Source organism: Pseudomonas sp. NPDC077649, from assembly GCF_044542855.1.
Classification (GTDB): Bacteria; Pseudomonadota; Gammaproteobacteria; order Pseudomonadales; family Pseudomonadaceae; genus Aquipseudomonas.
In genome coordinates this window covers 414,847-469,185 of the sequence record NZ_JBITVF010000002.1, presented here as the reverse complement: position 1 = coordinate 469,185, position 54,339 = coordinate 414,847, and the positions used below count along the sequence as shown (strand labels likewise).

Annotated in this window: 58 protein-coding genes, 1 tRNA gene, 1 pseudogene and 1 riboswitch (2 of these 61 cut by a window edge); of the genes and pseudogenes, 40 read left to right on the top strand and 20 right to left on the bottom strand. The window is 68.5% G+C overall.

What is annotated here, in order from left to right; translation table 11 throughout:
* Positions 1-2,509 carry the 3' portion of an LPD38 domain-containing protein gene (locus ACIGFL_RS09205; RefSeq protein ID WP_397496953.1) on the top strand. It extends 6,413 nt beyond the left edge of the window, so only the last 2,509 of its 8,922 coding nucleotides appear in the window; its start codon lies beyond the left edge, outside the window; its stop codon occupies positions 2,507-2,509.
* Here ACIGFL_RS09205 and ACIGFL_RS09200 read toward each other — a convergent pair.
* The 7 genes from ACIGFL_RS09200 to mobA form a co-directional block, all read right to left on the bottom strand.
* Positions 2,506-2,721: a hypothetical protein gene (locus ACIGFL_RS09200; protein ID WP_397496952.1), complete on the bottom strand. Its 216-nt coding sequence runs from the start codon at positions 2,719-2,721 to the stop codon at positions 2,506-2,508. The genes ACIGFL_RS09205 and ACIGFL_RS09200 overlap by 4 nt on opposite strands.
* Positions 2,722-2,792: 71 nt before the next feature.
* Positions 2,793-3,143, bottom strand: a complete 351-nt coding sequence (locus ACIGFL_RS09195; RefSeq protein ID WP_397496951.1) for a hypothetical protein — start codon at positions 3,141-3,143, stop codon at positions 2,793-2,795.
* Between the two features lie 69 nt (positions 3,144-3,212).
* The gene (locus ACIGFL_RS09190) at positions 3,213-3,746 is read right to left on the bottom strand and encodes a DUF4124 domain-containing protein (protein WP_397496950.1); all 534 of its coding nucleotides are present in this window, start codon (positions 3,744-3,746) and stop codon (positions 3,213-3,215) included.
* Positions 3,747-3,826: 80 nt separating this feature from the next.
* The gene (locus ACIGFL_RS09185) at positions 3,827-5,062 is read right to left on the bottom strand and encodes a tyrosine-type recombinase/integrase (RefSeq protein WP_397497106.1); all 1,236 of its coding nucleotides are present in this window, start codon (positions 5,060-5,062) and stop codon (positions 3,827-3,829) included.
* 169 nt (positions 5,063-5,231) lie between these two features.
* Positions 5,232-5,308 (bottom strand) — tRNA-Pro (locus tag ACIGFL_RS09180).
* A 131-nt stretch (positions 5,309-5,439) separates the two neighbouring features.
* Positions 5,440-5,661 carry a YgdI/YgdR family lipoprotein gene (locus ACIGFL_RS09175; protein ID WP_021445716.1) on the bottom strand — a complete coding sequence of 74 codons (222 nt, stop codon included), beginning with the start codon at positions 5,659-5,661 and terminating at the stop codon, positions 5,440-5,442.
* Positions 5,662-5,747: 86 nt separating this feature from the next.
* A complete protein-coding gene (mobA, locus tag ACIGFL_RS09170; protein ID WP_397496949.1) occupies positions 5,748-6,335 on the bottom strand; it encodes a molybdenum cofactor guanylyltransferase MobA in 588 nt (195 codons plus the stop codon).
* A 67-nt stretch (positions 6,336-6,402) separates the two neighbouring features.
* On the opposite strand from mobA, the gene moaB reads away from it, so the two are divergent.
* The 25 genes from moaB to ACIGFL_RS09045 all read left to right on the top strand — a co-directional run bounded on the left by moaB (position 6,403) and on the right by ACIGFL_RS09045 (position 28,134).
* A complete protein-coding gene (gene moaB / locus ACIGFL_RS09165) occupies positions 6,403-6,942 on the top strand; it encodes a molybdenum cofactor biosynthesis protein B (RefSeq protein ID WP_397496948.1) in 540 nt (179 codons plus the stop codon).
* On the top strand, positions 6,939-8,153 hold the full coding sequence (gene glp / locus ACIGFL_RS09160; protein WP_397496947.1) for a gephyrin-like molybdotransferase Glp: 1,215 nt from the start codon (positions 6,939-6,941) through the stop codon (positions 8,151-8,153). Before moaB ends, glp begins: the two co-directional genes overlap by 4 nt.
* 3 nt (positions 8,154-8,156) lie before the next feature.
* A complete protein-coding gene (locus ACIGFL_RS09155; RefSeq protein ID WP_397496946.1) occupies positions 8,157-8,936 on the top strand; it encodes an NAD-dependent deacylase in 780 nt (259 codons plus the stop codon).
* Between the two features lie 55 nt (positions 8,937-8,991).
* Positions 8,992-9,600, top strand: coding sequence for a C40 family peptidase (locus ACIGFL_RS09150; RefSeq protein WP_397496945.1), 609 nt, complete (start codon positions 8,992-8,994; stop codon positions 9,598-9,600).
* Between the two features lie 86 nt (positions 9,601-9,686).
* Positions 9,687-10,205 carry a C40 family peptidase gene (locus ACIGFL_RS09145; protein WP_397496944.1) on the top strand — a complete coding sequence of 173 codons (519 nt, stop codon included), beginning with the start codon at positions 9,687-9,689 and terminating at the stop codon, positions 10,203-10,205.
* Entirely contained in the window at positions 10,202-10,861 is a 660-nt protein-coding gene (locus ACIGFL_RS09140) for an O-methyltransferase (protein WP_397496943.1), read from the top strand. The genes ACIGFL_RS09145 and ACIGFL_RS09140 overlap by 4 nt, the downstream gene beginning before the upstream one ends.
* Before the next feature lie 6 nt (positions 10,862-10,867).
* Complete coding sequence (locus ACIGFL_RS09135; RefSeq protein ID WP_021445724.1) at positions 10,868-11,188, top strand: hypothetical protein; 321 nt, start codon at positions 10,868-10,870, stop codon at positions 11,186-11,188.
* A gap of 39 nt (positions 11,189-11,227) precedes the next feature.
* Positions 11,228-11,433, top strand: a riboswitch (cobalamin riboswitch).
* A gap of 172 nt (positions 11,434-11,605) precedes the next feature.
* On the top strand, positions 11,606-12,217 hold the full coding sequence (cobO, locus tag ACIGFL_RS09130; RefSeq protein ID WP_397496942.1) for a cob(I)yrinic acid a,c-diamide adenosyltransferase: 612 nt from the start codon (positions 11,606-11,608) through the stop codon (positions 12,215-12,217).
* Complete coding sequence (locus ACIGFL_RS09125) at positions 12,214-13,506, top strand: cobyrinate a,c-diamide synthase (RefSeq protein WP_397496941.1); 1,293 nt, start codon at positions 12,214-12,216, stop codon at positions 13,504-13,506. The genes cobO and ACIGFL_RS09125 overlap by 4 nt, the downstream gene beginning before the upstream one ends.
* Positions 13,503-14,156, top strand: a complete 654-nt coding sequence (gene bluB / locus ACIGFL_RS09120) for a 5,6-dimethylbenzimidazole synthase (RefSeq protein WP_397496940.1) — start codon at positions 13,503-13,505, stop codon at positions 14,154-14,156. Before ACIGFL_RS09125 ends, bluB begins: the two co-directional genes overlap by 4 nt.
* A gap of 27 nt (positions 14,157-14,183) precedes the next feature.
* A complete protein-coding gene (cbiB, locus tag ACIGFL_RS09115; RefSeq protein WP_397496939.1) occupies positions 14,184-15,092 on the top strand; it encodes an adenosylcobinamide-phosphate synthase CbiB in 909 nt (302 codons plus the stop codon).
* Entirely contained in the window at positions 15,085-16,080 is a 996-nt protein-coding gene (gene cobD / locus ACIGFL_RS09110; protein WP_397496938.1) for a threonine-phosphate decarboxylase CobD, read from the top strand. The genes cbiB and cobD overlap by 8 nt, the downstream gene beginning before the upstream one ends.
* Positions 16,077-17,534, top strand: coding sequence for a cobyric acid synthase (locus tag ACIGFL_RS09105; protein WP_397496937.1), 1,458 nt, complete (start codon positions 16,077-16,079; stop codon positions 17,532-17,534). The genes cobD and ACIGFL_RS09105 overlap by 4 nt, the downstream gene beginning before the upstream one ends.
* A 129-nt stretch (positions 17,535-17,663) precedes the next feature.
* Complete coding sequence (gene cobU, locus ACIGFL_RS09100; RefSeq protein ID WP_397496936.1) at positions 17,664-18,185, top strand: bifunctional adenosylcobinamide kinase/adenosylcobinamide-phosphate guanylyltransferase; 522 nt, start codon at positions 17,664-17,666, stop codon at positions 18,183-18,185.
* Positions 18,182-19,237 (top strand): nicotinate-nucleotide--dimethylbenzimidazole phosphoribosyltransferase, encoded by a 1,056-nt coding sequence (gene cobT / locus ACIGFL_RS09095; protein WP_397496935.1) that lies wholly within the window; start codon positions 18,182-18,184, stop codon positions 19,235-19,237. The genes cobU and cobT overlap by 4 nt, the downstream gene beginning before the upstream one ends.
* Positions 19,234-19,809 carry an alpha-ribazole phosphatase family protein gene (gene cobC, locus ACIGFL_RS09090; RefSeq protein ID WP_397496934.1) on the top strand — a complete coding sequence of 192 codons (576 nt, stop codon included), beginning with the start codon at positions 19,234-19,236 and terminating at the stop codon, positions 19,807-19,809. The genes cobT and cobC overlap by 4 nt, the downstream gene beginning before the upstream one ends.
* Positions 19,806-20,540 (top strand): adenosylcobinamide-GDP ribazoletransferase, encoded by a 735-nt coding sequence (locus ACIGFL_RS09085; RefSeq protein WP_397496933.1) that lies wholly within the window; start codon positions 19,806-19,808, stop codon positions 20,538-20,540. The genes cobC and ACIGFL_RS09085 overlap by 4 nt, the downstream gene beginning before the upstream one ends.
* Positions 20,541-20,599: 59 nt before the next feature.
* The gene (locus ACIGFL_RS09080; RefSeq protein WP_397496932.1) at positions 20,600-21,457 is read left to right on the top strand and encodes a hypothetical protein; all 858 of its coding nucleotides are present in this window, start codon (positions 20,600-20,602) and stop codon (positions 21,455-21,457) included.
* 85 nt (positions 21,458-21,542) lie between these two features.
* Positions 21,543-21,947 (top strand): MarR family winged helix-turn-helix transcriptional regulator, encoded by a 405-nt coding sequence (locus tag ACIGFL_RS09075; RefSeq protein ID WP_021445174.1) that lies wholly within the window; start codon positions 21,543-21,545, stop codon positions 21,945-21,947.
* Between the two features lie 64 nt (positions 21,948-22,011).
* A complete protein-coding gene (locus ACIGFL_RS09070) occupies positions 22,012-23,217 on the top strand; it encodes an MFS transporter (RefSeq protein WP_021445175.1) in 1,206 nt (401 codons plus the stop codon).
* Positions 23,214-23,339, top strand: coding sequence for a hypothetical protein (locus ACIGFL_RS09065; RefSeq protein WP_256679207.1), 126 nt, complete (start codon positions 23,214-23,216; stop codon positions 23,337-23,339). Before ACIGFL_RS09070 ends, ACIGFL_RS09065 begins: the two co-directional genes overlap by 4 nt.
* A gap of 266 nt (positions 23,340-23,605) precedes the next feature.
* Entirely contained in the window at positions 23,606-24,154 is a 549-nt protein-coding gene (locus tag ACIGFL_RS09060) for a glutathione peroxidase (protein ID WP_397496931.1), read from the top strand.
* 160 nt (positions 24,155-24,314) lie between these two features.
* Complete coding sequence (locus ACIGFL_RS09055; protein ID WP_397496930.1) at positions 24,315-25,241, top strand: esterase/lipase family protein; 927 nt, start codon at positions 24,315-24,317, stop codon at positions 25,239-25,241.
* 46 nt (positions 25,242-25,287) lie between these two features.
* Positions 25,288-26,352: a lipase secretion chaperone gene (locus ACIGFL_RS09050; RefSeq protein ID WP_397496929.1), complete on the top strand. Its 1,065-nt coding sequence runs from the start codon at positions 25,288-25,290 to the stop codon at positions 26,350-26,352.
* 12 nt (positions 26,353-26,364) lie between these two features.
* A complete protein-coding gene (locus tag ACIGFL_RS09045) occupies positions 26,365-28,134 on the top strand; it encodes a hybrid sensor histidine kinase/response regulator (protein WP_397496928.1) in 1,770 nt (589 codons plus the stop codon).
* A gap of 6 nt (positions 28,135-28,140) precedes the next feature.
* Here ACIGFL_RS09045 and ACIGFL_RS09040 read toward each other — a convergent pair whose 3' ends face one another.
* From ACIGFL_RS09040 to ACIGFL_RS09025, 4 genes are all read right to left on the bottom strand, one after another.
* The gene (locus tag ACIGFL_RS09040; protein WP_021442619.1) at positions 28,141-28,752 is read right to left on the bottom strand and encodes a response regulator; all 612 of its coding nucleotides are present in this window, start codon (positions 28,750-28,752) and stop codon (positions 28,141-28,143) included.
* 63 nt (positions 28,753-28,815) lie between these two features.
* A complete protein-coding gene (locus ACIGFL_RS09035; protein WP_397496927.1) occupies positions 28,816-30,081 on the bottom strand; it encodes an OmpP1/FadL family transporter in 1,266 nt (421 codons plus the stop codon).
* Between the two features lie 218 nt (positions 30,082-30,299).
* On the bottom strand, positions 30,300-30,779 hold the full coding sequence (locus ACIGFL_RS09030) for a hypothetical protein (protein WP_021442621.1): 480 nt from the start codon (positions 30,777-30,779) through the stop codon (positions 30,300-30,302).
* 194 nt (positions 30,780-30,973) lie between these two features.
* Entirely contained in the window at positions 30,974-31,828 is an 855-nt protein-coding gene (locus tag ACIGFL_RS09025; RefSeq protein WP_021442622.1) for a sulfurtransferase, read from the bottom strand.
* An 88-nt stretch (positions 31,829-31,916) separates the two neighbouring features.
* On the opposite strand from ACIGFL_RS09025, the gene ACIGFL_RS09020 reads away from it, so the two are divergent.
* From ACIGFL_RS09020 to ACIGFL_RS09010, 3 genes are all read left to right on the top strand, one after another.
* Positions 31,917-32,723, top strand: a complete 807-nt coding sequence (locus ACIGFL_RS09020) for a lysophospholipid acyltransferase family protein (protein ID WP_397496926.1) — start codon at positions 31,917-31,919, stop codon at positions 32,721-32,723.
* Positions 32,724-32,906: 183 nt separating this feature from the next.
* Positions 32,907-34,244 (top strand): NADP-specific glutamate dehydrogenase, encoded by a 1,338-nt coding sequence (gene gdhA, locus ACIGFL_RS09015; RefSeq protein WP_397496925.1) that lies wholly within the window; start codon positions 32,907-32,909, stop codon positions 34,242-34,244.
* Between the two features lie 168 nt (positions 34,245-34,412).
* Entirely contained in the window at positions 34,413-35,093 is a 681-nt protein-coding gene (locus ACIGFL_RS09010) for a spermidine synthase (protein ID WP_397496924.1), read from the top strand.
* Between the two features lie 42 nt (positions 35,094-35,135).
* Here the strand turns inward: ACIGFL_RS09010 and ACIGFL_RS09005 are convergent, their stop codons facing one another.
* Complete coding sequence (locus tag ACIGFL_RS09005; protein ID WP_397496923.1) at positions 35,136-36,197, bottom strand: SMP-30/gluconolactonase/LRE family protein; 1,062 nt, start codon at positions 36,195-36,197, stop codon at positions 35,136-35,138.
* A gap of 132 nt (positions 36,198-36,329) precedes the next feature.
* Here ACIGFL_RS09005 and rnd point away from each other — a divergent pair, with 132 nt between their 5' ends.
* The 5 genes from rnd (at position 36,330) to ACIGFL_RS08980 (ending at position 40,574) form a co-directional block, all read left to right on the top strand.
* A complete protein-coding gene (rnd, locus tag ACIGFL_RS09000; RefSeq protein ID WP_397496922.1) occupies positions 36,330-37,463 on the top strand; it encodes a ribonuclease D in 1,134 nt (377 codons plus the stop codon).
* The gene (locus ACIGFL_RS08995) at positions 37,460-37,753 is read left to right on the top strand and encodes a YcgL domain-containing protein (protein WP_021446077.1); all 294 of its coding nucleotides are present in this window, start codon (positions 37,460-37,462) and stop codon (positions 37,751-37,753) included. The genes rnd and ACIGFL_RS08995 overlap by 4 nt, the downstream gene beginning before the upstream one ends.
* A 3-nt stretch (positions 37,754-37,756) precedes the next feature.
* A complete protein-coding gene (locus ACIGFL_RS08990) occupies positions 37,757-38,689 on the top strand; it encodes a D-2-hydroxyacid dehydrogenase (RefSeq protein WP_397496921.1) in 933 nt (310 codons plus the stop codon).
* Positions 38,690-38,784: 95 nt separating this feature from the next.
* Entirely contained in the window at positions 38,785-39,234 is a 450-nt protein-coding gene (locus ACIGFL_RS08985; RefSeq protein WP_122108577.1) for a YcgN family cysteine cluster protein, read from the top strand.
* Between the two features lie 107 nt (positions 39,235-39,341).
* The gene (locus tag ACIGFL_RS08980; protein ID WP_122108576.1) at positions 39,342-40,574 is read left to right on the top strand and encodes a hypothetical protein; all 1,233 of its coding nucleotides are present in this window, start codon (positions 39,342-39,344) and stop codon (positions 40,572-40,574) included.
* 57 nt (positions 40,575-40,631) lie between these two features.
* Here ACIGFL_RS08980 and ACIGFL_RS08975 read toward each other — a convergent pair whose 3' ends face one another.
* Positions 40,632-40,982: a YajD family HNH nuclease gene (locus ACIGFL_RS08975; protein ID WP_122108575.1), complete on the bottom strand. Its 351-nt coding sequence runs from the start codon at positions 40,980-40,982 to the stop codon at positions 40,632-40,634.
* Between the two features lie 84 nt (positions 40,983-41,066).
* Here ACIGFL_RS08975 and ACIGFL_RS08970 point away from each other — a divergent pair, with 84 nt between their 5' ends.
* A complete protein-coding gene (locus tag ACIGFL_RS08970; protein WP_397496920.1) occupies positions 41,067-41,384 on the top strand; it encodes a hypothetical protein in 318 nt (105 codons plus the stop codon).
* On the opposite strand, the gene ACIGFL_RS08965 is transcribed toward ACIGFL_RS08970, so the two are convergent.
* The 4 genes and pseudogenes from ACIGFL_RS08965 to ACIGFL_RS08950 form a co-directional block, all read right to left on the bottom strand.
* Entirely contained in the window at positions 41,381-41,851 is a 471-nt protein-coding gene (locus ACIGFL_RS08965) for a cyclic nucleotide-binding domain-containing protein (RefSeq protein ID WP_122108561.1), read from the bottom strand. The two genes, ACIGFL_RS08970 and ACIGFL_RS08965, sit on opposite strands and share 4 nt — an antisense overlap.
* Before the next feature lie 123 nt (positions 41,852-41,974).
* Positions 41,975-42,688: a methyl-accepting chemotaxis protein gene (locus tag ACIGFL_RS08960; RefSeq protein ID WP_397497105.1), complete on the bottom strand. Its 714-nt coding sequence runs from the start codon at positions 42,686-42,688 to the stop codon at positions 41,975-41,977.
* A 402-nt stretch (positions 42,689-43,090) separates the two neighbouring features.
* Positions 43,091-43,597, bottom strand: a pseudogene (locus tag ACIGFL_RS08955) (Tar ligand binding domain-containing protein); the annotation flags it as partial.
* Between the two features lie 257 nt (positions 43,598-43,854).
* Positions 43,855-45,897 (bottom strand): S9 family peptidase, encoded by a 2,043-nt coding sequence (locus tag ACIGFL_RS08950; RefSeq protein ID WP_397496919.1) that lies wholly within the window; start codon positions 45,895-45,897, stop codon positions 43,855-43,857.
* Positions 45,898-46,011: 114 nt separating this feature from the next.
* Here ACIGFL_RS08950 and ACIGFL_RS08945 point away from each other — a divergent pair, with 114 nt between their 5' ends.
* From ACIGFL_RS08945 to ACIGFL_RS08930, 4 genes are all read left to right on the top strand, one after another.
* Positions 46,012-46,476: an MFS transporter gene (locus ACIGFL_RS08945; RefSeq protein WP_397496918.1), complete on the top strand. Its 465-nt coding sequence runs from the start codon at positions 46,012-46,014 to the stop codon at positions 46,474-46,476.
* A gap of 58 nt (positions 46,477-46,534) precedes the next feature.
* Entirely contained in the window at positions 46,535-46,981 is a 447-nt protein-coding gene (locus tag ACIGFL_RS08940; protein ID WP_397496917.1) for an HIT family protein, read from the top strand.
* Between the two features lie 4 nt (positions 46,982-46,985).
* Entirely contained in the window at positions 46,986-47,759 is a 774-nt protein-coding gene (locus ACIGFL_RS08935) for a class II glutamine amidotransferase (RefSeq protein ID WP_021444880.1), read from the top strand.
* A gap of 155 nt (positions 47,760-47,914) precedes the next feature.
* On the top strand, positions 47,915-48,439 hold the full coding sequence (locus ACIGFL_RS08930; protein WP_397496916.1) for a DUF2937 family protein: 525 nt from the start codon (positions 47,915-47,917) through the stop codon (positions 48,437-48,439).
* A 6-nt stretch (positions 48,440-48,445) separates the two neighbouring features.
* On the opposite strand, the gene ACIGFL_RS08925 is transcribed toward ACIGFL_RS08930, so the two are convergent.
* From ACIGFL_RS08925 to ACIGFL_RS08915, 3 genes are read right to left on the bottom strand one after another with little or no spacing between them, the layout of a single operon-like run.
* Positions 48,446-49,789 (bottom strand): TolC family outer membrane protein, encoded by a 1,344-nt coding sequence (locus ACIGFL_RS08925; protein ID WP_397496915.1) that lies wholly within the window; start codon positions 49,787-49,789, stop codon positions 48,446-48,448.
* A gap of 1 nt (position 49,790) precedes the next feature.
* Positions 49,791-51,137 (bottom strand): HlyD family type I secretion periplasmic adaptor subunit, encoded by a 1,347-nt coding sequence (locus tag ACIGFL_RS08920; RefSeq protein WP_397496914.1) that lies wholly within the window; start codon positions 51,135-51,137, stop codon positions 49,791-49,793.
* Positions 51,138-51,143: 6 nt separating this feature from the next.
* A complete protein-coding gene (locus ACIGFL_RS08915) occupies positions 51,144-52,883 on the bottom strand; it encodes a type I secretion system permease/ATPase (RefSeq protein WP_397496913.1) in 1,740 nt (579 codons plus the stop codon).
* Positions 52,884-53,568: 685 nt separating this feature from the next.
* Between ACIGFL_RS08915 and ACIGFL_RS08910 the strand changes: the two genes are divergently transcribed.
* Positions 53,569-54,339 carry the 5' portion of a peroxidase family protein gene (locus tag ACIGFL_RS08910; protein WP_397496912.1) on the top strand. The gene runs 9,870 nt beyond the window's last position, so only the first 771 of its 10,641 coding nucleotides appear in the window; the start codon lies at positions 53,569-53,571; its stop codon lies off the right edge, out of view.

Sequence of the window (54,339 nt, the reverse complement as noted above, 5' to 3'; positions counted from 1 at the left end):
CTCTGCGCGGATGGCCAGCGGCATCGCCGACGTGATGCACGGCGTGCTGCACTACGCGGCACCCGAGTGGCGCGATGGCGTGGTGTCCGGCAAGGCCGGTACCCGCGGCGTGCTGGAGATCCTGGGCGACCTCGGCCAGGACAACCTGACGCCCTGGCTCGCCTGGCTGGGCGGCAAGCGCGGGCAGTTGCTCAAGGCGCAGGGCCGCGAGAACAACCTGAGTGACACCGATATCGCCGAGCTGCTGGCCATGGGCAACGGCAAGGAAGACCTGTTCGAGCGGGTATACCGCGAGTACGCGCAGACCAACGAGGCGGTGCTGGACCTGGCGCAAGAGGCGGGGCTGATCGATCAGGATGCCCGGGCCAAGTGGCTGACTGACTACTACGTGCCGTTCTACCGCCAGGACGAGGCCGAAGGCATCTTCACCGCGCCGCGGTCGAAGCGCGGCCTGTCGCACCAGACTGCTGCGATCAAGGCGCTCAAGGGCGGCGGGGTGCCGACCAACGACCTGCTGGCCAACATGCTGGCCGGCTGGACCAAGCGCATCGACGCAGCGATGAAGAACAAGGCCTTGCTCGAGGTGGTGGACAACCTGCAGGGCAGCGACTTCCTCACCGACGAGAGCCCGCGCTGGCAGCAGGTGCTGATCTCGCGCGACCAGATCGCCCAGCAGATCCGCAAGGATCGTAAGGCCCTGGTGCTGGCCGCCGACTTGCTCGACTTGCCGGCCGGCTCCAACGCCATCAAGGTGGTCAACCAGCTGATGAAGCCGGAAAACGAGGGCTTCGAGAAGCTCTGGACCCGCGTCGCGCCGACCGACCCCGATATCATCCGGGTGCAGCGCGGCGGCAAGAGCGAGTACTACCGGGTCAACGACGAGAGCCTGCTGCGCGGCCTGAAGTTCATCGAAGGCAGCGTGTTCAATGACCCGATCACCAAGATCGGCCGGGCCTTCAAGCGCCTGCTCACCACCGGCGTGACAGCCTCGCCGGACTTCATCCTGCGCAACTTCATCCGCGACGCCGCGCATGCGTGGTTGATCAACAAGGACGGCTTCACCCTCGGCAAGGACTCGATCAAGGGCATGCGCGACGCGCTGCGCGAGGATCAGGACTACCGCGACCTGATGTTCGCCGGCGGCAGCTTCCAGGGCGGCTACGTGCACGGCACCGACCCTGAAGCCTCGGCGCAAATCATCCGCCGCGCGCTGGAGAAGAAGGGCTTCACCCGCACCCAGCAGGACGCCTACCTTGGCAGCCTGGTGAACACCCCGGCCAAGGCCGCGGCGATGCTCGGCATGGGCTGGCAGAAGTACCGGGCCCTGGGCGACAAGGTGGAGAACGCCAACCGCCTGAGCACCTACAAAGCAGCGCTGGAGGCTGGCAAGGGCCGGCGCCAGGCCGCCTACGAGGCCAAGGACCTGATGGACTACAGCCTGCGCGGCAACTTCGCCGCGGCGCAGTGGTTCACCGACGTGGTGCCGTTCCTCAATGCCCGCCTGCAGGGCCTGTACAAGCTCGGCCGGGCGGCCAAGGGCGACAAGACCCTGCTCGCCAAGGAAGTGGCCATGAAGGGCGGCTACATCGCGCTGTTCTCCCTGCTGCTGGCCGGGCTGAACGATGACGACGAGCGCTACCAGGCCCTGATGGACTGGGACAAGGACATGCACTGGCACATCTTCCTGGGCGACCAGCATTTCCGCATTCCCAAGCCGTTCGAGCTGGGGCTGATCTTCGGAACCGTGCCCGAGCGCATTCTGCACGCCATGACCGGCAGCCAGGACGGCGGCGACCTCGCCAGCGCGGTGAGCCGCGGGGTGTTCCAGACCCTGGCGTTCAACCCGGTACCGCAGTTCTACCAGCCTATCCGCGAGCTGCAGGCCAACCGCAACTTCTTCCGCGACGCGCCGATCGAGGACATGAGCGACGAGGGGAAACTGCCAGAGGCACGGTACGACGAGCGCACCAGCGGCATCGGGCGCCTGCTCGGCCAGGTCACCGGGCCAATCGCCGGGCTTTCGCCGAAGCAGATTGACCACCTGGTGGCCGGCTACACCGGCACCATCGGCCAGTACGTGCTGGATATGTCCAGCCTGCTGGTCAGCGCCTTCGATGATGCCGACCGGCCGGCTAGCCGCGCCGGCGACGTGCCGATCCTGAAAGTGCTGTACCAGGGCGATGCGCCGCGCTCCACCAAGTACCAGAGCGAGTTCTACGACATGATGCGCGAGGCCGACCAGCTGAACCGCACCATCAAGGCCTACCGGGAGGAGGGGCGCGTCGAGGCGGCCGACCAGCTGCTGGCGAAGAACCGCGAGAAGCTGCGCCATCGTCCGGCGCTGGGCCTAGCCCGCAAGCAGCTGGGGAACATCCGCAACCAGATGGATGCGGTGTATCGCGACACCCGGATGACGCCAGAGGCGAAGCGGCAGCGCCTGGACGCGCTGCAGCTGCAGGCGAATCAGGTCGCCCAGCGGATCGTGAATCTGGCGGAAGGGGACTTCTAGGCCAGGCCGAGGAGGGCCACGACACCAACCACGGCGCCGCAGAGCAGGGCGAACCCCCAGAAGGTGGACTCAGCCGCGGCGCGCGTGGCCTTGCTGGTGTTGGCGTAGAGGGCGTAGCCGATGGCGATGATGATGCCGCCGACTACCGGGTTGGCCAGCAGCATGAACATGCCGAGGACGAGAAGGATGCCGCCGATCCAGACTTGAAGCATGGGCTGTCTCCCAGAAATTCAAGTCCAGTTTCGGCGCGCTGGCGGGGTAGGGCAAGGGGCTGAAGAGGCCCTTAGTTGCAGCCGAACTGGTTGCAGGTCGCCGAGTAGGGGTTGCCCTTTGAATCGGTCCCGTTGTGGAAGGTGGTATTGCCGATGCGATTACTGGTGCCGTTCCAGCTGTTGCCGTTCGCAGAAGTTCCATTATGGAAGGTGGTGTTTCCGATAGTCGTGCTGGTTTGATTCCAGTTCGAACCGGTTCCCGCGTTGTAGCCCTGCACACTCGTGGTGTTGCCGAAGCGCTGGACGTTATAGGTGTTCCCGCTATTGTCGGTGCAGGTCTGGAGCGAGCCGCTACCGAAGCAGCCAGCGATGGCTTGCGACGACAGAAAAAACGCGGCGATGGCAGAGATTAAGTGCTTCACGGTAGATCGCTCATTCAGTGGATTGGAGAAGGTAGCGGCCGAACAGTACTGCCTGGTTCCGCTTGGTAGTCAATTGCCCGGGATGATGCGAGTCGTTGAGTTGCCATTGGGGTCGGTGTTTACTCGGACCTTATTGCCAGCGCCATCCGTTCCGTAGGTGTGGGAGTAGCCGCCATTGTTGATGGTCCGGTACTTGCCACCCTGCGAGTCATAGCAGTCCTTGACCTGGCCGTAGTTGAAGCAGTTTGTACGGATGCGCACTTCGCCAGAAGCCTCTCTAGCTTTACGGCGCGCTTCACGTTCACGATCGGCGACTCGGCCTTTCGTGTTGTCGGGGATAATGGTCAGGCCGCCTCCAGTTGCGGTGGAAGCTCTGCCTTCTCTCATAATCTCAGCCGCACGAAGATTCCTGGCTGTTACTTCCGAACTGCTCTCTGCTTGGCCTTTCTGTGTCTCGCCGAGATACTGTGATGTGCCTTGATCAGTTGGGCAGGGCACCGACGAGAAGCTTGTTGTTCCGTCGTTACCGACACATTTGAATATCTGCGCATGTACCGCGGCAGGGCTAAGCAGGGCCACAAACATGATGGCGGTGAATTTCATTCCATTGACCCCGTGGCCTGGCGATATATGGCTGAAGGCTAGCATTGCTCGATAATGGTGGGAAATTGGGTGACAGGCGGCTAGCCGACTTTGCCGAATGCTGCTTGCACGACGTTGCCTTTCTCCAGCGCTTCAAGGTGATCGGCATACCACTGCATCATGGTGCGCCGCTGCTCAAGGTACTTGGCCTTGTTGTACACCCCGGCCACGCCTGCTTTGGCGTGCGACAGCTGGGCCTCGATGTGGTTTTCGTCGAAGCCGTTCTCGTTGAGGATGGTGCTGGCGATGTGGCGGAAGCCGTGACCGGTCTGCTGGCCCTGGTAGCCCATTCGGCGTAGGGCCATGTTGAACACCATATTGCTCAGCGGCTTGGTGCGGTCGTTTCGCCCGGGGAACAGCAGGTCGTAGGAGCCAGAGTAGATCTTGAGCTCCTGCAGCAGATTGAGCGACTGGGTGGAGAGCGGCACGATGTGCTCGCGGCGCTTCTTCATCCGCTCGGCGGGGATTTCCCAGATGGCGGCTTCCAGATCGAACTCGGACCAGCGCGCCTTGCGCACCTCGCTCGGGCGCAGGCCGTTGAGGATCAGCAGGCGCAGGCCAATCTTCACCACCCGGTTGGTGTAGGCGCTGATCGACTGCAGCAGCATGGGCAGGTCGGCCTGGTCGACGTGGGCGTAGTTCTCGCTCTGCTTTTTTTGCAGGAACTTGTCGAGCCCGTCCACCGGGTTGGTGGTGGCGCGGCCGGTGACCCTGGCCAGGTCGTAGATCTCTTTGCAGAAGCGGCGCACATTGGCCATCTGATCCAAGATGCCTTTCTTCTCCATGCCCCGGAAGAACTCCATCCACTCCATGGGGGTGATGTCGACATAGGAGCGCTTGCCCATCTTGGGGAAGACGTGAAGTTCCAGGGCGCCCATCACGCGCTTGGCATACCCGTCGCCCCAGCTCTTTACCCGGGCGGCATACCACTCGCGGGCCAGTGGCTCGAAAGTGCTTTCGGCCTTGGCCTTCTCCTGGGCGACTTCGGCCTTGCGCTGGGTCGATGGGTCGATCCCTTGGGCGATCAGTTCGCGCGCTTCCTGTGCCTTTGCCCGGGCCCTGGCGCCGTTCACGCTAGGGTAGGGACCGAGGCCGAGCCAGGAGCGGGCGCCGGAGCCAGGTTTCGAGTACCGTAGCTCCCACAGTTTTTGGCCGGACGGCTTGACCCGGAAGTACAGGCCCTGGCCGTCATGCTCGCGGTAGGTTTTGTCTTCTGGCTCGAGGTTGGCGAGGGTGGTATCGGCCATCGGCCGGCGCTTGATATCCGCTCTTTTCATGGCTTTTTGGTATGCCGAGTTCGAATGAGCCGGCAGCATACCAATGGGCATACCAAACTGGTAGGTATAGGCAGGGATAGAGTGGTACAACCAGAAACAGAAAACCCGGCGCTAGAGGCCGGGTTTTCTGGGGTTCCGATACATGTGGGTACATGCTGGAACAAGGGATTGGTCGGAGAGACAGGATTCGAACCTGCGACCTTCTCGTCCCGAACGAGACGCGCTACCAAGCTGCGCTACACTCCGAATGAGCCGTATTCTACCGAAAAACTTTTACCGCACAAGGGGTTAGCCCGAAAAAAATTTAGCGCAGCGGCCGTTTTCGTGCCAACCCCACAGCCTGCCTGGGCCTCGCTGGGGAGGCCCGGGGCGTCGATTCAGAGTTCCTTGACGGTCTGCACCTGGTCCTTGTTGACGGTGGCGCGCTTGCCGTCGAGTTGCTCGAACTCGTAGAAGCCGGAGTCCTCGTCGAACTTGGGCTTGTCCACGGTCTGGATCTCGCGGCCGTCGTTCAGGGTGATCACCGACGGCGAGGCGCAGCCGGCCAGTGCGGCGAAACCGAGGGCGATAAGCAGGGCGGGGATGATCCGTTGAGTCATGGTCTGTCTCCTTGGGTGATACAACCTATGTACCCAGGCTCAGACGCAGTAGCGGCGTGCGAGTTCCACCGAGTTTTCCCGGCGCCTCAGTCGGGTCGGGCGGCGGCGAGGAGTTCCGGCGTATTCAGGTTGGCCAGGCGCGCATCGTCGAGCGGGCAGTCCAGCGGCGTCGGTGCGAGGCTGTCGAGCCAGCGCTGCGGGCTGCGCTGGCCGGCCTGCCAGGCGCGTTCCAGATCGTCCCTCAACGCGGTCGGCAGCAGGCAGAACAACGGCTGCCAGTACTGCCCCTGGCGCACCACCGCCGGTTTGCTACCGGCGCGTTCGAGCAAGGCGTCGAGCAGCGGGCGATCCACCAGCGGCGCGTCGCAGGGCAGTACCAGCAGCTGGCTGTGGCGCGCCGCCGCCAGGCCCGCGCGAATGCCGGCCAGCGGTCCCTGGAAGTCGCTGTCCTGGTCGCTCACCAGGCGGTCGGCATAGGGCGCGTAGCGCTCGGCGTTGCGGTTGCAGGAAATGATCAGGTCGTCGCTCAAGGGGCGTACCAGCTCGTGCAGCCAGGCGATCAGCGGCTGCCCGCGCCACTCCAGCAGGCCCTTGTCGTGCCCGCCCATGCGTTGGCCGCGGCCGCCGGCAAGCAGCAGTACGGAGCAGGGTGGTGGGGCGTTCGAGGCGGGCATGCTGGCGTCTCCGGTGGCGGGTGGTGTGATATAACTCCGGCCATTCTCTCGCAATTGGAAGCCTGCCATGAACCATAAGGCCGAGGCGCTGTTCGTGCCGCTGCAGATCGCCGTGCTCACCGTCAGCGACACCCGCACCCTGGAAACCGATACCTCGGGACAACTGTTCGTCGATCGCCTGCAGGCGGCCGGTCACCAGTTGGCCGCGCGCGTCCTGCTCAAGGACGATCTCTACAAGATCCGCGCCCAGGTTGCCGGCTGGATTGCCGACGACGGCTTGCAGGTGGTGCTGATCACCGGCGGCACCGGCTTCACCGGGCGCGACAGCACGCCGGAGGCGGTCGCCTGCCTGCTGGACAAGCAGGTGGACGGCTTCGGCGAGCTGTTCCGGCAGATCTCGGTGGCCGATATCGGCACCTCCACCATCCAGTCGCGCGCCCTGGCCGGCCTGGCCAACGGTACCCTGGTGTGCTGCCTGCCGGGTTCGACCAACGCCTGCCGCACCGCCTGGGACGGCATCCTCGGCGAGCAGCTGGATGCCCGGCATCGTCCCTGCAATTTCGTCCCCCACCTGAAACAGGTGGCCGCCTGCGAGAGCCGCGGATGAGCGGTTGCGAGCAGCCCGGCCTGTTGCCCATGGAGGCGGCGCTGGCACGCCTGCTGGCGCTGGCCGAGGCCGCACCCATCGCGCAGCAGGAAACCGTCACGCTGGCCGATGCCGATGGCCGGGTGCTGGCCGAGCCGCTGCTCGCCGCACTCGACCTGCCGCCCTGGGACAACAGCGCCATGGACGGTTACGCCCTGCGCCTGGCCGACTGGCACGGTGAGGCGCTGCCGGTCAGCCAGCGCATCCAGGCCGGTACGGCGCCCTTGCCGCTGCAGCCGGGTAGCTGTGCGCGCATCTTCACCGGTGCGCCGCTGCCGGCTGGCGCCGACAGCGTGGAAATGCAGGAGAACGTGGAGCTGGATGATGCCGGGCGGGTGCGCTTTCGCCAGCCGCTCAGGCTTGGCCAGAACGTCCGCGCCCGCGGCCAGGAAACCCGTGTCGGCGACTGCGTGCTGCCGGCCGGCACGCGCCTGGGGCCGATCGAGCTGGGTCTGGCCGCCTCCCTCGGCGCGGCCGAACTGCGCGTGCGGCGGCGGCCGCGGGTCGCCGTGCTGTCGACCGGCGACGAGCTGGTCGAGCCCGGCCAGGCGCTCGGCCCGGGGCAGATCTACAACAGCAACCGGCGCCTGCTCAGCGCCTGGCTGCAGCGCCTGGGCTGCGCCGTGGTCGACGCCGGCATCCTGCCGGACGACCTGGAGCTGACGCGCGAGGCCCTCGGCAGGCTCGGCGACGTCGACCTGATCCTGTCCACCGGCGGGGTCTCGGTGGGCGAGGCGGATTATCTCGGCCTGGCCCTGCGCGAGGCTGGCGAGCTGGCGCTGTGGAAGCTGGCGATCAAGCCGGGCAAGCCTTTGACCTTCGGTCATTACCAGGGCGTGCCGGTGATCGGTCTGCCGGGCAATCCGGCCTCGACCCTGGTCACCTTCGGTCTGCTGGCGCGCCCCTACCTGCTGCGGCGTCTCGGCGTGCAGCGCATCGAGCCGCTGGGCTTCGTCGTGCCGGCCGGATTCGCCTGGCACAAGCCGGGCATACGCCGCGAATACCTGCGCGCGCGCCTGGAACAAGGCCGCGCGGTGCCTTACGCCAACCAGAGTTCCGGCGTGCTGCGCAGCGCCGCCTGGGCCGAAGGGCTGGCCGAGGTTCTGGAGGGGACGACGCTGGAGGAGGGCGACAGCCTGCGGTTCATTCCCCTCAGCGAGATCCTGGGCTAAGGCATGGACGAGGCGCTGCGGCGAGTCGCGCGGGCCATCGAGCAGGCCGAGCGCATTCTGGTCATTACCGGGGCGGGGTTGTCGGCCGACTCCGGGCTGCCCACCTACCGCGGCCTCGGCGGCCTGTACAACGACCATACCGCCGAAGGCCTGCCGATCGAGGCGGCGCTGTCCGGGCCGATGCTGCGCCGCGACCCGGCACTGTGCTGGAAATACCTGGCCGAGCTGGGCAAGGCCTGCCTCGGCGCGGCGCCGAATGCCGGCCACCTGGCCATCGCCGAGCTGCAACGGCGTAAGCCCGGTTGCTGGGTGTTGACGCAGAACATCGACGGTTATCACCGCGCCGCCGGCAGCCCCGGCGAGCGTCTGATCGAGATCCACGGCGAGCTGGCGCCGCTGTACTGCCAGTCCTGCGGCGCCGAGGATAGCGAACTGGCCGAGCACCTGCAGCGGCCGTTGCCGCCGCGCTGTCGGCAGTGCGGCGGAGTGTTGCGCCCGCCCGTGGTGCTGTTCGAGGAAATGCTTCCGGAGGCGGCCGTCGACAGCCTCTACGGCGAGCTGCGCAAGGGCTTTGCCGTGGTGCTCAGCGTCGGCACCAGCGCCAGTTTCCCCTACATAGTCGAGCCGGTGCTGCGTACCCGCCAGGCCGGCGGCCTGAGCGTGGAGATCAACCCCACGCTGACCGACCTCAGCGACGTGGTGGATGTACGGCTGGCTGGGCGGGCCTTAGATGTTTTGCCGGAACTACTGGGTCACATTTCGGGCGATAGAATTTGCAAATAGACGGCATAGAGGGCATAGTCGCGCACTTGTAAATTCAACCGACACGGTCGTGCCCATGCCCAAACGCTTCGCACCCCTCGTGCCTTTTGCACTCATCGCCTTTCTCGCCGCCTGCGCCGGCCATGCGCCGCAGCCGCAGCTCGACGAACCCATGGTCAAGCCCGTCGCTCAGCAGGTCGAACCTGCCGAGGACGAGATGGCTGCGCTGATCGACGACAAACCCTACGAAATGCCGCAGCTGGCCGACAGCCTGCTCGACCTCGGGCGTTCGCTGGTCGGCACCCGTTATCGCTACGGCGGCAACTCGGTGCAGTCCGGCTTCGACTGCAGCGGCTTCGTCGGCTACCTGTTCCGCAAGGAAGTCGGCCTGGAACTGCCGCGCTCGACCCGCGAGCTGATCAACCTGGACGCGCCCAAGGTGGCCCGCGCCGACCTGGAACCGGGCGATCTGATCCTGTTCAACGACCGCGGCCGCGGCCGCGTCAGCCACGCCGGCATCTACCTCGGCGACGATCAGTTCATCCATTCCAGCAGCAGCCGCAGCGGCGGCGTGCGCATCGACAGCCTGGACGACAGCTACTGGAATCGCAGCTACCTGCAGGCCAAGCGCGTCCTCGCCCTGGCCCAGGTGGACGACGAGCAGGCCGCCAAGCGTCATCCCTGATGGCTTGCGGCGCGGCCCCGCAGGGTTGCGCCGTTCGTCCCGAGCCGGCAGAGTAGGGCGCATCCAGGCTCAGGATCGCCTCGCTCATGCCCGTCACGACCCGTGTTGCCCTGCTCGTTCTCGCCCTGCTGCTGAGTGCCTGCAGCAGTCGCGCTCCCACCCCCCAGCCCAGCTACACGCCAGCCACTGGTCAGTTCCAGGGCGGCGCCGACGACGTGCTGTTCCGCGCCCTCGGCCTGGTCGGCACGCCCTATCGCTACGGCGGCAATACCCCGGACGGCGGTTTCGACTGCAGCGGCCTGATCGGCTACGTCTACCGCGACGCCGCCGGCATCAGCCTGCCGCGTTCGACCCGCGAGCTGAGCGCCATGCGCAGCCCCAAGGTGCACCGCGACGCCCTGCTGAGTGGCGACCTGGTGTTCTTCGCCACCAGCGGCGGGCGCGGCGTCAGCCATGCCGGCATCTATGTCGGCGAGGGACGTTTCGTCCACGCGCCGTCTTCGGGCGGCACGGTGCGCCTCGACAGCCTGGACAACAGCTACTGGCAGCGCGCCTATCTGGACGCCAAGCGCGTGCTCGCCCCCGAACTGGCGCGCAATCCGTGACCCAGCGCAGCCTGCAGCTCGACGACGCGCTTTACCAGTACCTGCTGGACGTCTCCCTGCGCGAGTCGCCGCTGCTCGCCCGCCTGCGCGCGGAAACCGCGCAGCTGAGCGAGGCGCGCTGGCAGATCGCCCCGGAGCAGGGGCAGTTCATGGCCCTGCTGGTGCGCCTGGTCGGCGCGCGGCGGATCGTCGAGGTCGGCACCTTCACCGGCTACAGCGCCATCTGCCTGGCCGATGCCATGGGGCCGCAGGGTCAGCTGATCTGCTGCGACCTGCCCGGCGACTACAACGCCACCGCGCGCCGCTATTTCGCCGAGGCCGGTCTGGCCGAGCGTATCCAATGGCGTCTGGGTCCGGCGCTGGACAGCCTGGCGGCGCTGGAGCACGAAGGGCAGGGCGACTTCGACCTGATCTTCGTCGACGCCGACAAGGCCAACTACCCGACCTACCTGGAGCAGGCGCTGCGCCTGTTGCGCCAGGGCGGCCTGCTGCTGTTCGACAACACCCTGTGGAGCGGTCGGGTGTTGCAGCCGCAGCCGGACAGCGCCGACACCCGCGCCATTCAGGCGCTGAACCGGGCGCTCAAGGACGATGCGCGCGTCGAGCTGTCGCTGCTGCCGCTGGGCGACGGCCTGACCCTGTGCCGCAAGCGCTGAGCCGCCGTGGCCGACGCCATCCGCCTGCCGCCCCAGCCTGACGCCTGCGAACTGTGCGCGCGGTCGGTGGCGCTGACCCGTCACCACCTGATCCCCAAGGCCCTGCACGACAAGGCCTATGTGCAGAAGCGCTATCCCCGCCACGAACGCATCACTGCCACGCTCTGGGTCTGTCGCGCCTGCCATAACCAGATCCACCGGCTGTTCAGCGAGAAGGAGCTGGCACTGAGCTACAACAGCCGCGAAGCGTTGCTGGGCGACGAGCGCTTGCGCGGTTTCGTCGAGTGGCTGGCGCGCAAGCCGGCCGGCTTCGTCCCCCGCCACTGAGTCGCGTCGGCGTTGACGGGCGAGGCGGCCAGCCTCTACCCTGCGCGCCTTGCTTCAGGTGCCCGACGCCACGCGCGTACGAGGTGAAACAGGGAAGCCGGTACAGAATCCGGCGCTGCCCCCGCAACGGTAGGTGAGTCAAACGCCGCTCTATTGCCACTGTGCTTCGTGCATGGGAAGGCGCGGCGCTAGCCCGCGAGGCTCGCTCACAAGCCCGGAGACCGGCCTGCTGCAGTCCACGGCATCGCGGAGGGCGTTGTCTGGCGTGCGGGCTCGCCTTCCCGGTGGCCCGCGCGCGCCGTTCTCCGCCTGCCTTGTCCAGCCCAGTGTGTTCGGGAGCGCAACGATGCCGCCACGCCAGCTTGCCAGTCGTGCACGGCGGCCCGCGCCCCGATGCCCGCAGACCAGGAAACTTCGATGAGCGAATCGGCTGATCGCGACGCTCGGCACCAGGCGCGCATGGCGCGCAAGAAGGCGCTGATCGACGCGAAGATCGCCCAGGCCCAGGACCAGTACGGCCTGCTGCTGGTGCACAGCGGCAACGGCAAGGGCAAGAGCAGCAGCGCCTTCGGCATGGTCGCCCGCGCCCTCGGCCACGGCATCAAAGTCGGCGTGGTGCAATTCATCAAGGGCGCCGCCAGCACCGGCGAGGAGGCCTTCTTCCGCCGTTTCCCCGAGGAAGTCAGCTATCACGTGATGGGCGAGGGCTTCACCTGGGAGACCCAGGATCGCCAGCGCGATATCGCCAAGGCGGGCGAGGCCTGGGCCGTTGCGCAGCGCCTGCTGAACGACGAGGGCGTCGGCCTGGTGGTGCTGGACGAGCTGAATATCGCCCTCAAGCACGGTTATCTCCAGCTCGATGCGGTGCTCGCCGATATCCAGGCGCGGCCGCTCTCGCAGCACGTGGTGGTGACCGGGCGCGGCGCCTTGCCGGGGATGATCGAGGCGGCCGATACGGTGACCGAGATGAGCCTGGTCAAGCATGCCTTCAAGGCCGGGGTGAAGGCGCAGAAGGGGGTGGAGTTTTGACCTCGCGCCAGTGCCCGGCGCTGCTGATCGCCGCGCCGGCCTCGGGGCAGGGCAAGACCACCGTCACCGCCGCCCTGGCGCGCCTGCACAGCCGTCAGGGTCGGCGGGTGCGGGTGTTCAAGTGCGGCCCGGATTTCCTCGACCCGATGATCCTCGCCCGCGCCAGCGGCGCGCCGGTGTACCAGCTCGACCTGGCCATGGTCGGCGAGGCGGAGAGCCGCCGCCTGCTCTGGCGGGCGGCGGGCGAGGCCGAGCTGATCCTGATCGAAGGGGTGATGGGCCTGTTCGACGGTCAGCCCTCGGCGGCCGACCTGGCGCGGCAGTTCAGCGTGCCGGTGCTGGGGGTGATCGACGGTTCGGCCATGGCCCAGACTTTCGGCGCCTTGGCCCATGGCCTGGCGACCTTCCAGCCCGACCTGCCGTTCGCCGGCGTGCTCGGCAACCGGGTGGCCAGCGCGCGTCACGGCGAGATCCTGCGCGCTGCGCTGCCGCCGACCATCCGCTGGTACGGCGCGCTGCCGCGCAATGCCGCGGTGGAGCTGCCCAGCCGCCACCTGGGACTGGTGCAGGCGCAGGAGCTGGCCGACCTGGATGCGCGCCTGGACGCTGCCGCCGATGCCCTGGCCGCCAGCGCCGAGGTGGCCTTGCCGGCACCGGTGCGCTTTGCCGCGCCGCCGCCGCGGGTGGTCGAGCCGCTGCTGGCCGGCGTGCGCATCGGCGTGGCGCGCGACGGCGCCTTCGCCTTTCTCTACCAGGCCAACCTCGATCTGCTGCGCGAGCTGGGCGCCGAGCTCGAATTCTTCTCACCGCTGGCGGGCGACGGCCTGCCGCAGGTGGACAGCCTCTACCTGCCCGGCGGTTATCCCGAATTACACCTCGCCCAGCTGCAAGGCAACCAGGCCATGGCCGCGGCGATTCGCGCCCATCACCAGGCCGGCAAGCCGATCCTCGCCGAGTGCGGCGGCATGCTCTATCTGCTCGACGAGCTGGCCGACAAGCAGGGCGCCAGCGGCCGCATGCTCGGCCTGCTGGCCGGCCGCGCCGCGCTGCAACCGCGATTGACCGCCCTGGCCCTGCAGCAGGTGACGTTGCCGGAAGGCGAGCTGCGTGGCCACAGCTACCACCATTCGCGCCTGGACAGCCCGCTGGCGCCACTGGCCCTGGGCCGTTGCCCGAACGGCAAGGCGGTGGCCGAGGCGGTCTATCGCCTGGGCCGGCTGACGGCCAGCTATATCCACTTCTACCTGCCGTCCAATCCCCTGGCGGCGGCGGCGCTGTTGCGTCCATGAGCGAGCAGGCCTTCAGCGCCGCTGAGCGCGCCGCAGTCTATCGCGCCATCGCCGAGCGCCGCGACATGCGCCACTTCAGCGGCGGCGAGGTGCCGGCCGAGGTGCTGGCACGCCTGCTGGAGGCGGCGCACCGCGCACCCAGCGTCGGCCTGATGCAGCCCTGGCGCTTTCTGCGTATCAGCGACCCGCAATTGCGCGAAGCCGCCTACGCGCTGGTGGAGGCCGAGCGGGTGCGCACCGCCGAGGCGCTGGGCGAACGCTCCGATGAATTCATGCGGCTCAAGGTCGAGGGTATTCGCGAGTGCGCCGAGCTGCTGGCGGTGGCGCTGATGGACGGGCGCCAAAAGCATGTCTTCGGCCGCCGCACCCTGCCGGAAATGGATATGGCGTCGGTGGCCTGCGCCATTCAGAATCTCTGGCTGGCCGCCCGCGCCGAAGGCCTGGGCATGGGCTGGGTGTCGCTGTTCGAGCCCGAGGCGTTGGCCGCGCTGCTGGGCATGCCGGCCGGTAGCAAGCCGGTGGCGCTGCTCTGTCTGGGGCCGGTCGCGGCCTTCTATGACCAGCCGATGCTGGTGGAAGAGGGCTGGGCCAGGCCGCGGCCGCTCGCCGAGCTGCTGTTCGAGAATCGATGGGGAGAACGTGTTGACTGACCTATCCACTGGCAACGGGCGGTGGCGATGAGCCTGGCGCTCAGCACCCTGGCCGGGGTGGCGCTGGACGCCGCGCTCGGCGAGCCGAAGCAGGGCCACCCGCTGGTGGCCTTCGGGCGCCTGGCGAATCGTTTGGAGCAGCGCTTCAACCCCGCCGGCGGCGGCTGGCGCAGCCATGGGGTGAGCGCCTGGTGCCTGGCGGTGCTGCCGCTGACCCTGCTGACCTGGCTGCTGGCCCAGGTCTCGGCCTTCGGCTGGGCGGTGGAGATCGCCGCGCTGTACTTCGCCCTCGGCCTGCGCAGCCTCGGCGAGCACGCGCGGCCGGTGGCGCAGGCGCTGCGCCTGGGCGATCTGGTGCTGGCGCGCGAACGCGTCGGCTGGATGGTCAGCCGCAACACCGCCGCGCTGGACGCCGGCGGCGTGGCCCGCGCCGGCACCGAGTCGGTGCTGGAAAATGGTTCGGATGCGGTGTTCGCCGCGCTGTTCTGGTTCGTCGTCGCCGGCGCGCCGGGCGTGGTGCTGTACCGCCTGAGCAATACCCTGGACGCCATGTGGGGTTATCGCAACGAGCGCTTCGAACGCTTCGGCTGGGCCGCGGCGAAGATCGACGATGTACTCAATTACCTCCCCGCGCGTCTGGTGGCGCTGACCTACGCGCTGCTCGGGCGCACCGCCCTGGCGCTGCGCTGCTGGCGCCGCCAGGCGCCGCAATGGGACAGCCCCAACGCCGGCCCGGTGATGGCCGCCGGCGCCGGCAGCCTGGGGGTGAGCCTGGGTGGTGCGGCCGAATATCACGGCGAGCTGCATGTGCGCCCGCAACTGGGCGAGGGGCCGCCGCCGCGGGCGCGCGATATCGAGCGCGCGCTGAATCTGGTGTGGGGCGGCGTGCTGCTGTGGCTGGCGCTGCTGGGACTCTGGGAGGTACTGGGTGCTTGAGCATGGAGGCCGCCTGCGCGCGGCGGCGCAGCAATACGGCATCGCCCGGGAGGACTGGCTGGACCTGTCCACCGGCATCGCCCCCTATGGCTGGCCGCTGCCGGCGATTGCGGCCGAGGCCTGGGCCCGCCTGCCGGAGCCGGACGATGGCCTGGAAGCCGTCGCCCGCGACTACTACGGCGCGGCCAGCCTGCTGCCGGTGGCCGGCTCGCAGGCGGCAATCCAGGCCTTGCCGCGCCTGCGCAAGGGCTGCACGGTGGGCATCCTCTCGCCGACCTACGCCGAGCACGCGGCCGCCTGGCGCCGCGAGGGGCACCGGGTGATGCAGCTCAGCGAGGGCGCCATCGACCGCGCCCTGCCGCGCCTCGACGTGCTGCTGCTGGTCAACCCGAACAATCCCACCGGCCGGCGCATCGAGACGCCGCGCCTGCTCGCCTGGCACGCGCAACTGGCCGAGCGCGGCGGTTGGCTGCTGGTCGACGAGGCCTTCATGGATTGCACCCCCGAGCACAGCCTGGCCGCTCACGGCGCGCAGCCGGGACTGATCCTGCTGCGCTCGTTCGGCAAGTTCTTCGGCCTGGCCGGCCTGCGCCTGGGCTTCGTCCTCGCCGAGCAGGCCCTGCTCGACGAATTGGCCGAGCTGCTCGGGCCCTGGGCGGTGAGCGGCCCGGCGCGGCAGCTGGCGCGTCAGCTGCTGGCCGACGACGCCGGCCAGGCGCGTCAACGCCAGCGCCTGCAGGCCGACGGCGAGCGCCTGGCCGCGCTGCTGCGCGACTGCGGCCTGCCACCCACCGGCGGCTGCGCGCTGTTCCAGTTCTGCTGCCCGCCGCGGGCCGGCGACTGGCACGTGGCGCTGGCGCGGCGCGGCATCCTGGTGCGGCTGTTTCCCTTTCTCGATAGCCTGCGCTTCGGCTTGCCGCCGCACGAGGCGGGCTGGCAGCGCCTGCAGCAGGCCCTGCGCGAGTGCGCCGAGGAGCTGGGGCAATGATCGGCGCCACTCTGATGGTGCAGGGCACCACCTCCGACGCCGGCAAGAGCACCCTGGTGACCGCCCTGTGCCGCTGGGCGCGGCGCCAGGGCGTGGCGGTGGCGCCGTTCAAACCGCAGAACATGGCGCTCAATTCGGCAGTGACGGCCGACGGCGGCGAGATCGGCCGCGCCCAGGCGGTGCAGGCCCAGGCCGCCGGCCTCGAACCTCACACCGACATGAACCCGGTGCTGCTCAAGCCCAACAGTGACACCGGCGCCCAGGTGATCATCCACGGTCGCGCGGTGGGCAATATGCAGGCGCTGGCCTATCACGGCTACAAGCAGGTGGCCATGGCCGCGGTACTCCAGTCCCATGAGCGTCTGCGCCGGCAGTACCCGCTGGTGCTGGTGGAGGGCGCAGGCTCGCCGGCGGAGATCAACCTGCGCGCCGGCGATATCGCCAACATGGGCTTCGCCGAGGCGGTGGACTGCCCGGTGATCCTTATCGCCGATATCGACAAGGGTGGGGTGTTCGCCCACCTGGTCGGCACCCTGGCGCTGCTCAGCCCGTCCGAGCAGGCGCGCATCCAGGGCTTCGTGATCAACCGTTTTCGCGGCGACATCGCTCTGCTGCAACCGGGGCTCGATTGGCTGGAGCGGCGCACCGGCAAGCCGGTGCTCGGCGTGCTGCCCTACCTGATGGATTTCCACCTGGAGGCCGAGGACGCCGTCGACACCCGCCAGCAGGCCAAGGCCGAGGACGCGTTGCGGGTGGTGGTGCCGGTGCTGCCGCGCATCAGCAACCACACCGACTTCGACCCGCTGCGCCTGCACCCGCAGGTGCAGTTGAGCTTCGTCGGCCCCGGCCAGGCGATGCCGCCGGCCGACCTGATCGTCCTGCCCGGTTCCAAGAGCGTGCGCGCCGATCTGGCGCGGCTGCGCGAGCAGGGCTGGGACGCCGCCATCGCCCGTCATCTGCGCTACGGCGGCAAGCTGCTGGGCATCTGCGGCGGCCTGCAGATGCTCGGCCGGCACATCCACGACCCGCACGGCCTGGAAGGCGCCGCCGGCAGCAGCGAGGGCCTCGGTCTGCTCGATTTCGAAACGCGGCTGGAGCCGGAGAAACAATTGCGCAACGTGCGTGGCCGCCTGTGCCTGGAGCAGGCCGAGGTCAGCGGCTACGAGATTCATGCCGGGGTCAGCACCGGCGCCGGCCTCAATGGCGCGGTGAGTCTGGACGACGGCCGTCGCGACGGCGGCCTGAGCGGCGACGGTCAGGTGCTCGGCACCTACCTGCATGGCCTGTTCGAGCGCCCTGAAGCCTGCGCCGCGCTGCTGCGCTGGGCCGGGCTGCGCGAGGTGCAGGCGGTGGACTACCAGGCCCTGCGCGAGCGCGATATCGAGCGCCTGGCCGATCTGGTGGAGGCGCATCTGGATACCGATCAACTCAAGGCGCTCTGTGGCCTGGCGTAGGGTGGACGACGCTTTTTTCGTCCACCGCTGTGATCGCTGGACACCTGCCAATGGTGGATCGGTAAAGCGCGATCCACCCTACGTATTTGATCTGCCAACGGTGCGCACGGCGCACCCAACGGAGTGGACATGCTTGAACTGATCCTCGGCGGTGCCCGTTCCGGCAAGAGCCGGTTGGCGGAGAAGCTGGCGGCCGAGTCCGGCCTGGAGGTGGTGTATATCGCCACCAGCCAGGCGCTGGACGGCGAGATGAATGCGCGCGTCGCCCAGCACCGCGCGCGCCGTCCGGCGCATTGGGCGCTGGTGGAGGAACCGGTGGCGCTGGCCCGTGTGCTGCGTGAGCAGGCGCGCGAGGAGCGCTGCCTGCTGGTGGACTGCCTGACCCTGTGGCTGACCAACCTGCTGCTCTTGGACGACGAGGCGCGCCTGGCCACCGAGCGCGACGCGCTGCTCGACACCCTGGGCGAGCTGCCCGGGCGCATCCTGCTGGTCAGCAACGAGACCGGCCTGGGCGTGGTGCCCATGGGCGAGCTGACCCGCCGTTATGTCGACGAGGCCGGCTGGCTGCACCAGGCCCTGGCCGAACGCAGCCGGCGCGTGCAGTTCTGCGTCGCCGGGTTACCGATGATCCTCAAGGGAGAGGCGCTATGAGCCTGCACTGGTGGCAGGGCCCCTGCCAGCCGCTCGATCACGTGGCGCGGGCCAAGGCCGAGGCGCGCCAGCAACAGCTGACCAAACCGGCCGGCTCGCTCGGACGCCTGGAAGCCCTGGCGATCCAGCTGGCGGCGCTGCAGGGCAGCGAGCGACCGAGGCTGGACAGGCTGTGGATCGCCATCTTCGCCGGCGATCACGGCGTGGTGGCCGAGGGCGTGTCGGCCTACCCGCAGGCGGTGACCGGGCAGATGCTGAGCAACTTCGTCCACGGCGGCGCAGCCATCAGCGTGCTGGCCGGCGAACTGGACGCCGCGCTGGAGGTGATCGACCTGGGCACCGCCGTGCCGCTGGAGACTCTGCCAGGTGTGCGTCATCTGCAGGTCGGCGCCGGCACGCGCAATCTCGCCCGCGAACCGGCGATGACCAATGCCCAGGCGCTGATCTGCCTGCAGGCCGGCTGCGACAGCCTGCTGCGCGCCCGCGCGGTGGGCTGCGAGCTGTTTATCGGTGGCGAAATGGGCATCGGCAACACCACCGCCGCCGCCGCGCTGGCCTGCTGGCTGCTCGATTGCCCGCCGGCCGAGCTGGCCGGCCCCGGCACCGGGCTGGACGCCGCCGGAGTGGCGCACAAGGTACGGGTGATCGAGGCGGCGCTGGCCCTGCACCGGCCGCAGCTCGGCGCGCCGCTGCAGGCGCTGGTGCACCTGGGCGGCTTCGAGATCGCCGCGCTGGTCGGCGCCTACCTGGCGGCGGCGCAGCAGGGTGTGGCGGTGCTGGTGGACGGCTTCATCTGCAGCGTCGCCGCGTTGCTGGCGGTGCGCCTGAACCCCGGCTGCCGCGACTGGCTGCTGTTCGCCCACCGCGGCGCCGAGCCCGGGCATGCCCGGGTGCTGCAGGCGCTGGACGCCGAGCCGCTGCTGGAGCTGGGCCTGCGCCTCGGCGAGGGCAGCGGGGCGGCGCTGGCCGTGCCGCTGCTGCGCCTGGCTTGCACGCTGCACGGGCAGATGGCGACTTTCGCCGAGGCGGCGGTGGCGGAGCGTCCGGCATGAGCCTGCGCCTGGAATTGTTGCGCCACGGTGAAACCGAGCAGGGCGGCGGCCTGCGCGGCAGCCTCGACGATGCCCTGACCGCGACCGGCTGGGCGCAACTGCGCGCCGCGGTGGCCGGCGCCGGGCCCTGGGACGCGCTGGTCAGCTCGCCGCTGCAGCGCTGCGCACGCTTCGCCGAGGAACTGGCGGCGCAGCACGCTGTGCCGCTGGCCTTCGACGCCGATCTGCAGGAGCTGCACTTCGGCGCCTGGGAGGGGCGCAGCGCCGCCGAACTGATGCAGACCGATGCCGAGGCCCTGGGCCGCTTCTGGGCCGATCCCTATGCCTTCACCCCGCCGGACGGCGAGCCGCTGCTGCGCTTCGAGGCGCGCATCCTCGCCGCCCTGCAGCGGCTGTACCAGGCGCACCGCGGCCGGCGCCTGCTGCTGATCACCCATGGCGGGGTGATGCGTCTGCTGCTGGCGCGCGCCCGCGGCCTACCGCGCCACGAGCTGCTGCAGGTCAATGTCGGTTACGCCCAGCGCGTGCGCCTGCAGCTGGACGGGCAGGGCGCCCTGACGGAGCTGGCATGAGCCCGGCGCTGATCGCCCTGCAGTTTCTCACCCGCCTGCCGGTTCGCCTGCCGGGCATGCCCACGGCCGAGCAGCTCGGCCGTTCGCTGCTCTGGTATCCGGCCGTGGGCCTGCTGCTCGGTCTGCTGCTGTGGGGGGCTCACTTGCTGCTGGGCGCGGCCCCGGCATTGCTCCAGGCGGCGATCATCCTGGCGCTGTGGGTGGGCTTGAGCGGCGGCCTGCACCTGGACGGCCTGGCCGACAGCGCCGACGCCTGGGTCGGCGGCTTCGGCGACCGCGAGCGGACCCTGGCGATCATGAAGGACCCGCGCAGCGGGCCGATGGCGGTGACGGTGCTGGTGCTGCTGCTGCTGCTCAAGTTCGCCGCCCTGGTCAGCCTGTTGCAGGCCGGGCAGGGCCTGCTGCTGGTGCTGCTGCCCTGGCTGGCGCGCGGCCTGCTGCCGTTGCTGCTGTGGACCACGTCTTACGTACGCGCCGGCGGCCTGGGCCAGGCGCTGGCCGAGCAGCTGCCGCGGCGCCAGCTGCCCTGGCTGCTGGCCGGTCACGGCCTGGCCATCTGCCTGCTGTTCGGCTGGGCCGGCGGGCTGGCGCTGGCGGTCGCTGCGCTGGTGTTTTTCTGCTTGCGGCGTCTGATGTGCCAACGCCTGGGCGGCACCACCGGCGATACCGCCGGCGCCCTGGTCGAGCTGGCCGAGTGTGCCGTTGTCCTGGCGCTGGCCTTGCTGGTCTGAAGGCAGAACCCGCGGCATCACCTAGGCTTCAGGCATAACCACAAAGATTGCCTGCCTTTATGCCTCTTCTGCGCTGGATGCTCGTGCTGCTGTGCCTGCTGCCGCTCGGCGTGCGCGGCGAAACCCTGACCTGGGGCGTGCTGCCGCTGCCCGGGGTATTCAACGTACGCGACGGCGAGTTGGTCGACGGCGTGCTCTACGAGGCCATGCAACTGCTCGATGCGCAGCTGGCGGAGTTGCAGATCCGCTACGAGGTGCTGCCGTTCGCCCGCCTGGAGCAGCGCCTGCTGGCCGGCGAGCCGCTGTGCATCAGCGGCCAGTTGCAGAGCGCCGAGCGCGACCGCCTGGGACACTTCGTCGCTTTTCTGCAGTCGCCACCGATCCATGTGCTGGTGCGGCGCCAGACCTATGCCCAGCTGGCCCTGGACGAGGGCCGGGTCAGCCTCGCCTGGCTGCTGGCCAACCCCTACCTGCGCGGCGCGCTGACCCGCGGCCGGGTCTACCCGCCGGCCATTCGCGAACCCCTGCAGCAGGCGCTGGACGCTCGCCGCCTGCTCGAACTGGCGGCCGGCACCGCCGGCGACAACCTGCTGCTGATGGTCAGCCACCGGCGCATCGACTACGCCTTCGAGTACCCCATGGTCTACACCGAGGTGGCGCGCAGCTTCAGCCTCGGCGACAGCCTGGTCAGCGTGCCCTTGCTGGAGGGCGATGCGCTGGTGCCGGTGGGTTTCTACTGCCCGCGCACGGCCTGGGGCGCGCGCATGGCCGCGCGCCTGGAACGCGCCGTGGTCGCGCTGCTGGCGCAGCCGCAGGGCCTGCTGCAGGTGCAGCGGCGTTGGCTGCCGGAGGAGGTCTACGCGCGTTTCGCCGCGGATTTTCGCCGCTATTACCGGCAGCGCGCCGCCGGGCGCTAGCGGAAGCCCCTGGCGGACTGTTATGCCGACAAAGCGGGCAACTGTGCCTGTGTCTCGGCGCGAAGCGGGTATATACCTGTACCCCATGTTGCCGACCACCTGCCTCTGCACCCAATTGCGCCGCGCCAGCCGCGGAGTCACCCGACGTTACGACGACGCGCTCGCCGCGGTCGGGCTCGGCGCCGCCCAGTTTTCCCTGCTGCGCCATGTGCAGCGGCTGGGGCAGCCGAGCATTTCCGCGCTGGCCGAGGCCATGGGTCTGGATCGCAGCACCCTGGGGCGCAACCTGCGGGTGCTGCAGGAGCAGGGCTTGCTGCAGCTCGGCGAAGGCCGCGATCAGCGCAGCCGCGAAGTGTTGCTCAGCGCCGCCGGTGTGCAGCGTCTGCAGCAGGCGCTGCCGCTCTGGCAACAGGTGCAGGACGAACTCAACGCACGCCTCGGCGAGGAGCGCCGCGCCGAGCTGATGCAACTGCTGGAACAACTGGCCTGATCGCGTATCGGCTCTTACTTATCGCCTTCACGGCCGCGACTGGCCGTCCCTGGGAGACACCCTAATGACCACCGCATGGCGCTCGACCACCTGGCTGCTGCTGGGCGCGTCGCTGATCCTGGCCCTGTCGCTGGGCACCCGCCACGGCTTCGGCCTGTTCCTGCCGCCGATGAGCGCCGAGTTCGGCTGGGGGCGTGAGGTGTTCGCCTTCGCCATCGCCCTGCAGAACCTGATCTGGGGCCTGGCGCAGCCATTCACCGGGGCGCTGGCCGACCGCTTCGGCGCACGCCGCACCATAGTGGTCGGCGGCCTGCTGTACGCCATCGGCCTGCTGCTGATGGGCCTGGCCGACTCGCCGCTGTCGCTGTCGCTGAGCGCCGGCCTGCTGATCGGCATCGGCCTGTCCGGCACCTCCTTCTCGGTGATCCTCGGCGTGGTCGGCCGCGCCGTGCCGGTGGAAAAACGCAGCATGGCCATGGGCATCGCCGCGGCGGCCGGCTCCTTCGGTCAGTTCGCCATGCTGCCCGGCACCCTGGGGCTGATCGGCTGGCTCGGCTGGTCGGCGGCGCTGCTCGCCCTCGGCCTGCTGGTGGCGCTGATCCTGCCGCTGGCGGCGATGATCAAGGAGCAGCCGATGCCGCTACCGAGCGGGCCTCAGCAGACCCTGGTCGAGGCGCTGCGCGAGGCGGCCGGCCACTCCGGCTTCTGGTTGCTGGCGCTGGGTTTCTTCGTCTGCGGCTTCCAGGTGGTGTTCGTCGCCGTGCACCTGCCGGCCTACCTGGTCGACCATCATCTGCCGGCGCTGACCGGCACCACGGTGCTGGCCCTGGTCGGGCTGTTCAATATCTTCGGCACCTATATCGCCGGCTGGCTCGGCGGGCGCATGTCCAAGCCGCGCCTGCTCAGCGCCCTGTACCTGACGCGCGGGGTGGTGATCACCTTGTTCCTGGTGGCGCCGCTGACGCAGTGGAGCGCCTACCTGTTCGGCATGGCCATGGGCCTGCTGTGGCTGTCCACGGTGCCGCTGACCAACGGCACGGTGGCGACCCTGTTCGGCGTGCGCAACCTGTCCATGCTCGGCGGCATCGTCTTCCTGTTCCACCAGCTCGGCTCCTTCCTCGGCGGCTGGCTGGGCGGCTACCTGTACGACCACACCGGCAGCTACGACCTGGTCTGGCAGATCTCCATTCTCCTCAGCCTGCTGGCTGCAGTCCTCAACTGGCCGGTGCGCGAGGTGCCGGTGGCGCGTCTGCAGGAGGCCGGCGCGTGAGCACGCGGCCGCTGCTGATCGGCGCCGCGCTGCTGGCAGCGGGCCTGCTGCTGGCGCTGGCCTGGTGGGGCTGGCGGCAGGGCGGCCTGGCGCTGCTGCAGCTGGGCATGAGCTTCTGCTGAGTTGCCCTGGGCACGCATGACGAGTAGCGTGACCGGATAGCAGGCCGTTGAAAAACTACCTGCGTTGGCAATACTGCGTTAAAAACAGCCTCAAAATGCTCATTTACAGTATGTAAACTCCGCTTTTTTCGGCTGTTTGACTCGTTGCACTCGCCCTGCGGGCCAGCCTTCGGCTGTTACTCCCGTTGGTCGTTGCGCCTTGTCTTGCCTGCCTCGCCTACGTTTTTAAACGACCTGCCCGCACCAGACTCTTCAGGGAAACCACCATGTCGCTGCGCCGCTTCGCCTGTACCCTCCTGTTGTCCGGCCTGGCCGTGCCGGCGCTGGCCGCCGACTGTCCGACCCTGCTGCAGGGCGAGCTGCCGCGCCTGCGGGCCAAGGACAGCATCGATCTGTGCCAGTTCGCCGGCAAACCGCTGGTGGTGGTCAACACCGCCAGCTTCTGCGGCTTCACCCCGCAGTTCAAAGGCCTCGAGGCGCTCTATCAGCGCTACAAGGGCCAGGGCCTGGAAGTGCTCGGCGTGCCCTCCGACGACTTCCGTCAGGAAGCCGACGACAGCGAGAAGACCGCCACCGTCTGCTACGTCAACTATGGCGTGACCTTCACCATGAGCGAGCCTCAGGTGGTCACCGGCGCCGAGGCCATTGCGCTGTTCAAGGGCCTGGCCGAGCAGAGCAAGGCGCCGCGCTGGAATTTTTCCAAGTACGTGGTCGACCGCCAGGGCAAGGTGCTCGCCAGCTTCTCCAGCCTGACCAAGCCGGACGATCCGCAGCTGATCGAGGCGGTCGAGCGGGCCATCGCCTCGCAGCCCTGAGCCCGCGGCAGGCGCGCCGCCTGCCGTCTTAGCAAACGAGACCCGATGCACAGCCTCTCACCCATCTGGGCGATGGGCCGTGCCCGGCTGCCTGCCTAGACTGGCGCGGCGCCGGACGCAGTTCCCCGGCGTGCCCACAAGAACAATAACGGAGGCACCCATGCGTCGCGTCTATACCACTGCCCTTGCCACTCTGGCCCTGCTCGGCGCCGCCCAGGCCCAGGCCAACTACACCCAGACCAAGCACCCGATCGTGCTGGTGCACGGCATCACCGGCTTCGACACCATCGGCGGGCTGGTCAACTACTTCCACACCATCCCCTGGAACCTCGAACGCGACGGCGCCAAGGTGCATATCGCCAGCGTCGCCGCGTTCAACGACAGCGAACAGCGCGGCGCCGAGCTGGCCCGGCAGATCGTGCCCTGGGCCGCCGCCGGTGGCGGCAAGGTCAACCTCATCGGCCACAGCCAGGGCTCGCCCACCTCGCGGGTGGCGGCCTCGTTGCGCCCCGACCTGGTGGCCTCGGTGACCTCGATCAACGGCGTCAACAAGGGCTCCAAGGTGGCCGACGTGGTGCGCGGGGTGATCCCGGCGGGCGGCGCCATCGAAGGCGGCGCCAACGCCATCGCCAATGCGCTCGGTTCGCTGATCAACCTGCTGTCCGGCGCCAGCAACCCGCAGAACGGCCTCAATGCCCTGGCCACCCTGACCACCCCCGGCACCACCGCGCTCAACGGCCGCCATCCCTGGGGCGTGAACAGCAGTAGCTACTGCGCCAAGTCCACGGAAGTGCATAACGTGCGCGGACACAGCATTCGCTATTACTCCTGGACCGGCAACGCCGCCTACACCAACGTCTTCGATGCCGCCGATCCCTTCCTGGCCTTCACCGGCCTGGCCTTCGGCAGCGAGAAGAACGACGGCCTGGTGGGCGTCTGCGCCACCTACCTGGGCCAGGTGCTGGGCGACAGTTACAACATGAACCACGTCGACGCGATCAACCACCTGTTCGGCATCCGCGGCTGGACCGAGCCGGTAGCGCTGTATCGCCAGCACGCCAACCGCCTGAAGAACAAAGGCATCTGACCTCCCACCCGCGGCGGGCCCACCGGCCCGCCGCAGCGAGTTGCCCATGTCCCGATCCCTGAGCCTCTGCCTGGCCGCGGCGCTGCTCGCCGGCGGTCTCACCCTGTATTGGCGCTGGCCGGCTGCCGAGGCCGTGCCGGCCGCCTCCGTCGCTCCCGTCGGTGCCCGCGTCGAGCAGCCAGCGCCAGCGCCGGTGCCGCGCGCAGCCGCGCCGACGCCCACCGCCACGCCACAGGCGCCAGCGGCGCCGCTGCCGAGCCTGGCCGGCACCGAAGTCGACGGCCGCCTGCAGACCGATGCCGCCGGCAATCTGGTGCTGGAGCTGGCGCTGCGCGATTACTTCGATTATTTCCTCAGCGCCGTCGACCACTCCGGCCTCGACGCCTCGATCGCGGCGCTGCTGGCCGATGCCGGCGCACGTTTGCAGGAGCCGGCGCTGGGTCAGCTGACCAACCTGCTCGGCGACTACCTCGACTACAAGCGCGCCAGCCTGGCACTGTTGCAGCAGCCGCTGAACGCCCGCCAGCAGGTCGCCCCCCAGGCCCAGCTGCAGGCGCTGCAGCAGGCCTTCGAGCGCCTGGATGCCCTGCGCCGCACGCATTTCTCGGCCGCCGCGCAGGAGGCACTGTTCGGCGCCGAGCAGGCCTACGCCCGCTACACCCTGGACAGCCTGGCGCTGCAGCAGCGCGACGACCTCGGCGAGGCGCAGCGCGCGCAGTTGCACGAGCAGCTGCGCCAGCAGTTGCCGGAGGCGCTGCGTGCCAGCGAGCTGCGCCAGGAGCAGGCCCAGGCACAACTGGCGCGCAGCGAACAGCTGTGGCGCGACGGCGCGGACGAGCAACAGGTGCGCGAGTTCCTGGCGATGACCTATGATCCGCCCACCGTGCAGCGCCTGCTGGCCGAGCAGCGCCGCGAGCGCGATTGGCAGCAGCGCTACCAGGCCTACCGCGCCGAGCTGGCCGGGTTGCAGGGCCAGGGGCTGAGCGCGGCGGATGGCGCGCAGGCGCAGCAACGGCTGCGCGAACGGCTGTTCGCCAGCGAAGATCGACACCGGGTGGAGACCTATGACGCCATCGCCGCCAAGCAGCCGCAGACGCCGCCCGAGCCCTGAGCGGCGGTGCCCATGAGCGTCGAGCAGCAGGAGCGCCTGCTGCTGGCCCAGCAGCGCCGCGGCTACAGCCGGCTGTGCTTCGTGCCGGCGCTGGAGCAGGCGTTCGCCGAGCACCGGGTGCAGCGCATTCGCCGCCGCCTGCCGCTGATCGCCGCCACCGCGGTGCTGTTCCAGCTGGCCTACGCGCTGCTGGATATTTTCGCCATGCCGCTGGCCGTCAGCCTCTCGGCCTTGCCGCTGCGCCTGCTGGCGCTGGGCGCGGTGCTGCTGGCGTTCGTCTACTGCCGGCGTGCGGCTACGCCGCCGCGGCGGGCGGCCGCGGTCTACGCCGGCGCCTACCTGTGCAACGGCGTCAGCGTCGCGGTGATCGTCCACCTGTGCTGGCAGCAGGGCGTGGCGATGCCCTACGACGGTCTGTTCCTCATCCTGCTGTTCGGCTACGCGCTGCTCGGCCTGTCCTTGCGGGCGATCGGCCTGTGCAGCTGGGGCTTCTGCCTGCTGTTCGTCGGGCTCGGCCTGGGCCTCGGCGAGGCGGGGGACGAGCTGGCCTATCAGGCCATGTTCCTGTTCTGCGCCAACCTGATCGGCACGGTCGGTGCCTATATGCAGGAGCACGGTCAGCGCGGCGCCTGGCTCAACCTGTGCCTGCTCGACCTGGCGCGCCAGCGCGCCGAGGCCGACGACGCGCGCAAGCTGCGCCTGCTGGCGGCGGCCAGCCACGACCTGCGCCAGCCGTTGAACGCCATGGGCCTGTACGCCCAGCACCTGGTCGAGCAGGGCGGCGATGCCCAGACCCGGCGCATCAGCGCACGTCTGGCCGCCTCGGTGGAGCAGCTCGGCCGCCTGCTGCAGTCGCTGCTCGACTACAGCCGGCTGACCCTGCCCGGCGGCGTGCAGGCCAGGCCGCATGCCTTCGCCCTGCGTCCGCTGCTCGAACGCCTGCTCGGCGAGCTGGCCCCGGAGGCGCAGCAGCAGGGCGTGGCGCTGCGCCTGGAGTGCGCCGACTGTGGCGTGCGCAGCGACCCCCTGCTGCTGGAGCGGCTGCTGCGCAACCTGCTGAGCAACGCCCTGCAGCACGCCGGGGCGCGGCAGCTCAGCCTGAGCGCGCGCGTGCAAGGCGGCGCGCTGCTGCTGGAGGTGAGCGACGACGGCCGCGGTCTGAGCGAGGCGGAGCAGACGCTGGTGTTCGAGGAGTTTCGTCAGCTGGACAACCCCGGGCGCAATGTCGAGCGCGGTCTGGGCCTCGGTCTGGCCATAGTGCGGCAGCTGGCCGCGGTGCTGGAGCATCCGCTGCAACTGCATTCGCAACCCGGCGCCGGGGCGCGTTTCGTCCTGCGTCTGCCGCTGGCCGAGGTGCCGGCGTCGGCGCTGGCGGCGAGCGACGGCGTGCGGCGGTTGCGCGGACGCATCCTGCTGCTGGAGGACGACGCCACCGGGCGCGAGGCCCTGGCCGGCCTGCTGCGCCGCTGGGGCTGCGACGTACAGGCCTGTGCCGACCTGGCCGGCGCCCTGGCCGCCCTGCGCCGCGCGCCGCCGCAGCTGCTGATCAGCGATTACCGCCTGGCCGAGTCGGGCGACGGGTTGCAGGCCATCGAGTGCCTGCGCGAGGCCGCCGGGCAGATGCTGCCGGCGCTGCTGATCAGCGCCGATCTGAGCCCCGAGCTGCAGGAGCGTTGCCTGCCGGCGCACGTCATGCCGCTGGGCAAGCCGCTGCTGCCGGCGCGCCTGCGCCAGGTGCTGGCCAGCCTGCTGCCGCGCAGCGCGGAGCAGGAAACGGCCTGACGCCGACTACAGCCAGCCGCGCTGGCGTGCGGCGCTGACGCAGGCGGTGCGGGTGTGCACGGCGAACACCTCGAACAGCGCCTTGAGGTGGGTTTTCACCGTGTCCTCGGCCAGGCCCAGCTGGCGGCTGATGGCCTTGTTCGGCAGGCCTTCGGCCAGCAGTTGGAGGATTTCCAGTTGGCGCGGGGTCAGCGGCGAGGCGCTGGCCGGGGCCGGCAGGGTTTCGCCGAGCAGCACGCGGGTGACCGCCTGGCGCAGGGCGTTGCCATCGGCGCTCTTGGGGATGAAGCCGAGCGCGCCGGCGGCCAGCGCGGCCTGGGCATCCAGGCTCGAGTCGCTGGCGCTGAGGATCGCCACCGGGGTGGCGTCGCCGCGTGCCAGCCAGCGCTGCAGCAGCTCCAGGCCGGGTTCGTCGGGCAGGCGCAGGTCGAGCAGGATCAGGTCGTAGGAATGCTGGCGCAGGCGCTGTTCGGCTTCCGCGGCGCTGTGCGCGGTGTGCACCTGCAGGTCTCGGGCGAGTGGCGCCAGGGCCAGGGCCAGGCCATCGAGGAAGATCCGGTGGTCGTCCACCAGCAGCAGGCGCAGGCGGTCGGGCAGGGTGGTGCAGAGGGCAGTCATGATGTTCTCACGCGGCTTTTCTTGTTGTTCTGCCGCGCGAGTGTAGCCAATCTCCGGCGCCGATTAGTAGCGGTAGGTCACCTGGGCGCCAAGACCGTGGGCGCTGTTCCGGTAGGTGGCGCGGTAGGAGCCCTTGAGCGGCTCGTCGAGGTCGATCTTGGCGTCTTCTTCCATCAGGTAGGAGTAGGCCAGGTCGAGGGTCAGGTCGTCGTTCGGGCTCCAGCCGGCACCGACGCTGAAGATGGTGCGGTCGCCGGTGGGGATGCGCGGCGAGCGGTGCCGATTGTTGGTCGGCGACTGGTCGACGGCCACGCCGGCGCGCAGCACCCACTGCTTGTTGAGCTGGTAGGCGGCGCCCACGGCATGCGCCCAGGTGTCGTGCCAGCCCTGTTCCTCGGTGATGGTGGTGAGGTTGGCGGCGAACGGGCCGGCCACGCCCTTGTTGTCCACGGTGATCTCCTGCAGGCGGCTCCAGCGGGTCCAGGTGCTGCCGGCGTAGAGGGTCCAGCGCTCGCCGAGGGCGTGGGTCACCGAGAAATCCACCGACTCGGGCGTCTGCAGCTCCAGGCTGGCATCGTACTTGCCGGCGGAGCCGGCCAGCAGGCTGTCGCTCTCGACCTTGGTGTGGCCCTTGAGCTTGTAGTCCACCTTGGAGTGATAGGTCAGGCCGAAGCGGGTGGCGGCGTTCAGTTCGAACAGCACGCCGGCGTTGAAGCCCATGGCGAAGTCGTCGCCCTTGACCTCTACCTGGCCGGCCGCCGAGCTGGGCAGGAAGGGGTTGGGAATGGTCGAGGTCAGCTGGCCCTCGATATGGTTGAGGGTGGGGCCGAAGCCGACCGACCACTGGTCGTTGAAGCGGTAGCTGAGGGTCGGCTGCAGGGTGATCACCCGCACTTCGCTGAGGTTGGCGTAGCCGCGGCCCTGGAAGTTGCGCTCATAGTCGGTGACCAGGCCGAAGGGCACGTAGAGGCCGAAACCGAAGCTCCACTGCTCGTCCAGCGGCTTGACGTAATAGCCCATGGGCGCGGCGACGAACGGCACCATGTCGCCGTCGTTGCTACCGGGGATGGTGCTCTCGGCGTCGTCGATATCGCTCTTGGCGATGATCGCCGCCAGGCCGCCGCTGACCTGTTCGCGCTCGAGGCGGGCCATGCCGGCCGGGTTGCCGAAGACGGTGGTGGCGTCATCGGCGGCCGAGGAACGCCCGGCGAAGGCGGTGCCCATGGCGCTGACGCTCTGTTCGTTGATGGCGAAGCCGCTGGCCAGGCCGTGGCTCGAGGTGGCGGCGATGGCCATGGCCAGGCCGGTCTTGAGGAGGCGTTTGCTCACGAGAGAACTCCTGTGGGTGAGGCGGGGGGCGCACGCTACAGTTTTTCCTGACCCCTGCCAAGCCACATAAGTTCAGAGAAAATGGGGAGATTGTCGGACAATTTTCGTGAATTGTCGGACATTGCTACAGATTGTGTTCGGCGCTCTCGGGCCTTGCCGCGGCGCCTCGGCACCCTGTCTGTGGTGACTGTGCTGCGCGGGGTGCGGCGTGCTGCCCGCTAGGCGACCCGACTGAACTGACCGACCCAGCGCTGCCAGGCGTCGATGAAGTCGCACAGCCGTCCCTGCGGCTGGAACACCTGGCGCCACACGCGGGCCAGGCCGAGCAGGTCGTCGGCGTCCGGCAGCTCGGCCTGCTCGGCCTCTATAAGCAGCCAGGCGATGGCGGTGGCGTAGCGCAGGTTGACCGTCAGCTCCAGGTGCGGCGCGGCGAGAAAGGCGTGCTGGCTGGCCAGGCCACGCACCCGGCTGGCCAGCTCCGGGTCGCGCGCCAGGTGCTGGTCCCACAGCTGCAGGTGGCGCTGTTCGGCGATGCGGTACAGGCCATGGCCGCGGCGGTCGTCCAGGGCGCTGCCGAGCGCCGACTGGCTGGCCGCGGTGCCGAGCAGCAGGGCCTCGGCGACGGCGGAGTGACGCCCCAGGTAGAGCAGGGTAGGGCGGATGACGTGCTGGCTGAGATCGCAGGCGGCTATTCCCATGGCATCCTCGCGAAGGGTGCCGGTGGGGCCGGGCGCTTGGCAGCCTTGTTCGTCGTTCTGATAAAGGCCCCACCGGAAGCGGGGTTAGCCGCTCATCCTCAAGTCTAGTGCGACCTTTTCACTGTAAAGAGCTGTTTTTAAATTGTTTTCGGCTTTCGGTTATTTGCCATATTCCTGCTGGTACTTAAGCCGCTTCAGTCGCCGGTGGCGATGGGGCGCCGCTGATCGGTGATCCATTCGCTCCAGGAGCCGGCGTAGAGCGGCGCCAGCGGATAGCCGGCGAGGCTCAGGGCGAACAGGTTGTGGCAGGCGGTGACCCCCGAGCCGCAATAGGCCACCAGGCCTTGCGCCGGGCGCGCGCCGCGCAGGGCATCGAAACGCGCGCGCAGCTGTTCGGCGGGGAGGAAATAGCCGTCGGCGTCGAGGTTGTCGGTGAACGCCGCGCACTGGGCGCCGGGGATATGCCCGGCGACCGGGTCGAGCGGCTCCACGTCGCCGCGAAAACGCGGCAGGGCGCGGGCGTCGAGCAGGCACAGATCGGCCGAACCCAGGCGCCGGGTCAGTTGCTCGGCGTCCACCAGCAGGCTGGCGTCCGCCTGGCCGGCGAAGTCGCCGGGGGTGGGCGTCGGTTGCCGCCGGTCGAGCGCCAGGCCGGCCTCGCGCCAGGCTTTCAGGCCGCCGTCGAGCAGGTACAGGCCGTCGCGCTTGCCCAGCCACAACAGCAACCACCAGGCGTGTGCGGCGAAGGCGCCGGGGCCGTCGTCGTAGAGCACCACCTGGCTGCCCGCGCGCAGGCCCCAGTCGCGCAGGCGCTGATTCAGCCGGGCCGGGTCGGGCAGCGGGTGGCGTCCGGTGACGCCTTTGACGATCGGCCCGGACAGGTCCTCTTCGAGGTCGGCGAAGCAGGCGCCGGGAATATGCCCTTCCAGATAGCTGCGCCGGCCGTAGGCCGGGTCGTCGAGGGCGAAGCGGCAATCGAGCAGGACCAGCTCGGCTTGCCCCAGGCGTTGCTGCAGCTGGGCGGGGGTGAGCAGTTGCGCGAGCGGCATGGTGGCTCCTGTGTCGTGGCGGCGATTGCCGGCATCATAACGCCAAGCCTTTGCGCTGCAGCCATCTCCCGCGAAGAAGGAGCTATTTATGCTGAGCATGCAACCCATCGCCCAGAGCGCGACCCTGGCCCGCCGTGTTGGCGTGGTGCTCGGTTCGCTCGCCGTGACCCTGTATTTCTGCCTGCGGGTGATCGGCCTGGCTACCGTCGGTCGGCTCGACCGCGCCCGCGTCGACCGCTACACCCGCCGCTGGTCGCAGCTGCTGCTGCGCCTGGTGCGTATGCGCCTGGCGGTGCACGGCGCCTGTCCGGACTTCGGCGACGGCCGCCGCTACCTGATCCTGTGCAGTCACGCCAGCCACTACGACATCCCCGCCAGCTTCGTCGCCTTGCCCGGTTCGATCCGCATGCTGGCCAAGCGTGAGCTGTTCCGCATCCCCTTTCTCGGCCGCGCCATGCGCGCCGCCGAGTTTCCCTCCATCGCCCGCCAGCAGCATGAACAGGCGCTGCGCGACCTGGCACGGGCGCGGCAGATGATGGAGAGCGGCATCGTCCTGTGGGCCGCGCCGGAGGGCACGCGCTCGCCGGATGGCCGCCTGCAGCCGTTCAAGAAGGGCTGCTTCCACCTGGCCCTGGATACCGACGCGATCATCGTGCCGGTGGCCATTCGCGGCATCCAGCACGTGCTGCCGGCGCGCACTTGGCGCTTCAACCTGGATCAGTCGGTGCAGCTGCTGATCGGCGCGCCGATTGACGCCGGCCGTTACCGCCGTGACGAGCTGCCGCGGCTGATGCTCGATACCCGTGCCGGCATGGAGCGCCTGCTCTACGGCGCCGCATCGCAGATGCCGGCGCCGAGCCCGGGCGTTGCACCTGCTTGTGTGCTCGAAAAGTGAGCGTAATCTGAGTCGATCTGGTGCGATTTTCTGTTGGGCGCTCTGAATTCACTGTTTTAGAGGGTTTTCCCGATAGGTTTTGCGCACCAAATAGTTTCATAAAGGCGACATATTGATCTGTTTTGGTGCCTTGGCTGCTGATAGAGTGCCGCGCATTCTGTCTGCCTGGCGTCGAGGTGCCGCATGTCGTTGTCCGTTGAAAGCTTCCTGTCGCGCCTGAAGCAGCGCGATCCCGATCAGCCGGAATTTCACCAGGCGGTGGAGGAAGTGGTGCGCAGCCTGTGGCCCTTCCTCGAGGCCAATCCGCGCTACCGCGAGGCGGGCATTCTCGAGCGCATGGTCGAGCCGGAGCGCGCCATCCTGTTCCGCGTGCCCTGGGTCGACGACCGCGGCCAGGTGCAGGTCAACCGCGGCTACCGCATCCAGATGAGCAGCGCCATCGGCCCGTACAAGGGCGGCCTGCGCTTCCACCCCTCGGTCAACCTGGGCGTGCTCAAGTTCCTCGCCTTCGAGCAGGTGTTCAAGAACTCGCTGACCTCGCTGCCCATGGGCGGCGGCAAGGGCGGCGCCGACTTCGATCCCAAGGGCAAGAGCGAGGGCGAGGTGATGCGCTTCTGCCAGTCGTTCATGAACGAGCTGTACCGCCATATCGGTGCGGATCTGGACGTGCCGGCCGGCGATATCGGCGTCGGCGCCCGCGAGATCGGCTACCTGTTCGGCCAGTACAAGCGCCTGTCCAACCAGTTCACCTCGGTGCTCACCGGCAAGGGCCTGAGCTACGGCGGCAGCCTGATCCGCCCCGAGGCCACCGGCTACGGCTGCGTGTATTTCGCCCAGGAGATGCTCAAGCGTATCGATCAGGGCTTTGAGGGCCAGCGCGTGGCCATCTCCGGTTCCGGCAACGTCGCCCAGTACGCGGCGCAGAAGGTCATGGAGCTGGGCGGACGGGTGATCTCGCTGTCCGACTCCGAAGGCACGCTGTACGCCGAGGACGGGCTGAACGAGGAGCAGTGGCAGTACCTGATGGCGCTGAAGAACCAGCGTCGCGGTCGCCTGCGCGAGATGGCCGAGCACTTCGGCCTGCAGTTTCTCGCCGGCCAACGGCCCTGGCGCCTGGCCTGCGACATCGCGCTGCCCTGCGCGACGCAGAACGAGCTGGACGGCGAGGATGCCCGCGCGCTGCTGAGGAGCGGCTGTATCTGCGTGGCCGAAGGCGCCAACATGCCCTCGACCCTGGAAGCGGTGGACCTGTTCGTCGAGGCCGGCATCTGCTACGCCCCGGGCAAGGCCTCCAACGCCGGCGGCGTGGCCACCAGCGGCCTGGAGATGAGCCAGAACGCCATGCGCCTGCACTGGAGCGCCGGCGAGGTGGACGAGCGCCTGCACGGCATCATGCAGAACATCCACCACGCCTGCGTGCACCACGGCGAGGAGAAGGGCCGGATCAACTACGTCAGGGGCGCCAACATCGCCGGCTTCGTCAAGGTGGCCGATGCCATGCTGGCGCAGGGCGTGGTCTGAGAACCTGCTCAAAGGCTGACTTTGAAAAGGCTCTGAAAGCAGCGTCGCTGTAGTCACGAGGCCTCGCGTGTCAACGCGGGGCCTCGTCGTTTCTGGCGGGGCTGTGCTGCTCGGCCGATTCAGGCATGCTGCCCGCCCTCACGCTCGCTACACAGGTCTTCGCTCTGCATGAAACGTTTTGTCTTGCTCGACACCGCTCCGATCCCGGGTACGAATGGTGCGCTGAACCTGTTCGAGTACGGGGAAGATTTCGTCATCAAGATTGCCGGCGGCGATGGCGGGCAGCTGATGAATACCCGCATGCACGGCTCGGAAGATGCCCTGGCCGCGATTCCCTGCAAACAGATCGCTGGCCGTCCACAGGTGCGGGTGCTGATCGGAGGTCTGGGCATGGGCTTTACCCTGGCCTCGGCGCTACAGCACCTGGGGGCTGACGCCGAGGTGGCGGTGGCCGAGCTGGTGCCGGGCGTGGTCGAGTGGAACCGTGGCCCGCTCGGGGCGAAGTCCGGTTATCCGTTGAATGACCCGCGTGCAGTGATCATTCAGGAGGACGTCGCCAAGGTGCTGCAGGCCGCCGAGCAGCGCTACGACGCGATCATGCTGGACGTCGACAACGGTCCGGAAGGCCTGACTCAGAAGGGCAATGACTGGCTGTACAGCATGGATGGCCTGCGCCAGTGCGCCAAGGCGCTGAGGCCCAGGGGCATGCTGGCAGTGTGGTCGTCCAGCGCCGACCGGGCCTTTTCGGAGAAAGTGCGCAAGGCGGGCTTCAAGGGCGAAGCGGTGCAGGTGTATGCCCATGGCAACAGGGGCACGCGGCATACCATCTGGATTGCCCAGAAGGTCTGAGCGGGCTGCCCAGGTCGTGAGTGACCTGGGCAGCTGCATTGCTCAGTGAATCTGCAGTTTGCCGATACGGTCGTTGTCCAGGCTGCCGAAGTACAGATGGTCGCCCACCGGTTTCACCGAGGTGACCATGCGCAGGTGGGTGCCGCTGGTGTCGTGCAGGCTGCGCACGATCTCGCCCTGTTCGTTGAGGGCGATGGCGAAACCGTAAGGGATCGCCTTCGGCCACAGCGCGCGCGGCAGCTTGGCCAGTTGCGCCTTGAGCCAGGGGTGACGGTGGAGGAAGTCGGCGTCGGCCTTGCGCGGGGTGGGCAGGGCGACCCAGAAGGTGCCCTTGCGGTCGCCCTGCAGGTTGTCCGGCAGGCCGGGCAGGTTGTCGATGAACACCTCGTGCTGGCCGGCCTTGTCGCCCTTGAGCCAGTAGCGGGTGATGCGGTAGCGGTAGGTCTCGTTGACCAGCACGAAGTCCTCGTTCGCCGACAGCGCCACGCCGTTGGCGAAGTACAGGTCCTTGAGCAGCACGCGGGTCTGGCCTGTGGCCGGGTCATAGGCCAGCAGGCGGCCGTGCGGACGGGCCTCGAGCAGGTCGAGCAGGTAGTCCGGCTGCTGGAAACGCGAGGAGGCGTCGCTGAAGTAGATGGTGCCGTCGCTGGCGATATCCAGGTCGTCGGTGAAGGCGAAGGGCAGGCCCTCGGCCTCGGTAGTCAGTACCTTGACGTTACCTTGTGGGTCGATGCTCAGCAGGCCCTTGTAGGCGTCGGCGACGATCAGGTTGCCAGTGGCGTCGAAGTCCATGCCCAGCGGCCGGCCGCCGGTGTCGACGAAGGTCTCCACGCTGTCGTCTGCCAGCACGCGGACGATGCGCCCGTCGTGCAACCCGGCATAGACCCGGCCTTCGGCGTCCACGGCGGTATCTTCCGGACCATGCAGCTGGCCGCGGGCCAGCAGTTCGGCCTTCATCAGGGTGTCGTTGGGCTCCAGCACGCCGATCATGGCCGGCGCGGCGGGCGCGTCCCAGGCCAGCGGGTCGATGGGACTGGGGGTGATGGCCAGGTAGCCGGCCGCGGCGGCCAGCAGCACGACGAGCAGGGCAAGCAGTTTCTTCATTGTTGTTCTTCCGTGTCGAGGGCAAGCGATGCGCGGCACAGGTTACACAGTTCGCCGGCGCAGTGGCAGAGCGCTGCCCCGTCCGGCGGCCGGGGCATATATACTGCGCGGCATTCTTCACGGGAGAGCCGCGTGGCTAACGATATTCACTGGATTCGCGACGACGCCAGCCTGGCCGAGCATTGCGCCGCCTGGCAGGCGTTGCCCTTCGTCGCGCTGGACACCGAGTTCATGCGCGTCGACACCTTCTACCCGATCGCCGGCCTGCTGCAGGTCAGCGAGGGCGCGCGGGCCTACCTGATCGATCCGCTGTGCATCGGCGACTGGGCGCCCTTCGCCGCGCTGCTGCAGGCGCCGCAGGTGGTCAAGGTGCTGCATTCGTGCAGCGAGGACCTGGAAGTCTTCCTGCGCCTGACCGGCAGCCTGCCGACGCCGTTGTTCGATACCCAACTGGCCGCCGGCTACCTCAACCTGGGCTTCTCCATGGGCTACTCGCGCCTGGTGCAGGCGCTGCTGGGCATCGAGCTGCCCAAGGGCGAGACCCGCTCCGACTGGCTGCAGCGGCCGCTGTCGCAGACCCAGGTGAGCTACGCCGCCGAGGACGTGCTGCACCTGGCGGAGGTGTACCAGGCGCTGACCGCCCGCCTGTCGCCGGAGAAGTATGCCTGGGTGCTGGAGGATGGCGCCGAACTGGTCGCCGGCCTCGGCCGCGAGGTCGACCCGGAGCAGGCCTGGCGCGAGGCCAAGCTGGCCTGGAAGCTGTCGCGTCAGCAACTCGCCGTGCTGCGCGCACTGTGCGCCTGGCGCGAGCGCGAGGCGCGGGCGCGCAACCAGCCGCGCAACCGCATCCTGCGCGAGCATTCGCTGTGGCCGCTGGCGCGCACCCAGCCGGACAACCTGGTGGCCCTGGCGCGCATCGAGGACATGCACCCGAAGACCGTGCGCCAGGACGGTGAGACCCTGCTGGCGCTGATCCGCGAGGCCGCCGCGCTGCCGCCGGGCGAGTGGCCCGAGGCGCTGCCCGAGCCGCTGCCGGTGGAGGCTTCGGCGCTGCTGAAGAAACTGCGTGCCATCGGCCAGCGTGAGGGCGAGCGCCTAGCGATAGTGCCCGAGCTGATGCTGCGCAAGAAGACCCTGGAAGCCCTGCTGAAGAGCGGCTACCCCAGCGGTCCCTACCAATTGCCCGAGTCCCTGCGCGGTTGGCGCCGGGAGTTGATGGGCCAGGCGCTGCTCGACTGCCTGGCCGCCGAAGGAGAATCCGCGTGAAACGCATCTGTTCCATCTACAAGAGCCCACGCAAGAACGAGATGTACCTCTACGTGCTCAAGGCCGACGCCCTGAGCCGGGTACCGGAGGGCCTGCTCGGCGTGTTCGGCGCGCCGGTGCACGCCTTCGACCTGGTGCTCAGCCCCGAGCGGCAACTGGCTCGCGAGGACATCGCCCAGGTGCTGGAGAACCTGGAGAAGCAGGGCTACCACCTGCAGATGCCGCCGCCGGAGGAGGAGTACATCGAGCACCTGCCGGACGAACTGCTGCGTCGCAACGACCCGGTCTGAACCATGCGCCTGCTGATCGCCGAGCACGACCACGGGCGCTACGCCGAGCTGATTCGCGCCGCGCGGCCCGAGTTGGCGCTGCAGGCCGGCGCCGACCCCGTCGAGCTGGCCGCGGCGGCCGGCGACTGCCCGTTGTGGCTGGGCCAGCCCGATCTGCTCGCGCCCCTGCTGCGCCAGGGCCTGCGCCCGCAGTGGCTGCAGTCGACCTGGGCGGGGATCACGCCGCTGCTGGCGCCCGACTTGCCGCGCGACTATCGCCTGAGCCGCGCCGTCGGCATCTTCGGCCAGGTGATGGCCGAGTATGTGCTCGGCCATCTGCTGGCCCATGAACGGCGCCTGTTCGCCCGTCTGGCCGCGCAAGTGGCGCAGCGCTGGGAGCACAGCCTGCCGCGCAGCCTGGCCGGGCGGCGGGCGCTGATCGTCGGCTGTGGCGATATCGGTCAGGCCGTGGCGCAGTTTCTCGCGCCTTTCGGTCTGCAGCTGCGCGGCGTGGCCAGCGCGCCGCGCCAGCAGCCGCCCTTCGTCGAGGTGGCCGGCTTGGATCAGCTGCCGCGCCTGGCCGCCTGGGCCGACTATGTGATCAACCTGTTGCCCGATACCCCAGCCACCCGCGATCTGTACGACGCCGAGCTGCTGGCCCGGCTGCGCCCCGAGGCGCTGCTGATCAATGCCGGGCGCGGCGCCGCGGTGGTCGATGCCGACCTGGTGGCGGCGCTGGAGCAGGGCCAACTGGCCGGCGCGGTGATCGACGTCTGCCGCGAGGAGCCGCTGCCGCCCGGCCATCCGTTCTGGAGCGCGCCGCGTCTGCTGCTCACCGGACACAGCGCTGCGCCCACCGAGCCGGCGCTGATGGCCGCGCTGTTTCTCGACAACCTGGCGCGCTGGCAGGCCGGCGAGACGCTGCGCGGCGAGGTGGCGTTCGCCCGCGGCTACTGAGCCTAAGCGCTGCCGTTCGGCATCCGCCGCTTGGCCGTGACCGGCGCTCGGGCTAGACTGCCGCGCTTTTCTCCTCCGAGCTTCTGCCTGTCGCCATGGCCGCCAAAGTCGAACCCTTCTGGAAACGCAAGACCCTCGCCCAGCTCGATCAGGACGAGTGGGAGTCGCTGTGCGACGGTTGCGGTCTGTGCTGCCTGCAGAAGCTCGAAGACGAGGACGACGGCGCCGTCTACTACACCCGCATCGCCTGCAAGCTGCTCGATCTCAAGAGCTGCCGCTGCAGCGACTACGCCAACCGCGCCAAGCAGGTGCCCGACTGCATCCAGCTCACCCCGGCGCAGGCCGACCAGTTCCAGTGGCTGCCGCCGACCTGCGCCTACCGCTTGGTCAGCGAGGGCAAGGACCTGCCGCTGTGGCACCACCTGGTCTGCGGCGATCCGGAGGCGGTGCATATCGAGCGCATCTCGCAGTCCGGGCGCATGCTCAGCGAGAACAGCGTGGCCGAAGACGACTGGGAAGAGCACCTGATCTTTCGCGCCGGTTGATCGGCGCCGGGCTTCGTGGCAAATCTGTGCGCCCAGCCATGGAATTGCCCGAGGGCGTCGCGGTCATATCGGATCGCCGCGTCCCACCGCATCAGGAGCTTTGCGCGATGCCCGTTCGTTACCCCCTGTTGTCCCTGCTGTTGCTGAGTCTGAGCCTGCCGACCTGGGCGGCCACGCATAAGGTCGATTTGGACTACCGCGTGCGCTTTCTGCCCGAAACCAACCAGGCCGAAGTCAGCCTGACCCTGGAGCAGGGCGAGCGCGTGCTCAGCCTGGACTTCGACCTGGGCAAGGAGGGCCGCTACAGCGACTTTTCCGCCGACGGCCAGTGGCAGCAGGAGCAGCCCGAGCGCGGCATTTGGCAGCCGGCCGCCGGCAAGAGCCGCCTGAGCTACAAGGTGCGCATCGACCACGAGCGCCAGCCGGGGAGCTTCGATGCGCGGATGACCGAGGACTGGGCGCTGCTGCGTGGTGACGACCTGGTGCCCAGCGCCGTGCTGCGCCAGCAGGACAAGACCGAGCTGGTGGCGCGCCTGCAGTTCGAGCTGCCCAAGGGCTGGAAAAGCGTGGAAACCGGCTGGCCGCGCATCGGCAAGAATCGCTTTCGCATCGACAACCCGCTGCGCAAGTTCGACCGCCCCACCGGCTGGCTGGTCGCCGGCAAGCTCGGCACCCGCCGCGCCCGCCTCGGCGAGACCGATGTCGCCATCGCCGCGCCGGTGGGCGAGGGCATGCGGCGCATGGACATCATGACCCTGCTGACCTTCGTCTGGCCCGAAATGCAGGCGGTGTTCCCGCGCGATCCGGCCAAGCTGCTGATCGTCGGCGCCGGCGACCCGATGTGGCGCGGCGGCCTGTCGGCGGCCAATTCCTACTACATGCACGCGGACCGGCCGCTGGTCAGCGAGAACGGCACCAGCTCGCTGGTGCACGAGCTGGTCCACGTGTTCAGCCGCATCCAGTCGCGCGACCGCAGCGACTGGATCACCGAGGGTCTGGCCGAGTACTACGCCATCGAACTGATGCGCCGCGCCGGCGGTATCGGCGAGGACCGCTACCAGAAGATGCGCGAGCAACTGACGCGCTGGAGCAAGCCGGTGAAGAGCCTGCGCACCGCGCGCGCCACCGGCCCGGTCACCGCGCGCGCGGTGCTGCTGTTGCAGGAGCTGGATCGGGAAATCCGCCAGAAGACCAAGGGCAATACGCAGCCGCGTTCGCTGGACGACGTGACCCGCGGCCTGATGCGCCTGGACAAGGCCAGCACCGAGGATTTCATCGACATCGTCGAGAACGTCATGGGCGGGCCGTCGCGGGTGCTGGATACGCGGTTGTTGCGCTGAGACCAAGGCGGCGCGCGCGGCGCGCCCTACGGATAAGCCGGCACCGCCCCCGCTTCTTTAACGCTTGAGCAGCGCCTCGAGCCCGGCCAGCGCCTTGTGGGTGACCTTGCTGCCGGAGCCGGCGCTGGCGGCTTCTTCCTTCTGGTAGTGCAGGTCGACCTGGCGCTGATGCTCGTTGTCGTGGCAGTACAGGCACAACAGTTCCCAGTTGGAGCCGTCTTCCGGGTTGTTGTCGTGGTTGTGGTCGCGGTGGTGCACGGTCAGCTCGCTCAGGCGCTTGCCGCTGAACTCGCGGCCGCAGCGCCCGCAGATATGCGGGTACATCTTCAGGGCTTTTTCGCGGTAGCTGGTTTCGCGGCGCCGCTGCGCCTCGGCGAGGATCTGGTCCAGCTTGCTGGTGGTGCTCATGGCGTGGCTCGTGCTCGGGTGGCGAACGTTGGCGTTCGGATGCTGCCAGAATAGAACGAAAGCTCGCCGATCAGGAGCCCCATCATGCGTCGCTCGATACTTGCCGCTTCGATCCTGGCCTGCGCCGCCGCCGCACTGGCCCAGACCCAGCAACCGCCGCGCATGCCGACGTCGCCCGCCGCCGGCGCGCCCGGCACCGCCACGCCGCAACCCTACGGTCAGCCGCAAAGTGCGCCGATTCAGCGCCAGGGGCCGGGGACGGCGCCCTTGCTACCGCCACCGCAGGGGCAGAGCCTGCCGCGGCTGGTGCCGCAAGCGCCGAAGGATCAGGCCATCCCGCTGCTGGAACAGCAGCTGCAGCGCAATCGCCAACCGGTCGAGCCGGGGCAGAAGCGGGATTAGACCTGGTTGACCAGCTGGCCGTCGGCCATGCGCAGGCGTTTCGACATGCCCACGGCGATGGCGCGGATGACCTGGGCGGCGGCTCTCGGCGCCTCCTGCAGCATCTTGTCCAGGGCGTCCTTGCCCAGGGTCAGCAGCACGCTGTCGCTGGCCGCGACGCAGGTGGCCGAGCGTCGTTCGCCGTCGAGCACGGCCATTTCGCCGAAGGCGCGGCCCTTGCGCAGGCAGGTGATCTCCACCTCCTCGCCGCTGACGTTGGTCTTGCGCACCGAGACGGCGCCCTGCTGGAGGATGCACATGAAGGTGCCGGCATCGCCCTCGCGGAAGATCAGCGTGCCTTCGTCGATCTTGCTCAGGCTGAAATAGCCGGCAGCGGTGAGTACGTCGCCGGCAGGCAGTTGGTCGAACAGGCCGCAGTCCAGCAGCATGTCGCGGATGGCGTCGATCAGGTGGGAAGTGTCGGGCATGGTCGGGCGGTATGGCGAGAGCGGGGAGGCGACCTTAGCCGCAACGGCAGGCGTTGCCAATCGCTGTTGGTCGCCTGCCGCGGCGTTTCTCGAGGCCGTTCACGCTCTCGCCTGCACGGGCGCTCAGAAACTGAAGCGGCGCATCACCCCCTGCAGGCGCTCCGACATGCCCTGCAGCGCGCGGATGGCCTGGACTATGCCGCCCTGCGCCGCGGAGTTCTCCTCGACTATCTGCGCCACCTGTTCGACGTTCTGCGCCACCTGCTCGCTGGCGGCGCGCTGCTGCTGCAGGGCGGTGGCGATGATGCCGACCGACTGCAGCGATTCGTCCAGCGCCTGGCGGATCTCGCCCATCGCCGCGGCGCTGCGTTCGACCAGCTGCAGGCCGTTGTCGACGCCCGCGCAGGTCGCCGCCATGCTGTCGTGGGCCTGGCGCACGCCGCCGTGGATGGCCTCGACCAGGGCGACGATCTCGGTGGTGGATTGCGCGGTGCGCCCGGCCAGGCTGCGCACCTCGTCGGCGACCACAGCGAAACCGCGGCCCTGCTCGCCGGCGCGCGCCGCCTCGATGGCGGCGTTCAGCGCGAGCAGGTTGGTCTGCTCGGCAATGCTGCGAATCACGTCGACTATGGCGCCGATATTGCCCGATTGTGCCGCCAACTCTTGGATATCCGCCGAGCACTGCGCGACCAGGGCGGCGACCCGACGGATTTCCTCGATGGCCTGGGCGGTCACCGCCAGACCGCTGTCGGTCAGCTCGCCGGCCTGCTGCGCGCGGTCGTGGGTGTGCTGGGCGTTTTCGGCGATATGGTTGATGCTCACCGCCAGCTGCTCCATGGTCGCGGCCATCGCCGCGGCGGTGTCGCTCTGGATATTGGCGCTGTTGAGCACCTGCTCGGAGGAGGCGGCCAGCTGCAGGGTGGCGCACTCGATCTGCTCGGAGGCCTCGCCGATATTGCCGATTACGTCGTGCAGGCCATGGCGCATGGCCTGCACCGACCTCATCACCCCGCTGCTGGCGCGGCCGTCCGCCGGCGCGCCATCCAGGCGACCGGCGGCGATGCGCACGCTGATCGCCTCCAGCTCGCCGGGTTCGGCGCCCAGCTGGTGGCCGAGGCGGCGGCTGAAATACAGCGCATGGGCGCTGCCCAGCAGCATGGCGAGCAACAGCAGGGCCAGGCTGAGGCGCAGATTGGCGGCGTACTCCGCCTCGCCCAGCTGGAACTGGTGCTTGGCCTCCACCAGCTGCACCTCGATCAGCTCGGCGAACTTGGCCGACAGCGGGTCGATCAGCGGGTACAGCTCGCTGCGGGCGAAACGCTCCAGCGCCACCTGATCGCCGCGGGCGAGCAGGCTCTGCAACTGCTCCAGCGGCGGCCCGGCGCGCTCCATCAGCGGGGCGATCTGCTCGATCAGGCGGCGTTCCTCGGCGATCAGCTCGGTGGTCAGGTAGGCCTGCCAGGTCTGCGCGATGCGCTGCTGGGCCTGTTCGATCAGCTGCTGCGCGGCGTGGCCGGTCAGTTCGCCGCTGCGCGCCTTGTGCGTGGCGTCGACTATGTTCACCGCGTAGAGATCGGCGATCAGCTTGAGGTCGCGCAGCGGCACCACGCGATCCAGGTAGACGGTCTGCAGCCCGCCGACGGTGGCTTTCAGCCCATGCAGGCCGAGCAGGCCGACGGCCAGCAGGGCGCTGAGCAGAGCGCCGGCGAGCAGCAACAGGTGGGTGCGAATCTTCCAACTCTTCATGGCGGATCTTCCTTGGCGGCAGGCAGGAAAAGGGCGCTTATGGCCTATCGCCATGAGCGTGCCTTCAGCCTAGCAGGCCGCCGAGAAACTACCTGCGTTGGCAATACTGCGTTAAAAACGGCCTCAAAATGCTCATTTACAGCTCGTAAACTCCGCTTTTTCGGCCGCTTTTGCCTTGTCTTGCCTGCCTCGCCTACGTTTCTCAACGACCTGCTAGATCAGATTCCGCGAGCGGCGAGCGAAAGTTGATTGCTCGGTCAGCCTTCGGCGAGGCCCAGTACCTTGAACAGGAACGCGTATTCCAGGGCCACGTCGCGGATGCCCTGGTAGCGCCCGCTCATGCCGCCGTGGCCGGCGTCGAGGTCGGTCTTGAGCAGCAACAGGTTGGCGTCGGTCTTGCGCTCGCGCAGCCGCGCTACCCACTTGGCCGCTTCCCAGTACTGCACGCGGCTGTCGTTGTAGCCGGCCACCGCGAGGATCGCCGGGTAGGCCTGGACGCGCACGTTCTCGTAGGGTGCGTAGGCCTTGATCCGCGCGAACACCTCGGGCAGGTTGGGGTCGCCCCATTCGTCGTACTCGGTCACCGTCAGCGGCAGCTCCGGGTTGAGCATGGTGTTGAGCACGTCGACGAAGGGCACCTCGGCGATGGCCGCGGCGAACAGCTGCGGGCGCTGGTTGAGCACCGCGCCGATCAGCAGGCCGCCGGCGCTGCCGCCGCTGATGGCCAGCTGCGCCGGGGTGGTCAGGCCGGCGTCGATCAGGTGTTCGGCGCAGGCGATGAAGTCGCCGAAGCTGTTGGGCTTGTGCTCCAGCTTGCCGGCGCGGTACCAGGCCTCGCCCATCTCGCCGCCGCCGCGCACGTGGGCGATGGCGAAGACGAAACCGCGCTCGAGCAGGCTCAGGCGGGCATGCGAGAACCAGGGGTCGAGGCTCTCGCCGTAGGCACCGTAGCCATAGAGGTAGAGCGGCGCCGGCGTGCCGGCGGCGAGCACCTCGCGGCGCGCCACCAGGCTGATCGGCACCTGCGTGCCGTCGGCCGCGGTGGCCCACAGGCGGCGACTCTCGTAGGCCTCGGCATCGAAGGGGCCTTCCACTGGGGTCTGCTTGAGCACCTGCTGGGTGCCGCTGGCCAGCTCCAGCTGACGAATCTGCGCCGGGCGGCCGAGGGCCTCGTAGCGCAGGCGGATCACCGTGCTGTGGAACTCCAGGCCGTCCTGCACGTGCAGGCTGTAGGCGGCATCCGGCAGTTGCACGCGGTAGGCGGCCGCGCCCTGCGGCTGCACTTCCAGCACCGGCAGGCCGCCCTCGCGCAGGCTCAGCACCAGGGCGTCGCGGTTGAGGGTGACGCCTTCGAGCATCACCGCCGGATCGTGGGCGCGAATCTCGCGCCAGTGCGGGCGCTGCGGCGCGGCTTCGTCGGCGGCGTAGAGGGCGAAGTTGATGCCGCTCTGGTTGCTGCGGATCAGCCAGCTCCAGGCGCCGTCCTGCAGACCGTGGTCGACATCGTACTCGTGGCCTTCCTCGCGTGGCGCCAGGCAGGCGAAGGCGTCCTGCGGCCGTTCGGCATCCAGCACCCAGACTTCGCTGGTGGTCTTGCTGCCGAGCTGGAGGATCAGCTGGCGCTCGGAGCTGGAGCGGTAGCAGTGCAGGAAGAAGCGCCCGTCGCCCTCCTCGAACACCGCTTCGGCGCCGTCCTCACCGAGGCGGTGGCGGTACAGCTTGTAGGGTCGGTGGGTGTCGTCCAGCTCGGTGAAGAACAGCGTCTGGCTGTCGCCCGCCCAGGTCATGCTGCCGTCGCAGTCGTCGAAGGGCAGCTCCTGGATCTGCCCGCTATCGAGTTCCTTGACGAACAGGCGGTAGATCTCGTCGCCGCTGCGATCCAGGCTGTAGGCCAGACGGCGTTGGTCAGGGCTGATGCTGAAGGCGCCGAGCGCCAGGTAGCCGCCGCCGGCCAGGGCGTTGGGGTCTAGCAGCAGCTGCTCGCTGGCGGCGTCGAGGCTCAGCGAGCCGTCCGCCGGTTTGCGGCAGCGATAGTGGCGCGGGTACTCGTCGCCGGCGGTGGTGCGCTGGAAGTAGAGGTAGTCGCCCCAGGGCACCGGCAGCGACAGGTCGGTTTCGCGGATGCGCCCCTTGATTTCCTCGAACAGCCGCCCGCGCAGCGCCTGCTGCGGCGCCAGCTCGGCTTCCAGGTAGGCGTTCTCGGCGCGCAGGTGGTCGAGCACCTCGTCGCTGTCGCGGTTCTCCAGCCAGCGATAGGGATCGGCGCCGGATTCTTGGCGGGCGATGGGGGCAGCGATCATGCAGAGACTCCAGGGCGGCGCGGCCGACGGCAGGGGCGCCGGGCCGGGGAAAAGCCGTTATCATAAGCGCCCCTCCGTCAGCCCCGCCAACTTCGAGGCCAGGATCGCCGCTTTATGATGAACGAGAACGACTATCTGCTCGCCTGGGCCGCCTATGGCGTCGCCGCCCTCGGCTGCCTGCTGGTGTGGCTGCGCATGACCAGCTGGATGTGGCGCTACCTGCGCGAGCCGTTGCGGGTGCTGGTGGCGGTGCTGTTGTTCAGCCCGACCATAGTCGACCCAGCGCGCGAGTTGTTCGCCCCGGCCATCGCGGTGACCGCCATGGACCTGCTGCTCAAGGTGGGCAACAACGCCTGGCGGGCGGTGGCCGACCTGACCCTCTACAGCCTGATCGCCTTCGCCCTTTACCTGGTCTTCGTCGCCGTGCGCTGGCCCATCGAGCGCTGGTGGCAGGGGCGCCGCGAGGAGACTGTGGTGGAAGACGAAGACCCGCGCACCCTGCGCGAGCTGATGGAACAGGACGACGAGCGCCTGGCACATCGCTACGAGCGCGGCGGCCGGCTGGAACCGCGCCTCTGACCCTTGCGCCTGGCCGGTTAGCCGGTCAGCATGATGGCCATCGTGGATGGGAGGCCTCATGGACTGCGTATTCTGCGCCATCGCCGCTGGCCGTTTGCCGGCGCACCAACTGTACCGGGACGAGGATTTCATCGTCCTGCTGGATATCTTTCCCATGCGCCCGGCGCACGTGCTGATCGTCAGCCGCGCCCATGCCCCCTTCCTCGAGGATCTGCCGGCGGCAGTGCGCGACCGTCTGCTGGCCCTGGCTGACAAGATGGCGGCGGCGTTGCGCGCGGCGGGCTACGGCCGCGAGGGGATCAACCTGCTGATCAACGACGGCCCCGATTCCAACCAGCACGTGCCACACCTGCATCTGCACCTGATCCCGCGACGCCGCGGCGATTTGCCGGCGCTGCTCTGGCGCCTGCTGGTGCGTTTCCTGCCCCTGGGCCGTCGGCGTTTGCAGGCACGCCTGCAAGCCGAGGCCGAGCAACTGCGCCGTGCCCTCGGCGAGGAGAACTGACTCGATGTGCGAATTGCTCGGCATGAGCGCCAACGTCCCCACCGATATCGTCTTCAGCTTCACCGGGCTGATGCAGCGCGGCGGGCGCACCGGGCCGCACCGCGACGGCTGGGGCATCGGCTTCTACGAAGGCCGGGGCCTGCGCCTGTTCCAGGATCCGCGGGCGAGCAGCGAGTCGGAGGTGGCGCAGCTGGTGCAGCGCTACCCGATCAAGAGCGAGGTGGTGATCGGCCATATCCGCCAGGCCAACGTCGGCCAGGTGTGCCTGGCCAATACCCATCCCTTCGTGCGCGAGTTGTGGGGGCGCAACTGGTGTTTCGCCCACAACGGCCAGCTGACCGGCCTGGTCGGTGCCACCAGTTTCTACCGGCCGGTGGGCGACACCGACAGCGAGGCGGCCTTCTGCGACCTGCTCAACCGGGTGCGCCGCGCCTTTCCCGAGCCGGTGTCGGTGGAGATGCTGCTGCCGGTGCTGGTGGCGGCCTGCGCCAGCTACCGCCAGCTCGGCGTGTTCAACTGCCTGCTCAGCGACGGCGACTGGCTGTTCAGCTTCTGTTCGAGCAAGCTGGCGCATATCACCCGGCGCGCGCCCTTCGGCCCGGCGCAGCTCAAGGACGCCGACCTCAAGGTGGATTTCCAGGCCGAAACCACGCCGAACGACGTGGTCACGGTGATCGCCACCGAGCCGCTGACCGACAACGAACAATGGACGCTGTATCAGCCGGGAGAGTGGCGGTTGTGGCGCCGTGGCGAGTGCATCGCCGACGGTAAGGCTTGAGAGCTTGTGAAGAAATCGTCGCGAGCGAAGGCAGGTCGCGTTTCGCCTGCGCGCAGCAAGCGGAGTGTATTGAAGTACATGAGCATTGCGAGCACAGCCGAAACGTGAGATGCCGAGCGCAGTAGATTTATTCACAAGCTCTGAGGGGGGGAAGGATGTTGCGAAGCTATTTGCGCCTGGCGCTGTTCGCCTGCGGTCTGCTGCTCGGCGTGCAGGTGCCGGGCTTCGTCGACGACTACGGCAAGCGCGTCGAGGCCCATCGCCTGGAGTCGCAGCAGAGTCTCAAGGGCTTTCAGGACACCGCGCGGCGCTTCTTCAAGGGCGACCTGGATGCGCTGGTCGCGCACTACCGGGTCAGCGACGATGCGGTGATGCGCAGCGACGCGCAGAGCGTGGCCCATCTGGTGCAGCGCGCGACCTTGCTGGAGCGCGAGTGGCAGGCCATGCAGGGGCCCTGGTACGCCCAGGCCTGGCACCTGGCCACGGCCGCCGATGGCGAACTGTTCGAGGAAACCCTCGACGCCTACCGCTACCAGGTGCTGCTGACTCCCGAGGCGATGCTCTGGGGCCTGAGCTGCGCCTTGCTGCTGGCCTGGCTGGCGGAGTCGCTGGCGCTGCTGCTCGCCTGGATGCTGGGCATGGGGCAGACGCGACGCACCCAGCAGCGTCACTGGCGCTGAGCGTACTCAGTAGCCGATCGCCAGCTCCGGGCCCAGGTAGGCATTGGCCTGGAGGATATCGTCCTCGCCGAGCAGGCCGACCGCTGCGGCCAGCTGCAGACGGGCCAGCAGGTAGCGCAGCTTGGCTTCGAGCAGGTCGCGGCGGGCGATGAACACCTGTTCCTCGGCGTTGAGGATATCGACGTTGGTGCTGGAGCCGGCGAGAAAGCCCTTGCGTGCCGAGTCCTGCGCCCGTTCGCTGGAGGCGACGGCCTGTTCCAGGGCGCGGATGCGCGCCTGGCCGCTCTGTACGCCGCGGAACTCGCGGGTGGTGGCGGAGAACACTTCCTCGCGCGCGGCGTTGACTTCCTCGCCGGCCTGTTCGCGGCTGGCGGTGGCCTGGCGCACCCGCGCGCTGACCCCGCCGCCGGCGTACAGCGGCATGTTGAATTCCAGGCCGATGGAGTTGTAGCGGTTGGTCTGATCGATGGTGGAGATCGAGTCGCTCTCGCTGTCGGTATAGCCCAGCACCAGGTCCAGGGTCGGCCAGTGGCCGCTGCTGGCGCGTCTGACTTCCTCTTCGGCGAGGCCGTGGTTGACCTGCCGCGCGCGCAGCGTGGGGTTGTTCTGGCGCGCCTTGTTCAGCCAGTCCTGCAGGTTGTTAGGCTGCAGCGGCGGAGTGGGAAAGTCCGCCTGGAGGGTGGCGAGCTGTCGGGGGATGTCGCCGAGCAGTTCCTCCAGCAGGCGCAGGGCGACCACCAGGTTGTCCTCGGCTTCGATCACCTCGGCCTGGGCCAGGTCGCGCCGCGCGGTGGCCTGGTCGACGTCGGTGATGGTGCCGTCGCCCAGGTCGAAACGGCGCTGCGCGGCGGCCACCTGCTGCTCGAAGGCCTTGAGCTTGGCGCGCGACAGGTCGATGGTCTCGCGCGTCAGCAGCACGTCGAAGTAGCGGCTGGCCAGGCGCACGGCGACGTTCTGCGTCTTGGCGTCGAACACCGCCTCGCTGTAGCTGGCGCGCTGCTTGCCCTGGCGGTACTCGACCATCTTCTGGCGGTTGTACAGCGGCTGGCGCAGCTGCAGGCTGAGGTTCTGCGAGTCGTAGTCCAGATCGTTTTCGATGCTCTGGCCGAGCAGGTTTTCCTGCTCCTGGGTGCCGTCGACCCGACTCTTGCTGGCCCGCGCGGTGATCTGCGGCAGCAGCCCGGCCTTGCCTATGGCACGGTTTTCCAGGCCGGCGTCGCGCTCGTGGATGGCCGCGCGGTAGGTCGGGCCCTGCAGTTGCAGCTGCTCCCAGGCCTGCAGCAGATCGAGGGCGTGGACGGGCACGGCGGCCAGGCAGCAGAGGCCGAACAGCGTTTGACGCATGAGCATGTCATTGCTCCTTGAAGGCTCCATCGATGCGGTCGAGCAGGGGTTTCATCAGGTAACTCATCAGGTTGCGTTCGCCGGTCTTGATCGTCACGGTGGCCGGCATGCCGGGGCGGATACGGTTGCTGCCGAGCTTGTCCATGCCTTCGGCGGTCACCTCGACCTGGGCCAGGTAGTAGGGCTGCTTGTTGGCCTCGTCGATCAGGCGGTCGGCGGAGATGGTCAGCACGCGGCCGGGGATGTTCGGCGTCTGCGCGTGGTTGAAGGCGGGGAAGGCGATGTCCACCGGCAGGCCGGGCTGCATCTTGTCGATGGCCTGCACCGGCACCATGGCGTCCACTTGCAGCGGCTCGTTGGCCGGCACCACGTCCATGATCCGCGAGCCGGCCTGGATCACCCCGCCGATGGTGGAGGCGGACAGCCCCAGTACCACGCCGTCGATGGGCGAGCGGATCACCGTGTTGGTCACCTCGTAGTCCAGCGCGCGCAGGCGGTCGGCGAGGGCGGCGGCCTCTTTCTGCGCCTCGGTCAGTTGCGATTGCACTTCCTTCTGGAAGTCCTGTTCCAGTTGCAGGATGCGCAGCTTGATTTCGGCGATCTGGTTGCGCGTACGCCCGCTGTCGGCGACGTTCTGCGCCAGCGAGGCGCTCAGTTCGGCAGCGTTGCGCTCCAGCTCGAGCATGCGGTTGCGGGTCACGTAGCCTTCGGCGGCCAGGCTGCGCACGCCGTCGAGTTCCTGGTTGAGCAGCTTGATCTGCGAATTGCGCGAGTACTGCACCTGGCGCAGGCCCTTGAGCTGTTCCTCGGCGCCGCGGATGTTCTCGCGGAGAATCTCGGCCTCGCCGCTCAGCGCCGCGCGGCGGGTGGCGAACAGGCGCTGCTGCAGGGCGACCGAGGCATCCAGACGTGGGTCGCCGGCGAAACGGCTGAGCAGTTCAGGATCGAACTCCACCTGCTCGGCACCGTCGCGCTCGGCCTGCAGGCGGCTTTTCACCGTGCTGACCACTATGTATTGGGCGCTGACCATGCCCTGCTCGGCGATGGCGCGGGTGGCGTCCAGCTCGATCAGCGGCTGGTTGCGCGCGACCAGGTCGCCTTCGCGTACCAGGATGGCGCCGACCGAGCCGCCGGTCAGGTGCTGGATAGTCTTACGGTTGTCGGTGACGTTGACCGTGGCGTTGGCCACTACCCCGGCATCCAGCGGCGCGAGCAGGGCCCAGAGGATGAAACCGCCGAAGCCGGCGAGCACCAGCGACAGGCCCCAGCGGCTCGGTTTGCGGTCGTCCATGTCGATTTCGCAGGGGCTGTCCGCCAGCTGCAGGCTCTTGCTCTCGAACTGTAGGTCGGACATGGCATGTCACTCCTTGCCCCGCACCGAGGCCAGGGTCGGCGCCCCTTTGCCGGTGGGGATCACGTTGGCCTGGCGCAGGGCGGCGAACACCTCGTCGCGGGTGCCGAACATCTGCACCGCGCCTTCGCGCAGCACCAGCACCTTGTCCACCATGTTCAGTACGGTGGGGCGGTGGGAGATCAGCACCAGGGTCTTGCCGCGTTGCTTGAGGTCGACCAGCGCCTGCAGTAGCGCCGCTTCGCCGACGTCGTCGAGGCTGGCGTTGGGTTCGTCGAGAACGATCAGCGACGGCTCGCCGTACAGTGCGCGGGCCAGGCCGATGCGCTGCTTCTGCCCGCCAGACAGCGAGCCGCCGTCGGCGCTGAGGCGGGTGTCGTAGCCCTGCGGCAGGTGCAGGATCATGTCGTGCACGCCGGCCTGCTTGGCGGCGAGGATTACCGCGTCGCTGTCGATCTCGCCGAAGCGGGCGATGTTCTCGGCGACGCTGCCTTCGAACAGCTCGACGTCCTGCGGCAGATAGCCGAGCCAGGGCCCCAGCTCGGCCTTGTTCCACTGGTAGAGGTCGGCGCCGTCCAGGCGTACCTTGCCGCCTTGCGCCGGCCATACGCCGACCAGCAGGCGCGCCAGGGTGGACTTGCCGGAGGCCGAGGGGCCGATGATGCCCAGCGCCTCGCCGGGCGACAGGTTGAAGCTGATGCCGCGCAGGATCGGCGTGGGCGAGCCCGGCGCGCTGGCGAAAGCGTTTTCCACCTGAAGCATGCCCAGCGGCTTGGGCAGCGGCATGGACGGCTTGTGCGCGGGGAAGTCGGCCAGCAGGTCGGACAGCCTGGCCCAGGCGGCGCGGCTGGAGAGCAGCTGCTTCCAGGCCGAGATCACCTGTTCCACCGGCGCCAGGGCGCGGCCGGAGAGGATCGAGCAGGCGATCATCATCCCCGGGGTGATCTTGCCCTGGATCGCCAGCAGCGCGCCGGTACCGAGGATCAGCGACTGCAGGGTGACGCGCACGAAACGGGTGGCGCCATTGATGTAGGCGGCGCGGTCGGAGGCCAGGGTCTGCAGTTCGAGGATCTTCAGGTGGTTGCCGAACCAGCGCTGGCGGATCGCCGGCAGCATGCCCATGGCCTCGATCACTTCAGCGTTGCGCAGGTTGTTGTTGGCGAAGCTGCCGGACACCAGCGAAGCCTGGTTGGCCTCGGCCAGCGGCTTGCGCGTGCTGACCTCGGTGAGCCAGGCCAGGGCCACCAGCAGCAGCGAACCGATCAGGGTGATCAGACCGAGCAGCGGGTGCACCAGGTAGATCACCAGCAGGTAGATCGGTGTCCAGGGGGCGTCGAAGAAGGCGAACAGGCCGTTGCCGGTGAGGAACTGGCGCACCTGCGACAGATCCTGCAGGGCCTGCGCCGGGTTGCCGCCGGCGCGGCGCAGGTTGCGCTCGAAGGCGGCGCCGAAGATGCGCTTGTTGAGCATCATGTCGAGGCGGTTGCCGACGCGGATCAGCACGCTGGAGCGCACCACCTCCAGCAGCGCCATCAGCACATAGAGGCCGACCACCAGCAGGGTGAGCATGAGCAGGGTGGTGACGTTGCTGCTGACCAGGGCGCGGTCGTAGACCTGCAGCATATAAACGGCCGGGGTCAGCATCAGCAGGTTGATCACCCCGCTGAAGGCGGCCAGGGCATAGAAGGTACGGCGCAGGCGAAACAACACCTCGGCCAGCTCGGAACGCGGGGACTGCGGGGCGTTCATAGAACCCTCCGGCACTGCATGTTCGCTGAGCGTCCTGCATGGGGAGTGACGGCGTTCCGGCGCTCTGCGGGCCGGTGCGCCTGCTGGGAGACATTTTCCCGTCTCCTCGAATGTCGCCCCCTAGGTATAGATGGGACTTTCGTCGGGGCGCAAGGCGGTTTGGCGGCTTATTTTTCCCATGTTTCATTTTGTTTCTTAGAGAAAATCTTTATGCAGTAAAGATTTATGGCGCAACGCCGCATTTTGATGAGATGACCGACGGTATCTTGACAAGGCTAAGGGCTGGGACTTAAGTCTAACCGTGTAATTGCTGGAAAAGGCCAAGAAACCGTCACGGTTCCCACCAGACCAGCAGCAATACCGAGAAGACCATGACTAGAGTCTTGCTTGACCAGACGCCTGAGGCGTCTCCGCTAGGGCACTTCGCCGACCCGCAATTTCACGGGCCTCCTTCTGCCTGATTTCTGACGCCAGGCTTCGAGCCGGCTTCAGCATAGGGACATACCAAATACCGATTGGACGCCGACGATCCCAGCATGTCGGCGCGGCGGCGTTTGGCCTCTATCCCGGGAACACTCTGACGAATGCGTGACGCGCGCCTGGAGAGGGTGAGTTGTGTCTGCGCCGGGGGTTCTTTGGCTGTGAATTTGCGATTTCAACTGCTGGGCATCAGAGGTGGAAGGAAATGGCCAATTTCATCAAGTCCGATCTCGAGTTCATCCTCCAGCAGATTCTCATCGCCGAGGCGCATGCCGCCGGGCAGAGCCTGGACGAGCTGCTGCCCAACTCCCAGGTGCCCTGGGGCCTGCGCACCGTGGATGGCAGCTACAACAACCTGGTGGAGGGCCGTACCTTCTGGGGCGCCGCCGACCAGGAGTTCCTCCTGCTGCTGGATCAGCAGTTCCGCAATGATCAGGACGGCGACAGCTTCGACATGAATGGCGGCGCGCCGGGCGGAGAGGTGACCAATACCGACTACGGCGCCGAAGGCCATGTGGCCGACGCCGACCCACGGATCATCTCCAACCTGATCGTCGACCAGACCATCAGCAATCCGGCGGCAGTGCAGGTCTACGTCCAGGCGGGCCTGGGCACGCTGGCAGACGGTATCAACCAGTTGGACCCGCAGGGCAACCCCTATCCGGCCGGCACCCTGCTGGATCTCGACGGCATCGCGATTCCCGCCGACCAGCCGCTGTTTATTCCCAATACCGCGCCGGACGAAGGTCTGTCCGCTGGCTTCAACACCTGGTTCACCTTCTTCGGCCAGTTCTTCGACCATGGTCTGGACCTGGTCAACAAGGGCGGCAACGGCTTTATCTTCATTCCGCTGCAGCCGGACGACCCGTTGTACAACCCGCTATCGCCGCAGACCAACTTCATGGTCATTACTCGCGCCAGCGTCGAGGTGGACGCAGACGGCAACCGCGTGCACGTCAACCAGACCACGCCGTTC

Excerpts from the sequence above, each read along its gene's own strand:
- ACIGFL_RS09200 (WP_397496952.1), bottom strand. The coding sequence starts at position 2,721 with ATGCTTCAAGTCTGGATCGGCGGCATCCTTCTCGTCCTCGGCATGTTC.
- ACIGFL_RS09190 (WP_397496950.1), bottom strand. The coding sequence starts at position 3,746 with ATGAAATTCACCGCCATCATGTTTGTGGCCCTGCTTAGCCCTGCCGCG.
- ACIGFL_RS09185 (WP_397497106.1), bottom strand. The coding sequence starts at position 5,062 with ATGAAAAGAGCGGATATCAAGCGCCGGCCGATGGCCGATACCACCCTC.
- ACIGFL_RS09175 (WP_021445716.1), bottom strand. The coding sequence starts at position 5,661 with ATGACTCAACGGATCATCCCCGCCCTGCTTATCGCCCTCGGTTTCGCC.
- mobA (WP_397496949.1), bottom strand. The coding sequence starts at position 6,335 with ATGCCCGCCTCGAACGCCCCACCACCCTGCTCCGTACTGCTGCTTGCC.
- moaB (WP_397496948.1), top strand. The coding sequence starts at position 6,403 with ATGAACCATAAGGCCGAGGCGCTGTTCGTGCCGCTGCAGATCGCCGTG.
- glp (WP_397496947.1), top strand. The coding sequence starts at position 6,939 with ATGAGCGGTTGCGAGCAGCCCGGCCTGTTGCCCATGGAGGCGGCGCTG.
- ACIGFL_RS09155 (WP_397496946.1), top strand. The coding sequence starts at position 8,157 with ATGGACGAGGCGCTGCGGCGAGTCGCGCGGGCCATCGAGCAGGCCGAG.
- ACIGFL_RS09150 (WP_397496945.1), top strand. The coding sequence starts at position 8,992 with ATGCCCAAACGCTTCGCACCCCTCGTGCCTTTTGCACTCATCGCCTTT.
- ACIGFL_RS09145 (WP_397496944.1), top strand. The coding sequence starts at position 9,687 with ATGCCCGTCACGACCCGTGTTGCCCTGCTCGTTCTCGCCCTGCTGCTG.
- cobO (WP_397496942.1), top strand. The coding sequence starts at position 11,606 with ATGAGCGAATCGGCTGATCGCGACGCTCGGCACCAGGCGCGCATGGCG.
- bluB (WP_397496940.1), top strand. The coding sequence starts at position 13,503 with ATGAGCGAGCAGGCCTTCAGCGCCGCTGAGCGCGCCGCAGTCTATCGC.
- cbiB (WP_397496939.1), top strand. The coding sequence starts at position 14,184 with ATGAGCCTGGCGCTCAGCACCCTGGCCGGGGTGGCGCTGGACGCCGCG.
- ACIGFL_RS09105 (WP_397496937.1), top strand. The coding sequence starts at position 16,077 with ATGATCGGCGCCACTCTGATGGTGCAGGGCACCACCTCCGACGCCGGC.
- cobU (WP_397496936.1), top strand. The coding sequence starts at position 17,664 with ATGCTTGAACTGATCCTCGGCGGTGCCCGTTCCGGCAAGAGCCGGTTG.
- cobT (WP_397496935.1), top strand. The coding sequence starts at position 18,182 with ATGAGCCTGCACTGGTGGCAGGGCCCCTGCCAGCCGCTCGATCACGTG.
- cobC (WP_397496934.1), top strand. The coding sequence starts at position 19,234 with ATGAGCCTGCGCCTGGAATTGTTGCGCCACGGTGAAACCGAGCAGGGC.
- ACIGFL_RS09085 (WP_397496933.1), top strand. The coding sequence starts at position 19,806 with ATGAGCCCGGCGCTGATCGCCCTGCAGTTTCTCACCCGCCTGCCGGTT.
- ACIGFL_RS09080 (WP_397496932.1), top strand. The coding sequence starts at position 20,600 with ATGCCTCTTCTGCGCTGGATGCTCGTGCTGCTGTGCCTGCTGCCGCTC.
- ACIGFL_RS09075 (WP_021445174.1), top strand. The coding sequence starts at position 21,543 with ATGTTGCCGACCACCTGCCTCTGCACCCAATTGCGCCGCGCCAGCCGC.
- ACIGFL_RS09070 (WP_021445175.1), top strand. The coding sequence starts at position 22,012 with ATGACCACCGCATGGCGCTCGACCACCTGGCTGCTGCTGGGCGCGTCG.
- ACIGFL_RS09060 (WP_397496931.1), top strand. The coding sequence starts at position 23,606 with ATGTCGCTGCGCCGCTTCGCCTGTACCCTCCTGTTGTCCGGCCTGGCC.
- ACIGFL_RS09055 (WP_397496930.1), top strand. The coding sequence starts at position 24,315 with ATGCGTCGCGTCTATACCACTGCCCTTGCCACTCTGGCCCTGCTCGGC.
- ACIGFL_RS09050 (WP_397496929.1), top strand. The coding sequence starts at position 25,288 with ATGTCCCGATCCCTGAGCCTCTGCCTGGCCGCGGCGCTGCTCGCCGGC.
- ACIGFL_RS09045 (WP_397496928.1), top strand. The coding sequence starts at position 26,365 with ATGAGCGTCGAGCAGCAGGAGCGCCTGCTGCTGGCCCAGCAGCGCCGC.
- ACIGFL_RS09040 (WP_021442619.1), bottom strand. The coding sequence starts at position 28,752 with ATGACTGCCCTCTGCACCACCCTGCCCGACCGCCTGCGCCTGCTGCTG.
- ACIGFL_RS09030 (WP_021442621.1), bottom strand. The coding sequence starts at position 30,779 with ATGGGAATAGCCGCCTGCGATCTCAGCCAGCACGTCATCCGCCCTACC.
- ACIGFL_RS09025 (WP_021442622.1), bottom strand. The coding sequence starts at position 31,828 with ATGCCGCTCGCGCAACTGCTCACCCCCGCCCAGCTGCAGCAACGCCTG.
- ACIGFL_RS09020 (WP_397496926.1), top strand. The coding sequence starts at position 31,917 with ATGCTGAGCATGCAACCCATCGCCCAGAGCGCGACCCTGGCCCGCCGT.
- gdhA (WP_397496925.1), top strand. The coding sequence starts at position 32,907 with ATGTCGTTGTCCGTTGAAAGCTTCCTGTCGCGCCTGAAGCAGCGCGAT.
- ACIGFL_RS09010 (WP_397496924.1), top strand. The coding sequence starts at position 34,413 with ATGAAACGTTTTGTCTTGCTCGACACCGCTCCGATCCCGGGTACGAAT.
- ACIGFL_RS09005 (WP_397496923.1), bottom strand. The coding sequence starts at position 36,197 with ATGAAGAAACTGCTTGCCCTGCTCGTCGTGCTGCTGGCCGCCGCGGCC.
- ACIGFL_RS08990 (WP_397496921.1), top strand. The coding sequence starts at position 37,757 with ATGCGCCTGCTGATCGCCGAGCACGACCACGGGCGCTACGCCGAGCTG.
- ACIGFL_RS08985 (WP_122108577.1), top strand. The coding sequence starts at position 38,785 with ATGGCCGCCAAAGTCGAACCCTTCTGGAAACGCAAGACCCTCGCCCAG.
- ACIGFL_RS08980 (WP_122108576.1), top strand. The coding sequence starts at position 39,342 with ATGCCCGTTCGTTACCCCCTGTTGTCCCTGCTGTTGCTGAGTCTGAGC.
- ACIGFL_RS08975 (WP_122108575.1), bottom strand. The coding sequence starts at position 40,982 with ATGAGCACCACCAGCAAGCTGGACCAGATCCTCGCCGAGGCGCAGCGG.
- ACIGFL_RS08970 (WP_397496920.1), top strand. The coding sequence starts at position 41,067 with ATGCGTCGCTCGATACTTGCCGCTTCGATCCTGGCCTGCGCCGCCGCC.
- ACIGFL_RS08965 (WP_122108561.1), bottom strand. The coding sequence starts at position 41,851 with ATGCCCGACACTTCCCACCTGATCGACGCCATCCGCGACATGCTGCTG.
- ACIGFL_RS08960 (WP_397497105.1), bottom strand. The coding sequence starts at position 42,688 with ATGGAGCAGCTGGCGGTGAGCATCAACCATATCGCCGAAAACGCCCAG.
- ACIGFL_RS08950 (WP_397496919.1), bottom strand. The coding sequence starts at position 45,897 with ATGATCGCTGCCCCCATCGCCCGCCAAGAATCCGGCGCCGATCCCTAT.
- ACIGFL_RS08945 (WP_397496918.1), top strand. The coding sequence starts at position 46,012 with ATGATGAACGAGAACGACTATCTGCTCGCCTGGGCCGCCTATGGCGTC.
- ACIGFL_RS08940 (WP_397496917.1), top strand. The coding sequence starts at position 46,535 with ATGGACTGCGTATTCTGCGCCATCGCCGCTGGCCGTTTGCCGGCGCAC.
- ACIGFL_RS08935 (WP_021444880.1), top strand. The coding sequence starts at position 46,986 with ATGTGCGAATTGCTCGGCATGAGCGCCAACGTCCCCACCGATATCGTC.
- ACIGFL_RS08930 (WP_397496916.1), top strand. The coding sequence starts at position 47,915 with ATGTTGCGAAGCTATTTGCGCCTGGCGCTGTTCGCCTGCGGTCTGCTG.
- ACIGFL_RS08925 (WP_397496915.1), bottom strand. The coding sequence starts at position 49,789 with ATGCTCATGCGTCAAACGCTGTTCGGCCTCTGCTGCCTGGCCGCCGTG.
- ACIGFL_RS08920 (WP_397496914.1), bottom strand. The coding sequence starts at position 51,137 with ATGTCCGACCTACAGTTCGAGAGCAAGAGCCTGCAGCTGGCGGACAGC.
- ACIGFL_RS08915 (WP_397496913.1), bottom strand. The coding sequence starts at position 52,883 with ATGAACGCCCCGCAGTCCCCGCGTTCCGAGCTGGCCGAGGTGTTGTTT.